The following is a 57,671-nucleotide window of genomic DNA, read 5'->3' as shown; positions in this document are numbered from 1 at the left end:
AGTACTTCAGGTCGGCGACCATGACTTCGTCCCACAGGCCGCGCGACTTCAGGTCACGCACGAGGTAGTCGTTCACCACCGTGAATTCGCCCGAGAGGTTCGACTTCACGTAGAGGTTCTGGAACGTCGGCTCGATACACGGCGACACGCCAATGATGTTCGAGATCGTCGCGGTCGGCGCGATCGCGATGCAGTTCGAATTGCGCATGCCGTGCGTCGCGATGCGCTCGCGCAGCGACGTCCAGTCCATCGATTCGCTCGTGTCGACTTCGACGTAACCGCCGCGTGCTTCCTCGAGCAGCTTGAGCGTGTCTTGCGGGAGGATGCCGCGATCCCACAGCGAGCCGCGGTAGGTCGAGTAGCGGCCGCGCTCGGCTGCCAGCTCCGTCGACGCCCAGTACGCGTAGTAGCAGACGGCTTCCATCGAGCGGTCGGCGAACTCCACGGCTTCCTGGGAAGCAAACGGCGTGCGCAGAACGTGCAGGCAGTCCTGGAAGCCCATGATGCCCATGCCCACCGGACGGTGCTTCAGGTTCGAGTTGCGCGCCTTCGACACCGCGTAGTAGTTGATGTCGATGACGTTGTCGAGCATGCGCATTGCGACGCTGATGGTGCGCTTGAGCTTCTCGTGGTCGAGCGCGAACGTGCCGTCGGCCTGTTCGATCATGTGCGCGACGAGGTTCACCGAGCCCAGGTTACAGACGGCGATTTCGCTGTCGCTGGTGTTCAGCGTGATTTCCGTGCACAGGTTCGACGAGTGGACGACGCCCACGTGCTGCTGCGGCGAACGGACGTTGCACGGATCCTTGAACGTGATCCACGGGTGGCCCGTTTCAAACAGCATGCCCAGCATCTTGCGCCACAGTTGCGCAGCCGGCAGCTTCTTGAACAGCTTGATCTCGCCGCGTGCGGCCTTCTCTTCGTAAGCGACGTAAGCCTTTTCGAATTCCGCGCCGAACAGGTCGTGCAGATCCGGGCAGGTCGACGGCGAGAACAGCGTCCAGTCACCGCCTTCCATCACGCGCTTCATGAACAGATCGGGAATCCAGTTCGCCGTGTTCATGTCGTGGGTGCGGCGGCGATCGTCGCCGGTGTTCTTGCGCAGCTCGAGGAATTCTTCGATGTCCAGGTGCCACGATTCCAGGTACGCGCAGACCGCGCCCTTGCGCTTGCCGCCCTGGTTCACCGCGACGGCCGTGTCGTTCACGACCTTCAGGAACGGGACCACGCCTTGCGACTTGCCGTTCGTGCCCTTGATGTGCGAACCGAGTGCACGCACGCGCGTCCAGTCGTTGCCCAGACCGCCCGCGAACTTCGAGAGCAGCGCGTTGTCCTTCAGCGCTTCGTAGATGCCGTCGAGGTCGTCGGCGACCGTCGTCAGGTAGCACGACGAGAGCTGCGAGCGGTGCGTGCCCGAGTTGAACAGCGTCGGCGTCGACGACATGAAGTCGAACGACGAGAGCACGTTGTAGAACTCGATCGCGCGCGCTTCACGGTCGATCTCGTTGAGCGACAGGCCCATCGCGACGCGCATGAAGAATGCCTGCGGCATTTCGATGCGCGTGCCGTGCACGTGCAGGAAGTAGCGGTCGTACAGCGTCTGCAGGCCGAGGTAGCCGAACTGCAGATCGCGGTTCGCGTTCAGCGCGTTGCCCAGACGCTTGAGGTCGAACTGCTGGAGCTTGTCGTCGAGCAGGCCGGCTTCGACGCCGCGCTTGATGAACTGCGGGAAGTAGTCGGCGTAACGCACGGCCATTTCGGCTTGCGTGACTTCTTCTTCCAGAATTTCGCGACGGATCGTGTGCAGCAGAATGCGCGACGTGACCTGGCTGTACGCCGGGTCCTTTTCGATCATCGTGCGTGCGGCCAGGATGGCGGAGTCGTAGACCTGCGTCATCGGCACGCCGTCGTACAGGTTCTTCACCGTTTCCGCGACGATCGGGTCGGCGTTCACGGCGTCGCCCAGACCTTCGCAGGACGAGACGATCAGCGCGCGCAGTGCGTGCATGTCGAGCGGACGCGTCACGCCGTTGTCGGTGACGTTGATGCCAGGCGCTGCGGGCGCTGCCGTTTCCGGCGCGTGCGCGCGTTCCTGGTTGCGCTTCTCGCGATACAGCACGTAGGCGCGCGCGACGTTGTGCTCGCCGCCGCGCATCAGCGCGAGTTCGACCTGATCCTGAATGTCTTCGATGTGGAACGTGCCGCCGTTCGGGCGGCTGCGCACCAGCGCGCGCACCACGTTCTGCGTGAGCTGTTCGACGAGTTCGCGAACACGCGCCGACGCCGCGCCCTGCCCGCCATTGACGGCCAGGAACGCCTTGGTCATCGCGATGGCGATCTTCGACGGCTCGAAGCCCACGACACTGCCGTTACGGCGAATGATCTTGTGGTCGGCGAACTGCGTCGCGCTGGCCTGGCCGTCCTGCGGCTGACCACCCAGCGTGTGCGCGGCGGGCGCGCCTTCATACCGGGTCGAGACGTTATCGGTCGTTTGCATGTGCAAAGCTCCTGGTCCTGGAAATATGCGAAGGATTTCGCGAATTAATACGGGCGCCGCGCCCCCGTGTGCGCGGACGAATGGGCGGAGACAAAAAGCCAGCCTGGCGAGGCTGCCGGATGCGGCAATGCTGATGAACCACAGAGCGTTACGGTCTTCATCGTGGATGCCGCGATCATTGGCTGTACCTTTTCTCTCGATTACAGCCGGTGCGCCGGTTCTCGCCCGACTGCACCGCACAAAGTTCTTTTCCTATGCCGCTAATGCGTGCGGCGCCGTGCTCGGAGAGCGGGGCGCCGCGGAACAACACAACATATGGTGTAAAGCCGTGCTTCGGGTACGAAGTATAGTGGAACTTGCCGGACGTGCAACGGCTAAATTTCACGGCGGGTGTATTGACAAAGGAGGCTCTGGCGCGAAGCCCAGACGGCGCGGGCATTCGGGCGAAACGCGCTTTTCTCCACGCCAGAAAGTCCGTACGCGAAGCAGCGGTTAGCGCATCGCCGGCACTTCCTGGTTAGTTGCGCTTTGGTGCGTCAAGACGACGCTGACAACGTCCTGGTCGCCGGTGACGCGTCAGGTCCGCGCGTGCAGATAGGGAAAGAACGCGTCGCCCAGTTGCGTCTCGCGCTGCAAACGCGCCCAGTCGAAATGCGGACCGGGATCGGTCTTGCGGCCCGGCGCGATGTCCGAGTGCCCGGCGAGCGCGTCGATCGGATAGCGCGCCGCGATCGCGCGCACGAGCGGCGCGAGCGTGGCGTATTGCGCGGGTTCGAACGGCTGCGTGTCGCTGCCTTCGAGTTCGATGCCGATCGAGAAGTCGTTGCAGCGCTCGCGGCCGAAGAAGCTGGAAAGTCCCGCGTGCCACGCGCGCTCGTCGCACGAGACGAATTGCTCGAGCGTGCCGTTACGATGAATCACGAAATGCGCCGAGACCCGCACGCCGCGCAGATGCGTATCGAAGTACGGATGCGCGTCGCAATCGAGGCGATTGAGGAACAGGTCGGCGATCTCGGGGCCACCGAACGTGTCGGGCGGCAGACTGATGTTATGCACGACGATGAGCGTCGGCGTCGCGCCGTCCGGACGCGCTTCGAAATTCGGCGACGGCAGGCGCTGCGCGCCATCGGCCCAACCTTGCGCATCGATCGAGAACACAGACGAAGCCGCAGACTGCGCGTGACGACTCATCGCGCCGCGCGGTCCTGGCCGGACTTGCGCGCGTCGTAGACACGCGCGTGTTCGGCGCTGCAGAACGACTGCGCGCCCACATTCACCGACTCGCTGCGCGGCGCGTGCACGCCGCACTCGGCGCAACGCACCATCGGCTCGGGCAACGCACCCTGGCCGTTCGCACGCCTGGCACCCGCGGCGCCAGCGGCACCGTTCGAACCTTGCGCGCCGTTCGTGCCTTGCGTGCCGAACGGACCCGTCTGACGCGGATCGGCGCCCGTGCGTGACTGCGGCGATTGCGTCTGCGCACGGCGCAGCGCCTTGACGAACCACTGCCCGACGACGAACAGCAGAATCAGAAGAAAAATCTGTCTCATGGAATCAGTCTGGTTTCAGTGCGCCGCTCCGTGCACGACTCGCGTGCAAATCGCGTGCATTTCGCGTGCAATAACGGACAGGCGCGGCAACGAAAACACAACGGAACACATCGAAGCGCATTGAAGCACCTCGGCCGCGATCAAACGACCGGCCGATGCAGCAGCACCTCGAACACAAAACGGCTGCCCACATACGCGAGCAACAGCGCGACGAACGACGCGATCACCCAGCGCAGCGCCGAGCGTCCGCGCCAGCCGGAAATCTTGCGCGCGGTGAGCAGCGCGCCGAACATCAGCCACGACAGGAACGCGAACACCGTCTTGTGATCGAGCGACAGCGGACGGTCGATCAACTGCTCGCTGAACACGATGCCCGAAACGAGCGTGGCCGTGAGCAGCACGAAGCCCGCGCCGATCAGACGGAACAGCAGCTTCTCCATTGTGAGCAGCGGCGGCAGCGTCTCGATCCAGTTCGACAGCCAGCCGCCGCCTTTGTTGCCGGCGTTGCGCTGGAAGCCCGCGCCCTTGAGCGCGTGCAGACGACGCTCGACGGCGAGCATCAGCACGGCGTGCAGCGCGGCGATCGCGAACAGCCCGTAAGCGACGTTGGCGATGACGAAATGCAGCTTGAACATCGGCGCCGCGGCGTAAGGCAGCACGCGCACGCCGCCGAACACGAGCGGCAGGATGGCGGCGACGGCCGCGAGCGGCAGCAGCAGGAGACGCAGGCCGTCGAGCGCGAAGAAAAAGCTCTCGATCCAGTAGATCACCGCGCCGAGCCAGAACATCGCCGACAACGCGAACGCGAAGCCGAAGATCATCTCGTGGGCGGGGAAGATCGTCATGTGCAGCAGCACGCCGTGCGCCGCGAGCGCGACGAACAGCAGCGAGCGCGACAGCGCGCCGAAGCTGCGCGGGCGCGCGCCCGGTTCGCCGGCGTCGCGCGGGCCGAGCGCGACCGGAACCGGCGGCACGCTGCCGAGGAGCGGCGGCGCGCCGGCGCGCCGCAGTGCATGCCAGTCGGCGGCACACAATCCGCCGTACAGGAGCACGGTGAGGGCATACAGTACAATATCCATGTTCGAAGTTTACTATAGGCCCCCTTTCCACGACGCAGCGTAACAAAGCGGCGACGGAACCCGGCAATTTGCCGCATTCCCGTGCCACGCGCGACGTTCGGGAGCCGCACTGCTCACCGCCTCCCCATGCTCGACAATCTTACTCAACGGATGGCGCGCGTCGTCAAGACGCTGCGCGGCGAAGCCCGGCTGACCGAAGCCAATACGCAGGACATGCTGCGCGAGGTGCGTCTCGCGCTGCTGGAAGCGGACGTGGCGCTGCCCGTCGTGCGCGAATTCATCGCCAAGGTGAAGGAAAAGGCGCTCGGCGAGGAAGTGATCAGCAGCCTGTCGCCGGGCCAGGCGCTCGTCGGCGTGGTGCAGCGCGAGCTGACCGCCGTGATCGGCGGCGACTACGAAGGCAAGGCCGCCGAGCTGAACCTGAACGTCACGCCGCCCGCCGTCATCCTCATGGCCGGCTTGCAGGGCGCGGGTAAAACCACCACGACCGGCAAGCTCGCCAAGCTGCTGCGCGAGAAGTACAAAAAGAAGGTCCTGACCGTTTCGTGCGACGTTTACCGCCCCGCTGCTATCGCGCAGCTGAAGACGGTGACGGAACAGGTCGGCGCCGACTTCTTCCCCTCGCAGCCGGATCAGAAGCCCGTCGAGATCGCTGCTGCCGCGGTCGACTGGGCCAAGCGCCATTATCACGACGTGCTGCTCGTCGACACGGCCGGCCGCCTCGGTATCGACGAGGCGATGATGAACGAGATCAGCGCGCTGCACAGCTCGCTCAAGCCCGCTGAAACGCTGTTCGTCGTCGACGCCATGCTCGGTCAGGACGCGGTCAACACCGCGAAGGCGTTCAACGACGCCCTGCCGCTCACCGGCGTCGTGCTCACCAAGCTCGACGGCGACTCGCGCGGCGGCGCGGCGCTTTCCGTGCGCCACATCACCGGCAAGCCGATCAAGTTCGTCGGCGTCGCGGAAAAGCTCGACGGTCTGGAAGTGTTCCACCCCGACCGCATGGCCAACCGTATTCTCGGCATGGGCGACATTCTCGCCCTCGTCGAGGAAGCGCAGCGCGGCGTGGACGTGCAAGCCGCGCAGAAGCTCGCCGACAAGGTCAAGAAGGGCGGCGACTTCGACCTGAACGATTTCCGTGCGCAGCTCTCGCAGATGAAGAAGATGGGCGGCCTGTCGTCGCTCATGGACAAGCTGCCCGCGCAATTCCAGCAGGCCGCGTCGGGCGCCGACATGGGCGTCGCCGAAAAGCAGATGCGCCGCATGGAAGGCATCATCAATTCGATGACCGCGCAGGAACGCGCCAAGCCGGATCTGATCAAGGCCACGCGCAAGCGCCGCATCGCTGCGGGCGCGGGCGTGCAGGTTCAGGAAGTCAATCGCCTGCTGAACCAGTACGACCAGATGCGCACCATGATGAAGAAGTTGAAGGGCGGCAATCTGCAGAAGATGATGCGCGGCATGAAGGGCATGATGCCCGGCATGCGCTGATCGAATCGACCTGATTGGCGGGCCGCGCGGCGCATTGCGCGTGCGGCCCAACACGACGCGGCGCGCGAGCTGGACATGGTAGCGCGGGTTTTTGCTGTAGCGCGCGTCGTCGTTATTTTCCACACTGAATAGCTACAGCCACTGCCCCGCCAGAGTCATGAATCGCGAAGAAGCCCTCCATATTTTCCGCCACTCCGAAGAGATCGTTTCGGAGAGCGATGTCAATGCGTCGATCGGCCGGATGGCCGAAGCCATTCGCGCCGATATCAGCGAGGACTTCCCGCTCGTGCTGTCGGTGATGGGCGGCGCGGCCGTATTCACCGGCATGCTGCTGCCGCACCTCGACTTCCCGCTCGAATTCGACTACATCCACCTCACCCGCTACCGCAACGCCATCAAGGGCAGCGCGGAAATGCAGTGGCGCGTGGCGCCGCGCGAGTCGGTGAAGGACCGCGTCGTGATCGTGCTCGACGACATCCTCGATGAAGGCGAGACCATGGCCGCGATCCGCGACCGCATCATGGACATGGGCGCGAAGCGTTTCCTCTCGGCCGTGCTGTGCGAGAAGATCATTCCGAAGGCCAAGCCGCTGCATCCGGACTACTGCGGCTTTTCGGTGCCGGACCGCTACGTGTTCGGCTGCGGCATGGACGCCAAGGGTTACTGGCGCAATCTGCCGACGATTCGCGCGCTGACCGAAGGCGCGTAAGTCAGGCACGAGCCGATAAAAAAAGCCGCTTCGAACGAAGCGGCTTTTTTGTTTGCGTCGACGCCTGCGCGCGGCGTCAGAGGTGATGCACGAACGCGGCGATGCCCGCGAGAATCATCTCCACCGAAATCGCCACGAGCACGAGGCCCATCAGGCGCTCGAAGGCCGTCACCACGCGCTCGCCGAGCAATTGCTGGATGCGCTCGGCGAGCACCAGCACGATCGCGCAGATCGCCATCGTCACGATCAGCGCGCCGATCCACTCGAACAGTTTGCCCGGCGCCTGCGACGTGAGCAGCATGACCGTGGCGAGCGCCGACGGTCCCGCGAGCGCGGGAATCGCAAGCGGCACGATGAGCGGCTCGCCGCCCTTGTCGCCCGCGCCGAACGGACCGCCCGGATGCGGAAAGATCATGCGCAGCGCGATCAGGAACAGCACGATGCCGCCGCCGATGCGCAGCGACGTGTCCGTGAGCCCCATCATGCGCAGGAAGCCGTTGCCGGCCACCATGAACACAAGCAGGATCACGAACGCGATCGCGACTTCGCGCAGGATCACGATCGCCCGGCGCTCCCGCGCCACACCGCGCAGACAGCCGATGAAGAGCGGAATGTTGCCGAGCGGATCGGTGATCAGCAGCAGCAGGACCGTCGCGGACAGGAAACTGTATTCCACGCTCGCGGCGCTCCTTTAGCCGAGACGAGAAACGACGCGCATCACACTGCCAGCGCGGCGGCGATCTTCTGCGCCACCGTCTGCGCGGCTTCTTCGGCCGGCAGCAGCGTCGCTTCGGTGTCGCGGCGGCCTTGATACTCGATCTTGCCGTCCTTCAGACCACGATCGCCGATCACGAGACGATGCGGCACGCCGATCAGCTCCCAGTCGGCGAACATCACGCCCGGACGCTCGCCGCGGTCGTCGAGAATCACGTCCACGCCAGCCGCGACCAGCTCGTTGTAGACGCGCTCGGCGTGCTCGCGCACGAGTTCGCTGCGGTCCAGGCCCATCGGGCACACGACCACCTGGAACGGAGCGATCGATTCCGGCCAGATGATGCCCTTGTCGTCGAAGTTCTGCTCGATCGCGGCGCCCAGGATACGCGTGATGCCGATGCCGTAGCAGCCCATCTGCATCGGCGCGGGCTTGCCGTTTTCGGCGAGGTACGTGGCGCTCATCGCTTCCGAGTACTTGGTGCCGAGCTGGAACACGTGGCCCACTTCGATGCCGCGGCAGATGTCGAGCACGCCCTTGCCGTCCGGCGACGGATCGCCCTTCTGCACGTTGCGGATGTCGGCGACGACCGGCTCCGGCAGATCGCGGCCCCAGTTCACGCCCGTGGTGTGGAAGTCCACTTCGTTCGAACCCACGACGAAGTCGCTCATGTTCGCGACCGTCGAGTCGGCGACCACCTTCACGGGCTTCTTCGTGTTGAGCGGACCGAGGTAGCCCGGCGGCGTGCCGAACCACTCGACGATCTCGGCTTCGGTCGCGAAGCGGAAACCCTTCAGGCCTTCGAGCTTGCCGACCTTGATCTCGTTGAGCGAGTGGTCGCCGCGCAGCATCAGCAGCCAGATGGTGGGTTCGGTGGGTTCGGCGCCTTCGTTGTCCGTGGCCAGCACGATCGACTTGATGGTGCGTTCGAGCGGGATGCCGAGCAGTTCGGCCACGGCCTCGCACTTCGCCGCGCCGGGCGTCGAGGTCTTCGTGAGCGCTTCGCTTGCCGCGCCGCGCGTGGCGATCAGCGGCAGCGCGTCGGTGGCTTCGACGTTCGCGGCGAATTCCGAGCTCGGGCAGTAGGCGATGTCGTCTTCGCCGGTTTCCGCGATCACGTGGAATTCGTGCGAGCCGCTGCCGCCGATCGAGCCGTTGTCGGCCACGACCGCGCGGAAATCGAGACCGAGGCGCGTGAAGATGCGCACGTAGGCGTCGTACATCTTCTGGTACGAGAGCTTCAGGCCGTCGACGTCCTTATCGAACGAGTACGCGTCCTTCATGATGAATTCGCGGCCGCGCATCACGCCGAAACGGGGACGGATTTCGTCGCGGAACTTCGTCTGCACCTGGTAGAAGTTCACCGGCAGCTGGCGATAGCTCTTGATCTGATTGCGCGCGATGTCGGTGACGACTTCCTCGTGCGTCGGCCCCATCACGAAATCGCTCTGCTTGCGATCCTTGAAACGCAGCAGTTCTGGCCCGTATTGTTCCCAGCGACCCGATTCCTGCCACAGTTCGGCCGGCTGCACCGCCGGCATCAGCAGTTCGATGGCGCCCGCGCGGTTCATTTCCTCGCGCACGATCTGCTCGACCTTGCGGATCGAGCGCAGACCGATCGGCAGATAGTTGTAGATGCCGCCCGCGACGCGACGGATCATGCCCGCGCGGACCATCAACTTGTGGCTGACGATTTCGGCGTCAGCCGGCGCTTCCTTCAGGGTGCCGATAAAGAAACGGGAGGCTTTCATTCAGATTTTCCAAAAGCGGCGGCCAGTGCGGACCGCCCGAAGAGAGACCAACGGTGGAGTTCAGGAAACCGCCATTATGACAACACGCCGTGCGCCGCACCGATGACGCCCGCCAGGTCCGGCGCCGATCGCGCCGCCGGGCGCTTTTGCGCATACGCGGCAAATCGGTCCGATATTCTGGCCGTCGGGTGCGTGAGGACCGTTATCTGTTTATAATCAAAGCAATTTTAAAGGATTCGAAGGTGGTTGTATGCTGGATCGTGAGGGGTTTCGCCCGAACGTCGGCATCATCCTCTTGAACGCGCGAAACGAGGTGTTTTGGGGCAAGCGGGTTCGCGAACATTCCTGGCAGTTTCCGCAAGGGGGCATCAAGTATGGTGAAACCCCCATGCAGGCAATGTTTCGGGAGTTGCACGAAGAAACCGGTTTGCATCCGGAGCACGTCAAGATCGTCGGTCGCACGCGCGACTGGTTGCGTTATGAGGTGCCGGACAAGTTCATCAAGCGCGAAGTGCGCGGCCATTATCGCGGTCAGAAACAGATCTGGTTTCTGCTGCGCATGGTCGGGCGCGACTGCGATATCTGCCTGCGGGCAACGGAGCATCCCGAGTTCGATGCGTGGCGCTGGAACGAGTACTGGGTGCCGCTCGAAGCGGTCATCGAGTTCAAGCGCGACGTCTATCAACTGGCGCTGACCGAGCTTTCGCGTTTTCTGCGGCGGCCTGCGGCGCCGCGCGTGGAACGCAGCGCCGGTTCGCACGGGCATGGGCATGAGGTGCGCTATCCGCGCATCGTAACGTCGGCGCACGCCCAGGCGGTGCAGATCGAACCCGCGTTCATCGAGGGCGAGGTGGTCGAAGTGCGCACGGTGCTGGAAAGCGACTGCGGTACGGCGGGGAGTATGATCGAGCCTGCGCCGGACGAGCACGAGTAACACGAGTCAGCCAGGTTACGTCTCGTGGCGGCGCACTGAACGCCCGGAGCGGCCTCGTCCGCGCTGCGTATGCGAATACGCGGCGCGACTTCGGCCGGTCCGCATTCGCGGCGCCGCGCATTCGTGCGCCCAGCGCCGGAGCATCGAAGGAAAACCAATTTGAAACGAATTGCTCTTGCCGCAGCGTGCGCTGCGGCCGCAAGTAGCGTCCTGCTGGCCGGTTGCGGCAGTTCCGCCCCCACCAACAAGGACGACAGCGCGTTCACGTATCTGCTCGACCGCAAAGGCACCTGGCAGGAGAACAAGGTCGAAAGCCTGCCGGCGCTGCCGCAGGCAGGCACGCAGTTGCTGCCGTTCGACGTGTCGAACAACACGCAGCTCAAATTCGCCGTCGATCCGGCCTCGCTCAGCGTGGGCAGCGACGGCGTGGTGCGCTACGCCATCGTCATCACGAGCCCGGGCGGCGCGCGCAACATCAACTACGAAGGCATTCGCTGCGACACCTACGAGTGGCGCCTCTACGCGAGCCTGAACGCCGACCACAACGGCTGGGATCAGACCGTTGCGAACGACTGGTCGCGCATCGAGAATGGCACGCTCAACGCGTATCACTCGGCGCTGTATCAGGACTACTTCTGCGCGAACAAGATGCCGATCGGCAAGGCCTCGACCATCATCGAGAACATCCGCTTCGGCCGCACGCAGTCGACGCTCGTGCGCTGATCGCGCGCCTCGTCAAACGGCGGCACAAAGAAAAAGCCGCAACGGTCGACGACCGCTGCGGCTTTTTTGCGTCCTGACGTAGCCCGGCGCTCAGACCAGCACGAGATTGTCGCGATGGATCAGTTCGGGTTCGAGCATGTAGCCCAGCACGCTTTCGATCTCGGTGCTCGCATGGCGCTGGATGAGCTTGGTCTCAGCGCTGCTGTAATTCGTGAGCCCGCGTGCGACCTCGCGGCCTTCGCCGTTCAGACACGCGATGACCTCGCCGCGCGCGAACGCACCTTGCACATCGGTCACGCCGATGGGCAGCAGGCTCTTGCCGTCGGCAGTGAGCTTCTGCGTCGCGCCGTCGTCGATCACCACATGGCCGCGCACCTGCAGGTGGTCGGCCATCCATTGCTTGCGTGCGGCCATGCGCGCAGTACGTGCGATGAGTTGCGTGCCGATCGCCTCGCCCGCGGCGAGCCGCACCAGCACCTGTTCCTCGCGACCGCTCGCGATCACCGTGTTCGCGCCGCTGTGCGCCGCGCGCTTGGCCGCCAGGATCTTGGTGAGCATGCCGCCTCGGCCGATGCTCGACCCCGCGCCGCCCGCCATCGCTTCGAGTTCGGGCTTGCCCGCGTCGGCTTCCTGCACGAGCGTGGCAGTCGGGTCCTTACGCGGATCGGCCGTATAGAGACCGCTCTGATCGGTGAGGATGACGAGGGCGTCGCCTTCGATCAGGTTCGCCACGAGCGCGCCCAGCGTGTCGTTGTCGCCGAACTTGATTTCGTCGGTGACCACGGTGTCGTTCTCGTTGATGATCGGCACCACGCCCAGACGCAGCAGCGTGAGCAGCGTGGAACGCGCGTTCAGATAGCGCTCGCGGTCGGCGAGGTCGGCGTGCGTGAGCAGGATCTGCGCCGTGCGGATGTCGTGTTCGGAGAAACGGCTTTCGTAGACCTGCGCGAGCCCCATCTGCCCGACCGCCGCCGCTGCCTGCAGTTCGTCGATCTCACGCGGTCGCTTGCTCCAGCCGAGGCGTTGCATGCCCTCGGCAATCGCGCCCGAACTGACGAGCACGACTTCCTTGCCCTGCGCGCGCAGGGCCGCGATCTGCGCGGCCCAACGGCCGATGGCCGCATGATCGAGCCCACGGCCGTCGTTGGTGACGAGGCTCGAACCGACTTTCACTACCAGACGCCGGGAATCGGCGATGACGGAACGCATGCTGCGCGGTCTCCCAATTGACTTGATGACGCGTGAAGCAGCCGGCACGGGTTGCGCGCCGGCGTGAACTGCGATGCTGCTGATACTGCAAATATTGCGAACGACCGCGAATTACTCCTGCGGCTGCCCGGCTTCGGGCGCTCCGCCCTCGCCGCCGCGGAAGCGCACGTCGGAGGCGAGATCTTCCGCTTCCTCGGCGCGACGCGCATCCGAATGCTCGGAGACGTAGTCGTAGATCGCGTAGCAAAGATTCTCGCAGCCCTGACCCGTGAGTGCCGAAATCTCGAACACCGGGCCCTTCCACTCAAAACGCTCCACGAAGTCGGCGATGCGCGCAGCGCGCTCGTCTTCCGGCACCATGTCGAGCTTGTTGAGCACGAGCCAGCGCGGCTTGTCGTACAGCGTTTCGTCGTACTTGCGCAGTTCCTCGACGATGGCCTTCGCCTCCGCAACCGGGTCGACGCCCTCGTCGAACGGCGCCATGTCGACAAGATGCAGCAGCAGGTTCGTGCGCTGCAGATGGCGCAGGAACTGGTGACCGAGGCCCGCGCCTTCTGCCGCGCCTTCGATCAGGCCCGGAATGTCGGCGATCACGAAGCTCTTGCTCGGACCCACGCGCACCACGCCGAGGTTCGGCGCGAGCGTGGTGAAGGGGTAGTCGGCGATCTTCGGCTTCGCATTCGAGACCGAGGAAATGAACGTGGACTTGCCCGCGTTCGGCATGCCGAGCAGGCCGACGTCGGCCAGCACCTTCAGCTCGAGCTTGAGCATGCGGCGCTCGCCGGGCTTGCCGTCGGTCTTCTGACGCGGCGCGCGGTTCGTGGACGACTTGAAATGCAGGTTGCCGAGGCCGCCCGCGCCGCCCTTCGCGACCATGACGTGCTGGTCGTGCTCGGTGAGGTCGGCGATCAGCTCGCCCGTGTCCATGTCGCTGATCACCGTGCCGACCGGCATGCGCAGCGTGATGTCGTCGCCGCCCTTGCCGTAGCAGTCGGCGCCGCGGCCGTTTTCGCCGTTGCGCGCGAGGTGCTTCTTCGTATAGCGGTAGTCGATCAGCGTATTGATATTGCGGTCGCCGACGGCGTAGACGCTGCCGCCTCGCCCGCCGTCGCCGCCGTCCGGCCCGCCGAACGGGACGAACTTCTCGCGCCGCATCGACGCGCTGCCATCGCCCCCATCGCCGGCGATGACTTCGATCTTCGCTTCGTCAATGAACTTCATGCGTTACTCCGTCCCGTACTCGGTGAGTGTCGTTATTTTGCCAACGTATTGTGCGCGCCGTCGCCGTACTTGCCCACCTGGCCGAATGGCCAGTGCAAACCGACAGGCGCCAGTCACGTCCGCCATGGGCGGATTGGCGATCTGGATCGGAACCCAGATAAATCAACAGATAAACAAAAGGCCCCGCAAACTTCGCGGGGCCTTCCTTGCGTCGATTGCGAGCGGACTAGAACTTAGGCCGCTGCCGGAACGACGTTGACCGTGTGCTTGTTCGCAGCGCCCTTGGTCGTGAACGCGACGTGGCCGTCGACCAGCGCGAAGAGCGTGTGGTCCTTGCCAATGCCGACGTTCAGGCCCGGGTGCATACGCGTACCGCGCTGGCGAACGATGATGCCGCCTGCGAGGATAGCCTGGCCGCCGAACACCTTAACGCCAAGTCGTTTCGACTCTGAGTCGCGGCCGTTACGTGACGACCCGCCTGCCTTTTTGTGTGCCATTTATTTGCTCCTTAACCGTCGTGCGCTTACGCGTTGATCGCGTCGATGCGCAGTTCGGTGTAGTTCTGGCGGTGGCCGCCATGCTTCTGGTAGTGCTTACGGCGACGCATCTTGAAGATGGTCACTTTTGCGTGACGACCTTGCGACACGACGGTGGCCTTGACGACAGCCCCACTGACCAGCGGCGTACCGAACTTAATCGATTCGCCTTCGCCCACTGCGAGAACCTGGTCGAGCGTGATTTCTGCGTCAATGTCAGCCGGTATCTGTTCTACTTTAAGTTTTTCGCCAACAGCAACCTTGTACTGCTTGCCGCCGGTTTTTATGACCGCGTACATTGAGAACCTCACTCTAAAATATCTTTTCAGACGCACTGCGCGCCCGAAACCCTAGATTATACATAGAGTTAGCTGCACGGTCAAAAGGTTTGACGCACGCATTGACAGGCCGCCGGAAACCCGCGTGAGCCGCTCCAGCCTTGTCTGAGCGCCGTTTGCGACAGCCGCCGGCCTCGCCCGGGCGTGCCGCCGCGCGCGGACCGAATAGAGGGAAGCATCGACGAAAGCGCGGTCAAATCCCTGGCCGGACGGCAGGGGAGCGTCCGGCATCTTGCCGATTCGCCTTATAATCCGCGGCACTACCCCTATTTGCCATCATGTCGTCCACTGCCACCCCCTCCCCCAGCGCAGCCACCCTGCTTGCCCCCATTGCCAGCGACATGGAGCAGGTAAACCGTGTCATCCGGCAGAGTCTGGCGTCCGAGGTGATGCTGATCAACCAGATCTCCGAGTACATCATCAGTGCGGGCGGCAAGCGGCTGCGTCCGGCGCTGCTGCTGCTCGTGGCCGGCGCGCTCGGCGACCGCGGTCCGCAGCGGCATACGCTCGCGGCAGTGGTCGAGTTCATCCACACGGCCACGCTGCTGCACGACGATGTAGTCGACGAATCGGACCTGCGACGCGGCCGCCAGACGGCCAATGCGCTGTTCGGCAACGCGGCGAGCGTGCTGGTTGGCGACTATCTGTATTCGCGCTCGTTCGAGATGATGGTGGGCGTGGGCAAGATGCGCGTGATGGAAATCCTCTCGCAGGCCACCACGATCATTTCCGAAGGGGAAGTACTGCAACTCCTGAACATGCATGATGCCGACGTGGACACCACGCGCTACATGCAGGTGATCCGCTACAAGACGGCGAAGCTGTTCGAAGCGGCGGCGCAACTGGGCGCGGTGCTCTCGGGCGCCGACGCGCGTACGGAAGAAGCGGCAGCGGAATATGGTCGGCGCATCGGCACGGCATTCCAGATCATGGACGACTGGCTCGACTACACGGGCACGCCCGAATCGATGGGCAAGAACGCCGGCGACGACTTGCGCGAAGGCAAACCCACCCTGCCGCTGATCTGGCTGATCGAACACGGCACCGCATCGGAAGCGGCACTCGCGCGCGAAGCCATCGAGCAAGGCGGCACCACGCGCTTCGACGAAATCTTCGCGGCCATCACGCGCTCGGGCGCGCTCGACCACACGCTGCAATGCGCGAAAGCAGAGGCTCAAGCAGCCGCAGATGCAATTTCGTCATTTCCCTCTTCCAATTACAAAGATAGCCTGCTAGAATTATGTTCTTACTCGACGACGCGCCAGTCTTGAACAAGACAAAGCAGCTCAGAGAGTTCTGGCAGTAAAAATTCGGGGTGTAGCTTAGCCTGGTAGAGCGCTACGTTCGGGACGTAGAGGCCGGAGGTTCGAATCCTCTCACCCCGACCAGAATTTCAAAAAAAACCGCACACAACGTTGTGCGGTTTTTTTTCGTCCATACATCGTGCATGGTCGCATCGCGCCTGACTGCCGCGTCCAGCGCGGGCCGTCTTATCCCGATGGCCAACGTGGCATCCAGCGCCCGCCCCGTGCGAATTTGGCGCGCGCACCCTCTGTTATAGTTTCCCTCATCCGCTCCCCTCACTGTCTCCAAGCGTGGACCACCTTCCCTTATGGGCGCAGATTTGCGCCGTTTTCGTCCTGCTCATCTGCTCCAGCTTCTTCTCCATCTCCGAAACGGCGATGATGGCGCTCAACCGCCATCGGCTCAAATACCTCGCGAACCACGGCGCACTCGGCGCGAAGACCACCCAGAAGCTGCTCGCGCGCACTGACCTGCTGCTCTCGGTCATCCTGATCGGCAACAATCTGTTCAACACGATCATTCCGGTGCTCACCACCTCGATCGCGCTGCACACGTTCGGCCACGACAATCTGGTGCTCTCGGTGGCGACCGGCATGGTCGCGTTTCTCATCATCGTGTTCGCGGAAATCACGCCGAAGATCGTCGGCGCCGCCTTTCCCGAGAAGATCGCGCTGCCCGCGAGCCTGCTGATTGCACCGCTCATGCGCGTGACCAAGCCGCTGATCTGGTTCGTGAACGGCTTCGCGAACACCATCCTGCGCGTGCTGCACATCAACACGCACAAAGCGCGCGACCAGCGTCTCTCGACCGAGGAACTGCGCACCATCGTGCTCGAGTCAGGCAGTTTCATGCCGACCAAACACCGCAGCATCCTGCTGAATCTGTTCGATCTCGAAAACATCACCGTCGACGACGTGATGATTCCGCGCCGGCGCATCGAAGCGCTCGACTACGACGCGCCGCTCGAAGACATCCTGCATCAGCTCGAAACCTGCTATCACAACAAGCTGATCGTCTATCAAGGCGACATCGATCGCGTGCTCGGCGTGCTGCACGTGCGCAAGACGCTCGCCGCGCTACATAACCAGGATTTCGAGCGCGAGACGCTGCGCGAACTGCTCACCGAACCGTACTTCGTGCCCACCGGCACCGCCGTGTTCCAGCAACTTCAGTACTTCCAGGAAAGCCGTCATCGCATCGCGCTAGTCGTAAACGAGTACGGCGAACTCGAAGGACTCGTCACGCCGGAAGACATCATCGAGGAGCTGATCGGCGAGTTCACCACGACCATGCCGCGCAGCGGCACCGGACGCGGCGGCTGGAACGACGAAGGCGAGTGCATCGTGCCGGGCAGCATGCCGCTGCGCGAACTCAACCGCTGGCTGCAGATCAAGCTGCCGACGGACGGCCCGAAGACGCTCAACGGCCTGATCCTCGAAATGCTCGAGGAGATTCCCGACGGCGACGTGTGCCTGCAGATCGGCGACATCAAACTCGAAGTGCTGCGCAGCGACGACCAGTCGGTGCGCACCGTCAAGCTCTTCAAGCCCGGCGCCAAATCCGGCAAGGGCCTCGCGAGCACGCTCGGCAAGGCGAAGAAGCTCCTGCCCGGCCACTAGACGTTAGCCGTTTGGCCGAGTGGCGCGCGCAGCCGCGCCAGCCGATCATGAAGCCGTCACGCTCACGGCGGCTTCGGGCCGGCTCTCGATGTTTTCCATTCCTCATCGTTCGCGCAGTTCTAACGGTTCGCACGCACTGGCCGCCGAGGGCCTATCCAACGGCGGCGGTGGCAGCGGCAACGCGCGCGCGTCGCTGAACACGCCGTCGCCGGCCGCCTCGCTCGACGACGCCCCAGCCGTACGTCTGCTCGCCGACACGCTGCGCGAAGCCGCGCGGCGCAACGCCTCCGACCTGCATGTCGAGCCGCTCGAACAGGGCTGGCGCATTCGCGTACGCATCGACGGCGTGCTGCACGAGATCGCCAGACCGCCCGTGCATCTGCGCGACGCGTTCGTCACGCGGGTGAAAGTGCTCGCGCGCATGGACATCGCCGAGCGGCGCATTCCCCAGGATGGCAGGCTGCGGCTCGCTCCGCTTGCGCAACACGCGTCGGCCGAAGACTATCGCGTGAATTCGCTGCCCACGCTGCACGGTGAAAAACTCGTGCTGCGGCGGCTCGAAGCGCTGCCCGCCGATCTCTCGCTCGCCGCGCTCGGCCTCGACGACACACAGCAGCACACGCTCGGCGCGGCCATCGCCGCACCGCACGGGCTCGTGCTGGTCACGGGTCCCACAGGCAGCGGGAAAACGCTGTCGCTCTACTGCTTCCTGCAACGGCTGAACGACGCTTCGCGCAATCTCTGCTCGGTGGAAGATCCCGCCGAAATTCAGCTCGCGGGCATCAATCAGGTCAACGTGCGCGAGAAAGCCGGGCTCACGTTCGCACTCGCGTTGCGCGCGTTGCTGCGTCAGGACCCGGACGTCATCATGATCGGCGAGATTCGCGACGAGGAGACCGCCGGCGTCGCCGTGAAAGCGGCACAAACCGGCCACCTCGTGCTGTCCACGCTGCACACGAACGACGCGCCCGCCGCGGTCGCACGACTGATCGACATCGGCGTGGAACCGTACAACCTCGCCGCCGCGCTGCGCCTCGTCACCGCGCAGCGACTCGTGCGGCGGTTGTGTCCGCAATGCCGCGTGCCGTCGAACGAGTCCGAGGCGGCGTTGCGCGCGGCCGGTCTCGAAGTCGATGCGCGCGCATCGAGTTTGTCATCGCCTTCATCCGTATTCGCGGCGCGCGGTTGCGAGGCGTGCCACGGCATCGGTTATCGCGGGCGAGTGGGCATACACGAAGTCATGCCGGTGAGCGCGTCCATGCGCGAGATGATTGTGGGGAAGCGCAGCGCGCACGAGATCGCCCATCAGGCGCGCGCAGAAAGCGTCGCCACCTTGCGCGACGCCGCGCTCGCACGCGTGCGCGACGGCACCACGAGTCTCGCCGAAGCGCTGGCCGCCACGGATACGCCATGAACGCCCGCCACGCCGTGTCGTCAGCAACGGATTCGCGCTTCGCCTGGCGCGGACTCGATGCAAACGGATCGCCCCGGCGCGGCGCGTTGATCGCGTTCGACGCACCCGCCGTGCGTCTCAAGCTCAAGCACGACCGCATCACCGCGACCGCCATTGTGCGGCGCGGCCCCGCGCCGCAGCCGCGCGCGAATCATGCCGACGTCACGCGCTTCACGCGTCAGCTCGCGAGTCTGCTGCGCGCGGGCTTGCCGCTCGCGGGCGCGCTCGACTTGCTCGCCCAATCACCGGGGCCGCACGGCATGCCGCGCATCGCCGCCGCGCTCGCGCGCGACATTCTCGCGGGCACGCGTTTCGCCGATTCGCTTGCGCGGCATCCGGCGCGTTTCGGCCAACTGTATTGCCAGCTCGTCGCCGTGGGCGAAGCGTCGGGAGCGCTCGCGGCCGTGCTCGCGCGCATCGCCGACGACCGCGAACGCGGCGCGGCGCAACGCGCGAAAGTGCGCGCGGCGCTCACCTATCCCGTCGCCGTGCTGCTGTTCGCCATCGCCATCACCGCCGCGCTGCTGATCTGGGTCGTGCCGACGTTCAAGCAGATCTTCGACGGTTTCGGCGCCGCGCTGCCCGCACCCACGCAGTTCGTGCTGATGCTTTCGGCCGCCGCCGCGCGCTGGAGCTTACCGGCTGCGGCGTGTGCCTGCGCAGGCGTATTCGGCGCACATGCGCTGCTGCGGCGCTCCGAAGCCGCGCGTCTCGCGTTCGGTCGCGTCGTGCTCGCGGTGCCGTTCGTCGGCGCGCTGCTCACTACGTTGTGCGCGGCGCGCTGGAGCCGCGCGCTCGGCACCCTGCTCGCCGCCGGCACGCCGCTCGCCGACGCCTTCGACTCCCTCACGCACGCAAGCGGCAATGCCTTCTTCGACCACGCGAGCGCCGGCATCAGCGCGCGGCTGCGTCACGGCGAACGGCTCGCCGCCGCGATGCGCGCGGCGGGCTGCTTTCCGCTCGACGTGATCCAGCCGGTCGCGGTCGCCGAAGAGTCGGGCGCGCTCGACGCCATGCTGCTCGACGTCGCCGCGCTCGCCGACCGTCAGGTGGACGAAAGAATCGCGCTCGTCGCGAGCCTGTGCGAACCGCTCGTGATCGTCGTGCTCGGCGCGCTGGTCGGCGGCCTCGTCGTCGCGATGTATCTTCCCATCATTCAACTGGGCAACGTGGTGTAGCATCGCTGCCAGATTACGATTCCCCGCTCATGCCCGTTTCCCTTGCTTCCGCCGATGCAGCGTCGTCCGCGCTGCCCTTCACCGCCGCCCTCGCGCTGTTGCCGCCGGGCGTGCTGACGGGCTTCGCGATCGTCATCGGCCTCGTTGTCGGCAGTTTCCTGAATGTCGTGATCCACCGTTTGCCGATCATGCTCGAGCGCGCCTGGCGCGCCGACGCGGCCGACGCACTCGGCCATGCCGAACCCTCCGGCGAACTGTTCGCCGACGACGGTCTGCCCGCGCGCTACAACCTCTGGCTGCCGCGCAGCGCGTGCCCGCATTGCGGCCACGTCCTGCGCGCATGGGAAAACATTCCGCTCGTCAGTTGGCTCGCGTTGCGTGGGCGCTGTTCGCATTGTCACGCGCGTGTGAGCGCTCGCTATCCGGCCATCGAGATCGCCAGCGCCGCGTGTGCCGCCGCGGCGCTGCTCGCCTTCGGGCCCTCGGGCAAGGCGCTTGCGGCGTTCGTGCTGTGCGCGTCGCTGATCGCCATGAGCGCCATCGACCTGGAACATCAGTTGCTGCCCGACGCGCTCACGCTGCCGCTCGTCTGGGCCGGACTGCTCGTTAATCTCGCGGAGACCTTCACCGATCTGCACGCCGCCGTGATCGGCGCGGTCGCCGGTTATCTCGCGCTCTGGTGCGTCTACTGGCTGTTCCGGCTGCTGCGCGGCGTCGAAGGCATGGGGCACGGCGACTTTAAACTGCTCGCGGCGCTCGGCGCATGGCTCGGCTGGAGCGCGCTGCCGCAGATCGTCGTGATCGCGGCGGTAGCCGGCGCGATCGTCGGCCTCGTCGCCACGGCGAGCGGGCGTATGCGTTTCGAGGAACCGCTGCCGTTCGGCCCTTATCTCGCGGCGGGCGCGCTCGTCACGTTGTTCGCGGGCACGCCGCTGTACGCCGCTTTCGCCTGGGGGATCTGATCGATGACCATAACGGGCGCAATGACTGGCACAACATCGGGCGCAACGCGCGAGCCTTTCACGCTCGGACTGACGGGCGGCATCGGCAGCGGCAAGTCCACGGTCGCCGACCTGTTTGCGGCGCGCGGCGTGCCGCTCGTCGATACCGACGTGATCGCGCATCGCATCACCGCGCCGGGCGGTCTAGCCATGGCGCCGATCGCCGCGCAATTCGGCCCCGAATTCGTCGCCGCCGATGGCTCGATGGATCGCGCACGCATGCGCGCTCTCGTATTCAGCGACGAAACCGCGCGCAAGCGCCTCGAAGCCATCACGCATCCGCTGATCCGCGCGGAAACGGAGCGCGAGACGCGCGAGGCGAACGGTCCGTATGTGATCGTGGTCGTGCCGCTCCTCGTCGAATCGGGCGCGTGGAAATCGCGCGTCGCGCGCGTACTCGTCGTGGATTGCAGCGTGGAAACGCAAATCGGGCGCGTGATGCGCCGCAACGGCTTCAGCCGCGAACAGGTGCAGGCGATCATCGCGCGCCAGGCCACGCGCGAAGCGCGCCTCGCGGCCGCCGACGATGTGATCGTCAACGACGGCGCCAAGCTCGAGGCGCTCGCGCAGGATGTCGAAATACTGCATCAGCGCTATCTCGCGCTTGCGGGTGCGCAAAACGCCGCGCGATAGCAGACACGCCGTTTAAAAGCGCGCCGCAACAAAGCGCAAGAGTGCTTCTGGCGCGCTCGAATGCGCTCGAATGCGTTTAAATGCGTTTGAACGCGCGTGAATAGCGGCTCGAATACAGTTCAAGCGCAGTTCAAACACCGCGCGACACATCCCTGGCACGCAGCCGGAATAGCGTGTGAAGCAATCGCGGGCCGCATGCGATTGCGACAGCAGTCCCACGGCATTAGAATGTCCTGCAAATCCTTCACCGACCACGCCCGAGGCGAGCGCGCTTGATTCTTTACGAGTATCCCTTCAACGAGCGAATCCGGACGCTGCTGCGCCTTGAGGACCTGTTCGAGCGCTTCACGTTTTTCCTGACGCAGGAAGACCCGAGGGAACATCACGTCGCGCTCACGACGCTGTTCGAAATCGCGGAAGTCGCAGGCCGCGCTGACCTCAAATCGGACCTGATGAAGGAACTCGAGCGACAGCGTCAAACGCTCGCTCCGTTCCGCGGCAATCCCGGCATCGAACAGAACGCGCTCGAATCCGTCCTCGGCGAAATCGAGCAGACGCTCGCGGGCCTCACGCAGATGCAGGGCAAGACCGGCCAGCATCTCGCGGACAACGAATGGCTCACGAGCATTCGCAGCCGCGCGATCATTCCGGGCGGCACCTGCAAATTCGACCTGCCGTCGTACTACGCGTGGCAACAACTGCACGCCGACCAGCGCCGCCAGGACATCGCCAAATGGGTCACGCCGCTGCTGCCGCTGCGCGACGCGGCGAGCATCGTGCTGCGTCTCGCGCGCGAATCGGGCCAGGCGTCGAAGGTCATGGCCATGCAGGGCAGCTATCAGCAGATGCTCTCGGGCCGCACGTATCAACTGATGCAGGTGCGCGTGGCACCGGATTTGCGCGTGATCCCCGAAGCGAGCGCCAACAAATATATGCTGTGGGTGCGCTTCACGGTGCAGGACGGCGATCTGCGTCCGCGCGCCGTCGATCAGGACGTGCCGTTCCAGCTCACGCTCTGCAGCCTGTAAAGCGCGGCCAGGGCCAGCCACTTGCCAACCGCGCCGCCCGACGGCGGCGCACAGCTACTGAACGTTCGACCGAATGACCACTGTCGTGAAATGTCCGACCTGCGGCAAAGATGTCCGCTGGGTGCCGGAAAACCGCTTCCGCCCTTTCTGCTCCGAACGCTGCAAGCAGATGGATCTGGGCGCGTGGGCCGCCGAAAAGTACCGGATCGGCGGCAATGAAGAAGACACGCCGCCGGACGACGAAGCGCCGCCCACGGATACGCGTCAATAAGCGCGCCCCGTCCGGTCCCGCCCGAATGAAAAAAAGCCGCAGTGCTCGTCGCACAGCGGCTTTTGTCTTTACGGCGTCGCGCTCAGCTTACTCCGCTGCGAGCCACTCCAGCACCGGAATGGTGGCGGGCAGCAGCGGCTCGACGCTGGCCGGCAGCGACTGCCAGACGAACGCCTGACCTTCGCGGCCATGCGGCTCGCCGGTCCACTCGGTGACCTTGCAGAAGTAGAGCCGCACGTAGGCATGCGGATAATCGTGTTCGAGCGTATGCCAGCGATGGCACGCCTTCACGTCGATACCCAGTTCCTCGTGCAGTTCGCGCGCCAGCGCGGCTTCGACCGACTCGCCCTTTTCCAGCTTGCCGCCCGGGAATTCCCAGTAGCCCGCATAAGGCTTGCCCTCGGGACGCTGCGCCAGCAGATAGCGCCCGTCCGGCTGCACCAGCACGCCCACGGCCACCTCGGTGACAGGGCGCGCCGGCGGATTCTGCGCGCCGTCCTTGCCTTGCTCGCTCATGCCTCTTGCGCCTTCTTGCCCGACCAGTCGCGCGCGAATTGCCACGCCACGCGGCCCGAGCGCGAACCGCGCTCCAGCGCCCAGACGAGCGCGTCGCCGCGCGCCGATTCCACTTCGGCATCGCTGCATTCGAAGTGACGCAGCCAGTGGCCGACGATCGTCAGATAGTCGTCCTGCTTGAACGGATAGAAGCTGACCCACAGCCCGAAACGCTCCGACAGCGAAATTTTCTCCTCCACCACTTCACCCGGATGAATCTCACCGTCGGGCATGTGCTTGTAGGTCTCGTTGTCGCTCATGTACTCGGGCAGCAGATGGCGGCGATTCGAGGTCGCGTAGATCAGCACGTTGTCCGACTGCGCGGCCACCGAACCGTCGAGCGCCACCTTGAGCGCCTTGTAGCCCGATTCGCCGTCTTCGAACGAGAGATCGTCGCAGAATACGATGAAGCGCTCGGGACGCGTCGAGATCAGATCGACGATATCGCCGAGGTCGTGCAGGTCGTCCTTGTCGACTTCGATCAGGCGCAGGCCGTCCTGCGCGTAGGCGTTCAGGCAGGCCTTGATCAGCGACGACTTGCCGGTGCCGCGCGCGCCCGTCAGCAGCACGTTGTTCGCGGGTTTCTTCTGCACGAACTGGCGCGTGTTGCGGTCGATGAGGTCCTTCTGGCGGTCGATGTTCTGCAGGTCGTCGAGCGCGATCGTCGAGATCGCCGGCACGGGCTGCAGGAAGCCGCGGCCCTGGCGCTTGCGCCAGCGGAACGCAACCGCCGAGTTCCAGTCGACTTCGGGCGTCGCCGGCGGCAGCACGGCTTCGAGGCGGCCGAGCAGCGCTTCGGCGCGGGTCAGAAACTGTTCGAGCTTGTCCATTGCGTGGTGCGTAAAGTGATCGGAAACGGAGATCAGGAACGGTAATCGGCGTTGATGCTCACGTAGTCGTGCGAGAGGTCGCAGGTCCAGACCGTGGCTTCGGCGTTACCGCGGCCGAGCACCACGCGGATCAGAATTTCGCTCTTCTTCATGACGCGCTGGCCGTCTTCTTCCTGGTAGTCCGGATTGCGGCCGCCCGCCTTCGCGACGAGCACGTCGTCGAGATAGAGGTCGATCTTGCCGACGTCGAGATCCGTCACGCCCGCGTAGCCGATCGCGGCCAGGATGCGGCCGAGGTTGGGGTCCGAGGCGTAGAACGCCGTCTTCACGAGCGGCGAGTGGCCGATTGCGTAGGCGATCTGGCGGCATTCGGCGACGTCCTTGCCGCCTTCCACCTGGATCGTCATGAACTTGGTCGCGCCTTCGCCGTCGCGCACGATCAGTTGCGAGAGCGTCTGCGAGACTTCCGTGACGGCGTCGCGCAGCGCGGCGTACGCGGGCGAATCCGTCGACGTGATCGCAGGCAGGCTCGATTGGCCCGAGGCGATCAGGATGAACGAGTCGTTGGTCGAGGTGTCGCCGTCGATCGTGACGCAGTTGAACGAGCGGTCGGCCACGTACTTCACGAGTTCGTCGAGCACCGGCTGCGCGACGTTCGCGTCGAACGCGAGGAAGCCGAGCATGGTCGCCATGTTCGGCTTGATCATGCCCGCGCCCTTGCTGATGCCCGTGAAGGTGATCGTGTGGCCGTCGACGTCGATCTGGCGCGACACGGCCTTCGGCAGCGTGTCGGTCGTCATGATCGCCTGGGCGGCGTCGTACCAGTTGTCGGCCTTGCGGTTCGCGAGCGCGGCGGGCAGACCGGCCACGAGGCGGTCGATCGGCAGCGGTTCGAGAATCACACCGGTCGAGAACGGCAGCACTTGCGACGGTTCGATGCCCGCCAGCTTCGCGAGCGCGTCGCAGGTTGCGCGCGTGTTCGCCATGCCCGGCTCGCCCGTGCCCGCGTTCGCGTTGCCCGTGTTGATCACGAGCGCGCGGATCCCCTTGCCGCCCGCGCGCACGTTCGCGAGATGCTCGCGGCACACCGTGACCGGCGCGGCGCAGAAGCGGTTGAGCGTGAACACGCCCGACACGCTCGCGCTTTCATCGACGGAAATCACCAGCAAGTCCTTGCGGTTGGGCTTACGGATATGCGCTTCGGCCCAGCCGAGCGTCACGCCGGCGACCGGATGAAGTTGGGCAGGATCGATCGAGGGGAAATTGACAGCCATGAGGGCGACCTGTCGAAAAGGCAATGCCGGCCGCGGCGCCTGAAGGCCGGGCCGGCATCGGGAATTCATAACGCAAGGCCCGCCTTGGCGAGCGGGCCACCGGAATCAACGCGCAAGCACGTCATGAAGCAGGCGGCGCGCCCGTCGTGCAACTCGCGCGACGGGTGCGCCACGCCGCATCACGCGATCTTGCCGTGGCACTGCTTGTACTTCTTGCCGCTGCCGCACGGGCACGGGTCGTTGCGGCCGACCTTCGGCACGCCGTCCGCGCCGAGTAGCGCTTCGTGGCTCATGGCCGCGCCGACCATCGCCGCGGCGGCGTCCGCCGCGACCGGAGCGGCTGCCGGCACGCCTTCGCCCGCTTCCGCGAATTCGGCATGACGGAACTCGACGTTCTCCAGATGGCCGCCCTGCTCTTCCATCTGCTCGGCGGCGTCTTCGAGTTGCTCCTGCGACTGGATCTGCACGTTCATCACGATGCGCGTGACTTCCGTCTTCACGGCGTCGAGCATCGCGGCGAACAGTTCGAACGCTTCGCGCTTGTATTCCTGCTTCGGGTTCTTCTGCGCATAGCCGCGCAGATGGATGCCCTGACGCAGATGGTCGAGCGCCGCGAGGTGCTCGCGCCAGCTGCGGTCGAGCGTCTGCAGCATGACCGAGCGCTCGAACCCGCTGAACGATTCACGGCCCACGAGCGCGACCTTCTGCTCGTACGCCTCGTCGGCGGCAGCGAGCACGGCTTCGAGAATCTCGTCCGCATCGATCGACGACGACTCGTTGATCATTTCCTGGATCGCGAGGTCGAGCTGCCATTCGTTGCGCAGCACTTCCTCGAGCTCGGGCACGTCCCACTGCTCTTCGATGCTGCCCGCCGGCACGAACTGACGCACGATCTCGGTGATCACGCCATGTCGCATCGCGCCGATGGTTTCGGTGATGTCGTGCGCTTCGAGCAGTTCGTTGCGCTGCTGGTAGATCACCTTGCGCTGGTCGTTCGAGACGTCGTCGTATTCGAGCAGCTGCTTGCGGATGTCGAAGTTGCGCGCTTCGACCTTGCGCTGCGCCGACTCGATCGAGCGCGTGACGATGCCTGCCTCAATCGCCTCGCCTTCCGGCATCTTCAGGCGGTCCATGATCGCGCGCACGCGGTCGCCCGCGAAAATGCGCAGCAGCGGATCTTCGAGCGAGAGATAGAAGCGCGACGAACCCGGATCGCCCTGACGGCCCGCACGGCCGCGCAGCTGGTTGTCGATACGGCGCGACTCGTGACGCTCGGTGCCGATGATGTGCAGACCGCCCGCGGCCTTCACCTGATCGTGCAGCGTCTGCCATTCGTCGTGCAGCTGCTGGATGCGGCGCGCCTTTTCGTCGGCCGGAATCGCCTCGTCGGCCTCGATGAACGCTGCCTGCTTCTCGGCATTGCCGCCCAGCACGATGTCGGTGCCGCGGCCTGCCATGTTGGTGGCGATGGTGATGCGCTTCGGACGGCCGGCTTCGGCGACGATCGCGGCTTCACGGCCGTGCTGCTTGGCGTTGAGCACGTCGTGCGGCAGACCCGCCTGCGTGAGCAGATGCGAGAGCAGTTCCGAGTTTTCGATCGAGGTCGTGCCGACCAGCACCGGCTGGCCACGCTCGTAGCATTCGCGGATGTCGCGAATCACGGCGTCGTAGCGCTCCTTGGCCGTCTTGTAGATCTGATCCTGCTTGTCGATCCGCTTCGGCACGCGGTTGGTCGGCACCACGACCGTTTCGAGACCGTAGATCTCGTTGAATTCGTACGCTTCGGTGTCCGCCGTACCCGTCATGCCCGAGAGCTTGGCGTACATGCGGAAGTAGTTCTGGAACGTGATCGACGCGAGCGTCTGGTTCTCGCTCTGGATCTTGACGTGTTCCTTCGCTTCGACGGCCTGATGCAGCCCGTCCGACCAGCGGCGGCCGGCCATCAGACGGCCCGTGAATTCGTCGACGATCACGACTTCGCCGTTCTGCACGACGTAGTGCTGATCCTTGAAGAACAGCGTGTGCGCGCGCAGCGCGGCGTACACGTGGTGCATCAGCGTGATGTTCTGCGGCGCATAGAGGCTTTCGCCCTCGCCGATCAGGCCCCACTCGGCGAGCATGCGCTCGGCCTTTTCGTGGCCCGATTCCGTGAGGAACACCTGACGCGCCTTTTCGTCGAGCGTGTAGTCGCCCGGCTTTTCGACGCCCGTGCCGTCCGCCTTCTCTTCGCCGATCTGGCGTTCGAGCAGCGGCGGCAGCGCGTTCATGCGCACGTAGAGTTCGGTGTGATCTTCGGCCTGACCCGAGATGATCAGCGGCGTACGCGCTTCGTCGATCAGGATCGAGTCCACTTCGTCGACCACGGCGAAATTCAGCGCACGCTGCACGCGCGCTTCGGTCTCGTAGACCATGTTGTCGCGCAGGTAGTCGAAGCCGAACTCGTTGTTCGTACCGTAGGTGATGTCGGCGTTATAGGCTTCCTGCTTCATGCCGTGATCCATCTGCGACAGATTGATGCCGACAGAAAGACCGAGGAAGTTATAGAGACGCGCCATCCACTCGGCGTCGCGCTGGGCGAGGTAGTCGTTCACCGTGACGACGTGCACGCCGCGGCCCGAGAGCGCATTGAGGTACACCGGCAGCGTGGCGACGAGCGTCTTGCCCTCGCCCGTGCGCATTTCGGCGATCTTGCCGTAGTGCAGTACCATGCCGCCGATCAGCTGCACGTCGAAGTGACGCATCTTCAGCACGCGCTTGCTGGCCTCACGGCAGACGGCGAACGCTTCGGGCAGGAGTTCGTCGAGCGACGTGCCCTTGGCGACGCGCTCCCGGAATTCGGTGGTCTTGGCGCGCAGTTGCTCGTCGGTGTACTGCTCGATCGTCGGTTCGAGCGCGTTGATCGCCGCGACCGTCTTCTGATATTGCTTGATCAGGCGCTGATTGCGGCTGCCAAAGATTTTCTGTAAGAAACCGGTGGTCATCGGATCGGTGTCTGCGTCGCGGCTTCGGCCGGGATTCCTGCGCGGCTCGTGTGCGCCCGGATTGCGCCAGGTTTGCATACGACTCGCGCCACGCACCCGGATCGGAAAGACCTCGGCGGCTTAAGCCCAAATTGGTGGATTCGAATCGGGCATTTTAGCACGCACCCTTGACACCGCCTGTGTCGGCTCAGTGACCGGTGCAGCCGCCCTGCCCGCGCTGACGCGCCCCCGCAGCGGCGCGCGACGCGTGGCGGCCACTCCACGAGACGCGTGGAGGGAAAGCGCGCAAGCTACAATCACGACATTGCCGCGCAACCCGCGCGCGCTCCCATTCCTGCCACATGAGCCGTTTCTCGCCGATTTCAAGGCCTGGCGCCCCGCGCGCGACCGGCGCTGCACGCAGCCCCGGCGGATCGCGCAAGTCCGGCGCGCCGCGTGCGCCGCAGCTGCTCACCGAAGTGCTGAGCCGCACCGACGCGTTCGCGCCGCTGCGTGCGGGCGTCGAGCAGATCGCGGCGATCCAGCGCGATCTGGGCGCGCTGCTGCCCGATTACCTCGCGACGAGCATCGAACCCGGCTTTATCAAGGACGGCAAGCTCGCGCTGTTCGCCGCGCATAACGCGCTCGCGGCGCGCCTGCGCCATCTGGAGCCGCGACTCGTCGCCGACCTGCAGGCGCGCGGCTGGCCGATCGACGGCGTGCGCATCCGCGTGCGTCCGCAAGCGGTGAAGGAGCCGCCGCAGCCGAAGCAGGCGCGCATGACGCCGGTCGGCGCCGCCGCGCTCGCCACGCTCAGCGAGACGCTGCCGCCCTCGCCGCTGCAGGAAGCGCTCGCGAAGATGGCGGCGCGGCATCTCCGGCGGCGCTAGACGCCAGGCGCTCCGCGACGCGTCGCCGCAGGCACGGAATATCGGCGTGAAAAACAAAAAGGGTGGCATATCGCCACCCTTTTTCATATCTGCACAATCTGCGCCGAATATCAGCGCCGAAATTCAGGCAAACGCCGTCTGCGCCTCGTAACCGAAGCCGCGCGGCGCCTTCTGCGTGTCGTCGAACGTGACGATCTCGTAGGCGTCTTCGTGTGCCAGCAGTTCGCGCAGCAGCGCGTTGTTCAGGCCGTGACCCGACTTGTACGCGTCGTACGCCGCCAGCAGCGGATGACCGACCACGTACAGATCGCCGATCGCGTCGAGCATCTTGTGCTTCACGAATTCGTCGTCGTAGCGCAGGCCGTCGTTGTTCAGGATGCGGTATTCGTCGAGCACGATCGCATTGTCCATGCTGCCGCCGCGCGCGAGGCCCAGCTCACGCATCATTTCGACTTCGTGCGCGAAGCCGAACGTGCGTGCACGCGCGATTTCACGCACGTACGAAGTGTTCGCGAAGTCGACTTCGAGCGCCTGACCGGTCTTGTCGACGGCCGGGTGGCGGAAGTCGATGGTGAACTTGAGCTTGAAGCCGAAGAACGGGTCGAGACGCGCGAACTTGTCGCCGTCGCGCACTTCCACGGTCTTCTTCACCTTGATGAACTTCTTCGGTGCGTTCTGCTCTTCGATGCCCGCCGACTGGATCAGGAACACGAACGACGAAGCGCTGCCGTCCATGATCGGAATCTCTTCAGCCGTGACGTCGACGTAGAGATTGTCGATCCCAAGACCCGCGCAGGCCGACATCAGATGCTCGACCGTCGAAACGCGCGCGCCGTCTTTCTGCAGCACGGAGGCAAGGCGCGTGTCGCCGATCGACATCGCCGAAGCGGGGATGTCGACGGGGGTCGGCAAATCCACGCGCGAAAACACGATGCCCGTGTCCGGCGCCGCCGGGCGGAGCGTCAGGTCGACCTTGCGGCCCGAATGAAGGCCGATGCCGACCGTCTTCACGATCGATTTGATGGTTCGCTGCTTCAACATAGTGTTCTACTCATTGAAAATCCCAATCGGGATTTTTTAACTCATAGCCCGAATTATACTCCAAGTATGCAGAAACCGTCGTCGTCCCGGGCGTGACAATCTGTTTCCCGTTGTTACTCTGACGGGAGCTGTCGGGATGGACGACGGGCCGATGACCGGAACGGAGGCGTTCCCGGCCATCGGCCCGCACGGCTTGAGGTAATCGCCCGTCACATTTACGGTGCCGGCCCGTTGCGCAAGGGCAACGCTGGGACGGCGAACGCGTTCATGCGGGGCTCAGCGCAGCCAGGATGCTTGCGGCATCGCTGACTTCGAATTTGCCGGGCGCTTCGACGTTCAGCGTCTTGACCACGCCGTCGTCGATCACCATGGCGTAGCGCTGGGACCGAATGCCCATGCCACGCGCCGACAAATCCTGCTCCAGACCGAGCGCACGGGTGAACGCCGCGCTGCCGTCGGCCATCATGCGTACCTTGCCCGAGGTCCGCTGATCGCGCCCCCACGCGCCCATCACGAACGCGTCGTTGACGGACACACACCAGATTTCGTCGACGCCCGCCGCGCGCAGCGCGTCGAACTGTTCGACATAACCCGGTACGTGCTTCGCCGAGCAGGTGGGCGTGAAAGCGCCGGGCAATCCGAAGATCACCACGCGCTTGCCCGCCGTCTGCTCGCGCACGCCGAAGCTGTTAGGCCCCAGCGTGCAGCCCGCGCGCTCGTCTTCGATGAACTCGAAGAGGGTCGCATCGGGCAGCGTTTCACCCTGTTTGATCATGACTCGTCCTTCACATCGATGCGCAAGGCACGTCGGCACGCTGCATCGGGCCATCATACGCCCGGTCGCGATGGACCGAAAAAGCCGCCGGCGCCCGCTTCACGCATAGGAAATGCGTGCTGGCGACGCGCCTGACAACGTCGGCCGGAATCCGGGCAACTTCGCACGGTGCGTCCAAACGCAGCGGGCAAGCGTCCCAGCCGGGCATCCACAGGGATGCGGCGTTGCGCGTTCTTTCCCGTCTTCTCGCGACTTGCAGCCTGCCTGACCGTCCGCGGGCGGGGCGCAACCCAATGCGCCACGCCGCAGCCGGATCTGAGCAGTGCGCAGTCCGCCTTAGTCCGCCTGCTTGCGCAGGAACGCCGGGATGTCGTACGTGTCGACGCCCTTTTCCTGCAGCGCCTGCACGTGCGAAGCCGCGGTGTCGCGCGACGTACGCCACACAGCCGGCGTGTCGAGCGCGCCGTAGTCGGCGGTGTTGGGCGGCGGTGCGTACGAATGCGGCGCGGCGGCAACCGGATGGTTGTCCGTGCCCGTGCGCAGCAACGTCATCGGTGCGGCTTGCTGCTTCGATGCGGCAGCGCGGCCGAGGCCCGTTGCCACCACCGTCACGCGCAGCGCGTCGCCCATCGCGTCGTCGTACACGGCACCGAAGATCACCGTGGCGTCTTCCGCCGCGTAGCTCTTGATGGTGTTCATGACTTCACGCGTTTCCGAAAGACGCAGCGAACGGCTCGACGTGATGTTGACCAGCACGCCACGCGCGCCCGACAGATCGACGCCTTCGAGCAGCGGGCTTGCGACCGCCTGTTCCGCGGCCAGACGCGCGCGATCGACGCCGGCCACCGTGGCCGTGCCCATCATCGCCTTGCCCTGCTCGCCCATCACCGTCTTCACGTCTTCAAAGTCGACGTTCACCAGACCGTCGACGTTGATGATTTCGGCGATGCCCGCAACTGCGTTGTTCAGAACGTCGTCCGCGCACTGGAAGCACTTGTCCATCTCGGCGTCATCGCCCATCACGTCGAACAGCTTGTCGTTCAGGACGACGATCAGCGAGTCGACGTGATCCTCCAGTTGCTGCGAGCCGGCTTCCGCCACACGCATGCGCTTGCCACCTTCGAATTCAAACGGCTTGCTCACGACACCGACCGTGAGAATGCCCATTTCCTTGGCGATCTGCGCGACCACGGGCGCTGCACCCGTACCCGTGCCGCCGCCCATGCCGGCGGTGATGAACACCATGTGCGCGCCGCGCAGTGCGTCGGCGATGCGTTCGCGTGCTTCTTCAGCGGCGGCGCGGCCCATTTCCGGCTTCGCACCCGCGCCCAGACCCGTGCTGCCCAGCTGGATCACGGCCGGCGCGCGCGAACGCGAGAGCGCCTGGGCGTCCGTGTTCATCACGATGAAGTCGACGCCTTGCACGCCGCGGTTGATCATGTGCTGAACGGCATTGCCGCCAGCGCCACCGACGCCCACCACCTTGATGATGGTGCCGTTGGTTTCCGTTTCCAGCATCTGGAATTCCATGTTGCCTCCGTCAAGAAAAAGATTCCGCTCCTCGGCAGTTATTCAGGGAGAGTCGGGCAACCCTCCACTGCGCGCCAGCCGCCGTCACCAGCGCTATCGGTCTCTGCTTTAACCCTTGTTGCTGCGTTAGCTGCTTCAACCTGTCGGCGCGGTATCAGAAGTTGCCGAGGAACCAGTCCTTCATACGCGTGAAGACCTGGCCCATCGATCCCGACTGCACCGCTACCTTGCGGCCGCGCATACGCTGCGCGCGGCCTTCCGCCAGCAGTCCCATCGCCGTCGAATAGCGCGGATTGCGCACGACGTCGGCGAGACCGCCCGCGTACTCCGGCACGCCAATGCGCACCGGCTTCAAAAAGATGTCTTCGCCCAGCTCGACCATGCCCGGCATCATCGCCGCGCCGCCCGTGAGGACGACGCCCGAGCTCAGCAGTTCTTCGTAACCCGACTCGCGCACGACCTGCTGCACGAGCGAGAACAGTTCTTCGACGCGCGGCTCGATCACGGCCGCCAGCGCCTGGCGCGACAGCGTGCGCGGACCGCGCTCGCCCAGACCCGGCACTTCGATCATCTCGTCCGGATCGGCGAGCGCCTGCTTCGCGATGCCGTAGCTCACCTTGATGTCTTCCGCGTCCGGCGTGGGCGTGCGCAGCGCCATCGCGATGTCGCTCGTCACCTGGTCGCCGGCGATCGGAATCACCGCCGTGTGACGGATCGCGCCTTCGCTGAAGATCGCGATGTCCGTCGTGCCGCCGCCCACGTCCACCAGCACCACGCCGAGTTCCTTCTCGTCGTCGGTGAGCACCGCCAGCGACGACGCCAGCGGTTGCAGGATCAGGTCGTTCACTTCGAGGCCGCAGCGGCGCACGCACTTCACGATGTTCTGCGCCGCGCTCACCGCGCCCGTGACGATATGCACCTTCACTTCGAGGCGGATGCCGCTCATGCCGATCGGCTCGCGCACATCTTCCTGACCGTCGATGATGAATTCCTGCGTGAGGATATGCAGCACCTGCTGATCGGTCGGAATGTTGATCGCCTTCGCGGTTTCGATCACGCGCGCCACATCGGTCTGCGTGACTTCCTTCTCCTTGATGGCGACCATGCCGCTCGAGTTGAAGCTGCGGATATGGCTGCCTGCGATGCCGGTGAACACATTAGTGATCTTGCAGTCGGCCATGAGTTCCGCTTCTTCGAGCGCACGCTGGATAGACTGCACCGTGGCCTCGATGTTCACCACCACGCCCTTCTTGAGACCTTTCGATTCGCTCTGGCCGAGGCCGATCACCTCGTAGTGGCCTTCGCCCTTCAATTCGGCGACGACGGCCACCACCTTCGACGTCCCGATGTCGAGGCTGACCAGCAGATCCTTATAGTCTTTACTCATATCGTGCTCGTTGCGTGTGATGTGCTGTTACTTCTTGCCGGGGCCCGGCGTGTCGTTGATGAACCGCATGCCGGCGGCCCGAATCGCGAAACCGTTCGGATAGCGCAAGTCCGCATACTCGATGTCTTTCCCCCAGCGTTGCGTGACCGCCGACCACGCGGCGATGAGGCGATGCGCGCGCTCGCCGAGCGTGTCGGCGTTGCGCTCGCGGCCCAGCTCCACTTCCATGCCGTTCGACAGCTTCACTGTCCACGCGTAGCGCGACGACAGCGTGACTTCGTCGGGCTCGATGCCAAGCGGCGCGAACCACTTCTGCAGATCGCGATAGCGCGCGACCACTTCGGGCGCGGTGCCGTCGGGACCGTCGAACGCGGGCAGGTCTTCGTCGAGCTCGCCCTGGTTCGCGGTGAACAGTTCGCCGTCGGTGCTCACGAGCTGATCGCTGCCCCACGTGCCGAGCGGCTTGTACTCCTCGAGCGACACCGCCAGCGCATTCGGCCAGACGCGGCGCACGCTCGCATGGCGCACCCACGGCATCTGCTCGAACGCGGCGCGCGCGGTATCGAGATCGACGGTGAAGAAGTTGCCCTTGAGCCGGCCGACCACGCTCGCGCGCACCGTCGGCGCGTTGATGTGCTCGGTGTCGCCCTCGATGCGGATCTCGCGCAGCGCGAAGTTCGGACGCTGCACGAGCCAGTAGCAGCCAGCCGCCAGAAGCGCGAGCGCGAGCAGCGCGTGCAACGCGTTGGCGGCAAGGTTGAGCTGGCGTACGTTATTCCACATGTCGAGATTGTCGATTCAATGCACGGACTGCAATTCGTCGGTCAGAGATTAATTAAGGGTTCAATCTTTCAGCGTGAGTGCCAGCACGCGCACCACGAGCTCCGGATACTCGATGCCCACCGAACGCGCGGCCTTCGGCGGCAGCGAGTGATCGGTCATGCCGGGCGCCGTGTTCACTTCGAGGAAATACGGGTTGCCTGCGCGGTCCATCATGAAGTCGGCGCGGCCCCAGTCGGTGCAGCCGAGCACGTCGAACGCGCGGCGCGCGAGCTTCTTCAGTTCCGCTTCCTTCTCCGGCGCGACGCCGCACGGGATCAGATACTGCGTCGTGTCGAGGATGTACTTCGCGTCGTAGTCGTAGAACTCGCCGGCCGGCACGATCTTGATGATCGGCAGATCGAGGTCGCCCGCGATGCACGCGGTGTACTCGCCGCCGCCTTCGATGCTCTTTTCCACCAGCACGATCTTGTCGTGCTTCGCGGCTTCCTCGAGCGCCGGCACGAGTTCGGCGGCCTGCTTCACCTTGATGACGGCCACGCTCGACCCTTCGCTCGCGGGCTTCACGAACAGCGGCAGACCGAGCTTCGCGACGATCTGCGGCGCGCGCGCCGCGAAGTCGTCGCCGCGCAGCACGGCTTCGAACGCCGGCGTGGGAATGCCCAGTTGCTGCCACACGAGCTTGCTGCGGAATTTGTCGAGACCGAGCGCCGAACCGAGCACGCCCGTGCCCGTATAACGAATGCCGTAGAAGTCGAGCGCGCCCTGGATCTGGCCGTTCTCGCCGTAGCCGCCATGCAGCGCGTTGAACGCGCGCACGAAGCCTTCTTCCTTGAGCGCCGACAGCGGACGCTCGGACGGATCGAACGCATGCGCGTCGATGCCGGCGCTTTGCAGCGCCTGCAGCACGAGCGAGCCCGACTTGAGCGACACCTCGCGCTCGGCGGACACGCCGCCGAGCAGCACGGCCACCTTGCCAAACTGCTTCGGGTCGATCTTCTCGTATTGGGTATCGATACTGCTCATGTCGCTCACGCCTTTTGTTCCTGTTGCGCGATCCGGCCCGGCACGCCGCCGATCGAACCCGCGCCCATCGTAATCACCACATCGCCGTCGCGGACCACCGCGGCCAGCGCGTCCGGCATCTCATCCACCGTTTCGATAAACACCGGCTCGACCTTGCCCGCCACGCGGATCGCGCGCGCGAGCGCCCGGCCGTCGGCCGCGACGATCGGCGCTTCGCCGGCCGCGTAGACGTCGGTGAGCACGAGCGCGTCGGTCGTCGACAGCACGCGCACGAAGTCTTCGAAGCAATCGCGCGTACGCGTGTAGCGGTGCGGCTGGAACGCCAGCACGAGACGGCGGCCCGGAAACGCGCCGCGCGCGGCCGCAATTGTCGCCGCCATTTCGACCGGATGGTGGCCGTAGTCGTCGATCAACGTGTAAGTACCGCCGCCGTTGACCGGAATTTCGCCGTAGCGCTGAAAACGACGGCCCACGCCGTTGAATTCGGCCAGCGCGCTCTGGATGTATTCATCCTTCACTTCGAGCTCGGTCGCGATCGCAATGGCCGCGAGCGCGTTTTGCACGTTGTGATCGCCCGGCAGGTTCAGCACGATGTCGAGCGACGGCGCATCTTCGCGCATCGCCGTGAAATACATCTTGCCGTCGCGCGGCACCACGTTCACCGCGCGCACCTGGGCGTCCGGCGCGAAGCCGTAACGGATGATCGGCTTCGAGACGAACGGCAGAATTTCCTTCACGTTCGGGTCGTCGACGCACAGCACCGCGATGCCGTAGAACGGCAGGCGATGCGTGAATTCGATGAACGCCTGCTTCAGGCGCGCGAAGTCGTGCCCGTAGGTGTCCATGTGATCGGCGTCGATGTTCGTGATGACTTCGATCACCGGGAAGAGATTCAGGAACGAGGCGTCCGACTCGTCGGCTTCCGCGACGATGAAGTCGCCCGTGCCCAGACGCGCATTCGCGCCCGCGCTGTTCAGACGGCCGCCGATCACGAAGGTCGGGTCGAGCCCGCCCGCCGCCAGCACGCTCGCGACCAGCGAGGTGGTCGTGGTCTTGCCGTGCGTGCCCGCGATCGCGATGCCCTGCTTGAGGCGCATGAGTTCCGCGAGCATCACGGCGCGCGGCACGATGGGAATGCGGCGATGGCGCGCGGCCAGCACTTCGGGGTTGTCGCTGCGCACGGCCGTGGAGACGACCACGGCGTTGGCGCCTTCGATGTTCTCTGCGTCGTGGCCGATCGCGATGCGCGCGCCGAGCGCGGCGAGGCGGTCGGTGACCGCGTTCTTCGCGAGGTCCGAGCCGCTCACGTGATAGCCGAGGTTGACGAGCACTTCGGCGATGCCGCTCATGCCCGCGCCGCCGATGCCGACGAAATGGATGTGTTTGACGATGTGTTTCATTGCTTTCCTCCCGCGCTTACGCCCGCCACGGCCGCGCAGATGCGCGCGACCTGATCGGCGGCGTCGGGTTTCGCGAGCGCGCGAGCGCGCTCTGCCATTTCCGCCAGCGATTCTCTGGTTTGTTGCTTGAGCCAATCCGCGAGCGCCTCTGCCGAGAGCTCGCTCTGCTGCACCACGCGCGCCGCGCCCTGCTCCGCGAGGAACGCCGCGTTGGTGGTCTGGTGGTCGTCGACCGCGTAGGGGAACGGCACGAACAGCGCCGCCACGCCCACCGCCGCGATCTCGGCCACGGTCATCGCGCCCGAACGGCAGATCACGAGATCCGCGCGCTCATAGGCGCTGGCCATGTCGTCGATGAACGGCACGAGTTGCGCCGCTTCGCCCGGCTCGATACCGGCGTCGAGATAGTTCTGGCGCAGCGCGTCGATATGCTTCGCGCCCGCCTGATGCACGACCTGCGGACGCTCGCCCGGCGCGAGCATCGACAGCGCGCGCGGCACGACTTCGTTGAGCGCCGCCGCGCCGAGACTGCCGCCCACGACGAGCACGCGCAGCGGACCGCTGCGCTGCGCGTAACGGTCCTTCGGCTGCACGACGTGTTCGAGTTCCTCGCGGATCGGATTGCCGGTCCACTCGGCGTGCGGCAGCGCGCCGGGGAACGCCACGAGCACGCGCTTCGCGAGTTTCGCGAGCACCTTGTTCGCGAGGCCCGCGATGGAGTTCTGTTCGTGCAGCACGAGCGGACGGCCCGAGAGCGCGCTCATCACGCCCGCCGGGAACGTGATGTAGCCGCCCATGCCGAGCACGACGTCGGGCTTCACGCGGCGCAGCGCCGCGAGACTTTGCGTGCAGGCGCGCAGCAGGTTCAGCGGCAGCATCAGCTTGGTCTTGATGCCCTTGCCGCGCACGCCGCCGAAACGCACGTATTCCATCGTGATGCCGTGCTTCGGCACGAGCGTCGCTTCCATACCCGCGGGGTTGCCGAGCCACACCACGCGCCAGCCCCACTGCTCCATGCGATGCGCGACGGCGAGCCCCGGGAACACGTGTCCCCCGGTGCCGCCGGCCATCACCATGAGCGTGCGCGTTGCTGCGGTCATACCTTGCCTCCGCGCATCAAAACCCGGTTCTCGTAATCGACGCGCAGCAGCAGCGCCACCGCGATGCAGTTCAGCAAAATGCCCGAGCCGCCGTAGCTCACGAGCGGCAGCGTGAGCCCCTTGGTCGGCAGCAAGCCGAGGTTCACGCCCATGTTGATGAAGGCCTGCGCGCCGAACCACACGCCGAGCCCCTTCGCGACCAGACCGGCGAAGGTGCGGTCGAGCGCGAGCGCCTGGCGGCCGATCTCGAACGAGCGCCGCACGATCCAGTAGAACAGCAGGATCACGACCAGCACGCCGACGAAACCGAGTTCCTCGCCGATCACGGCGAGAATGAAGTCGGTGTGCGCTTCGGGCAGATAGTTGAGCTTTTCGACGCTGCCGCCGAGGCCCACGCCGAACCATTCGCCGCGGCCGAACGCGATCAGCGAGTGCGTGAGCTGATACGCCTTGCCCTGCGCGTAACGGTCGTCCCACGGATCGAGGTACGCGAAGATCCGCTCGCGACGCCACGGCGACGCCCACACGAGCAGCGTGAAGGTGCCGACCGCCGTGGCCACGAGGCCGCCGAACAGCTTGCCGTTCACGCCGCCGAGGAACAGCACGCCCATCGCGATCGCCGCGATCACCATGAACGCGCCCATGTCCGGCTCGAGCAGCAGCAACGCGCCCACCACGCCCACGGCGAACGCCATCGGCAAGAAGCCCTTGGCGAAACTGTGCATGTATTCCTGCTTGCGCACCGTGTAGTTCGCGGCGTAGATCGTCACCGCGAGCTTCATGATTTCCGACGGCTGCATGTTGGTGATGCCGAGCGGAATCCAGCGGCGCGCGCCGTTCACGCCCTTGCCGATGTGCGGAATCAGCACCACGACGAGCATGCCCAGCGCGATCAGAAAGAGCTTGGGCGCGTAACGCTCCCAGACGGAAACCGGAATGCGGAACGCGATCAGCGCCGCGACCGTGGCGACCACGAGCGACACGATGTGACGCGCGAGAAACGCCCAGTCGCGGTACGACGCGTACTTCGGCGAATCAGGCATGGCGATCGAGGCCGAATAGACCATCACCACGCCGAGACCGAGCAGCGCGATCACGGCCCACAGCAGCGAGTGGTCGTAGTCGAGCATGCGCGAGCGCGCCGGACGCACGCCGTTGACGACGCTCGAAATGCCGCTCGTGCGCGCGCCGTTGGCGCCGCCTGCGCCGCGCGCGCCGTCCGTTGCACCGCCGCTCGCTTCGCGCGACAGCCGCCCGCCGAATCGTTCGGACCAGCTCATATCATCGTCCCCCGTTCTGCGGCGATGGCTTCCACGGTGTCGTGGAACACGGCCGCGCGATGGGCGTAGCCCTTGAACATGTCGAAGCTCGCGCACGCCGGCGACAGCAGCACGACGTCGCCCGGTTCGGCGAGCGTCGTGGCCGCACGCGTGGCGTCTTCGAGCGTGGCGTGGTCGCTGAGCGCGACGCCGGTGTTTTCCAGCGCGGCGCGAATCCTGGGCGCGTCGCGGCCGATCAGCATGACCGCGCGGCACCAGCGCTCCACGGGCGCGGCCAGCGGGTCGAAGTCCTGGCCCTTGCCGTCGCCGCCCGCGATCAGCACCGCGCGTTGCGCGAGGCCGTCGAGCGCCGCGACCGTCGCGCCGACGTTGGTGCCCTTGCTGTCGTCGACGAAATCGATGCCGTCGATCGAGGCGATCAGTTCGACGCGATGCGGCTCGCCGCGATATTCACGCAGACCGTGCAGCAGACGCGCGGGCGCGAGGTCGATCGCACGGGCAAGCGCGAAGGCCGCGAGCGCATTCGCCGCGTTGTGCAGACCGCGGATGCGCAGCGCGTCGGCGGGCATCAGGCGCTTCATCGCGAGATTCACGGGCGCCGCTTCCTGCTGCTTGCGGCGGCGCGGCGAAACCGGTTCGTCGCTCGCGTCGAGATCGTGTGCCTGGACGAGCCAGAGCATGCCGTTCTCGCGCTGCACGCCGAGGTCGCCCGCGCGTTGCGGTTCGTTCACGCCGAAGGTCACGACCTTCGCTTCGCCGACCTGCTCCGCGTTCGCGAGCGACATCACGCGCGCGTCCTCGCGGTTCAGCACGCGCGTGGTCTGCGCGCCGAAGATGCGGCCCTTCGCAGCCGCGTAGGCGTCGAGCCCGCCGTGCCAGTCGAGGTGGTCCTGCGTGATGTTGAGGATCGCGGCCGCGTCGGGCGCAAACGTATGCGCCGTTTCCAGCTGGAAGCTCGAAAGTTCGAGCACCCACACATCCGGCAGCGCGGTGTTGTCGATTGCCTCGGTGAGCTTGTCGAGCATCGCCGGGCTGATGTTGCCCGCCACCGCGACCGTCTTGCCCGCGCGTTCGCACAGCAGGCCGGTGAGGCTCGTGGTGGTGGTCTTGCCGTTCGTGCCGGTGATCGCCAGCACCTTTGGGTGATAGCCGCTTTCGCCGAGATGGCGCAGCGCCTGCGCGAACAGTTCGAGTTCGCCCCACACATCGATACCGCGTTCGCGCGCGGCGGCGATCAGCGGCACGAGGTCTTCCGCCAGCGGCGACAGGCCCGGGCTGATGGCGACCAGCTCCACGCCGTCGAGCAGCGCGGGCGTGAACGGTCCGCCGACGAAGTCGGTCTCGAGATTGCGCGCGGCGAGTTCGGGCGCGAGCGTGGCGAGTCCCGGCGGCGTTTCACGCGTGTCGGCAAGACGCAGGCGGCAACCATGCCGCACGCACCAGCGCGCCATCGCGAGACCCGATTCGCCAAGTCCCAGCACGAGCACCATCGGCTTTTGCCGATCCCGAAACTTCTCGCCAAACATTGCTTGCTTTCCTAAGTGACCTAAAGGACCAACCCGAGGACCAACCCGATGACCAAAGACTGTTGCTTCGCGCGGCTGCGGATCAGCGCAGCTTGAGCGTCGACAGACCGATCAGACACAGCATCAGCGTAATGACCCAGAAGCGCACGACCACTTGCGTCTCTTTCCAGCCGGACAGCTCGAAATGGTGATGCAGCGGCGCCATCTTGAAGATGCGGCGGCCTTCGCCATAACGCTTCTTCGTGTACTTGAACCAGGTGACCTGCAACATCACGGAGAGCGTTTCCGCGACGAAAATGCCGCCCATGATGAAGAGCACGATTTCCTGACGCACGATCACCGCCACCGTGCCGAGCGCGCCGCCGAGCGCGAGCGCGCCCACATCGCCCATGAACACCTGCGCGGGATACGTGTTGAACCAGAGGAACGCGAGCCCTGCCCCGCCCATCGCCGAGCAGAAGATCAGCAGTTCGCCCGCGCCCGCGATGTGCGGGAACAGCAGGTATTTCGAGTAGACCGAGCTGCCCATCACGTAGGCGAACACGCCGAGCGACGCGCCCACGAGCACGACCGGCATGATCACGAGGCCGTCGAGGCCGTCGGTCAGATTCACGGCGTTGCTCGCGCCGACGATCACGAAATACGTGAGTGCGATGAAGCCCCACACGCCGAGCGGATAGCTGATCGACTTGAGGAACGGCAGCAACAGGTCGGCGCGCGCGGGCAAGCCCATGGAGAGGCCGCTGCGCACCCACGCCATGAAGAGGTCGAACACGCGCACGTTGCTCGCTTCGGACACGCTGAACGCGAGATACACCGCCGCGAACAGGCCGATCACCGACTGCCAGAAATACTTCTCGCGCGAGGACATGCCGCGCGGATCCTTGTAGACGACCTTGCGATAGTCGTCGACCCAGCCGATCGCGCCGAAGCCGAACGTCACCAGCATCACGATCCAGATGAAGCGGTTCGTGAGATCGCCCCACAGCAGCGTGGACACCGCAATGCCGATGAGAATCAGCACGCCGCCCATCGTGGGCGTGCCCGACTTCACGAGGTGAGTCTGCGGGCCGTCCTTGCGCACCGCCTGACCGACCTTCATGGCCGTGAGCTTGCGGATCACGTACGGTCCGAAGAACAAACCAATACCCATTGCGGTGATGGTCGCCATCACCGCACGGAACGTCAGATAACTGAACACGCGCAAGAAGCTTGCGTCATTCTGCAGCCATTGCGCCAGCGCCAGTAGCATGCCTTGTATTCCTTCGTATTTCAGTGCGCGCCGGACGCTGCGTCCGGTGCAGGGGTTTGCGGATTCGTGAGTGCGGCCACCACGCGCTCCATCTGCATGAAGCGCGAGCCTTTCACGAGGATCGTGGCGCCCGGGCCGTAGCCCGCGCCAGCGAGTGCGCTCACGAGCGCGTTCGCGTCGGCGGCGTGCAGCGCGCCTGCGCCGAATGCCGCCGTGATGTCGCGCGCCGCGTCGCCGAGCGTATAAAGCGCATCGATGCCGCGCTCTTTCGCGTAAGCGCCCACCTCGCGGTGGAACGCCGGGCCGTCGTCGCCGACTTCGCCCATGTCGCCGAGCACGAGCACGCGCGGCGCGGCCTGCGCCGCCAGTACGTCGATGGCCGCGCGCACGGAATCGGGATTCGCGTTGTAGGTGTCGTCGATCACGACGGCGCCCGCGAGTTCGCCGAGCGCCGCGCGCTTGACCTGCAGACGGCCCTTCACGGGCTCGAACGCTTCGAGGCCGCGCTGAATCGCGTCGAACGACACGCCCGCCGCGAGCGCCGCCGCCGTAGCGGCGAGTGCGTTGTGCGCGTTGTGCGCGCCGAGCACCTGCAATTCCACTTCGAGATGGCCGTCGGGCGTCGCGATCGCGAGCCGCGACGCATTCACCAGCTTGCCTGTGACCGCGGCATCGACCGCGCGTTCATCGGTATGCAGCGCGAAATCGAGAATTTTCGAGCCGGTGGCCGCCACGCGCCAGATGCCTGCGTAAGCGTCGTCGGCGGGAAACACGGCCGTGCCTTCGGGCTTGAGCGCGTGAATCACGCTCGCGTGCTCGAGCGCGACGGCTTCCACCGTCGCCATGAACTCCTGATGCTCGCGCTGCGCGTTGTTCACCACGGCGACGGTCGGCTCCGCGAATTTCGCGAGCAGCTCGGTTTCGCCCGGATGATTCATGCCCAGCTCGACTACCGCCAGCTTGTGCGAGGCATTCAGACGCAGCAGCGTGAGCGGCACGCCGATGTCGTTGTTCAGATTGCCCGCGGTCGCGAGACGCGCTTCGGCGCCGACGGCCGCCGCGAAGATCGACGCGATCATTTCCTTGACCGTGGTCTTGCCGTTGCTGCCCGTGACCGCGACGAGCGGCAGCGTGAAGCGACGCCGCCAGCCGAGTGCGAGCGCGCCCAGCGCCGTGCGCGTATCGTCCACGCGCAGCGCCGGAATGCGCCAGTCGCCGGGGCTGCGCGACACGAGCGCCGCGCTCACGTGACGGCCAGCCACTTCGGGCAGGAAGTCGTGCGCGTCGAAGCGGTCGCCCTTGAGTGCGACGAAAAGATCGCCGGGACCGGTCGTGCGGCTGTCGGTCGAGATGCGCGCAAACGTGGCGTTCTCGTCGCCGAGAACACTCGCACCGGGAATCAGCGCTGCCGCTTCGCGCAGGGAAAGCATTGTCATTCACCGCCTCCGCGCCCATGCCGATCGGAAGTCGGTCGGGCTGCGAGCGCAAGGCGCGCGTGGTCCTGGTCGGAGAACGCGCGCTTCTTGCCCATGATTTCCTGAGTTGCCTCGTGCCCCTTGCCGGCCAGCACGATGACGTCTTCCTTCGCCGCGCCGCGCACCGCCTGCAGGATCGCGCTCGCGCGGTCCTCGATGCGGCGCGCCTTCGCGGCCTCGCGCATGCCACCGACGATCTGGTCGATGATCGCCGTGGGCGATTCGCTGCGCGGGTTGTCGCTCGTCACCACGACCTGATCGGCGAGACGCTCGGCGATCGCGCCCATCAGCGGACGCTTGGTGGCGTCGCGGTCGCCGCCGCAGCCGAACATGCAGATCAGCTGGCCGCCGCGCGCCGCGGCGATCGGGCGCAGCGCGTCGAGCGTCTTTTCGAGCGCGTCGGGCGTGTGCGCGTAGTCGATCACCACGAGCGGCTCGTCGTGATCGGTGCGGCCGCCGAGACGCTCCATGCGGCCGTTCACCGGCTGCAGCTTCGCGATTTCGTTGAGCGCCGCGAGAAGCGGCACGTTCGCCGCCAGCAGCGCGCCGAGCACGCCGAGCAGATTGCTGACGTTGAAGAGACCGAGCGTCTGCACTTCGACGTTCGCTTCGCCCCAGTCCGACGTTTCCAGATGGAACGCGGTGCCCGTGGCGGTCGCGCGCACGTTCGTGGCGCGCAGCCAGGCGTCGGCGGCCGGCGCATCGGCAGCGGGCGTTTCCACGCCGTACGCGATCGTGCGCGCCGTGCCGCGCGTGGCGGCGATCAGGCGGCGGCCCGCTGCGTCGTCGGCGTTGATGACCGCCGCGCGCAGACCAGGCCACGCGAACAGACGCGCCTTCGCGGCTTCATACGCCTCGAAGGTGCGGTGATAGTCGAGATGATCCTGCGTCAGATTCGTGAACACGGCGATGTCGAAAGACGTGCCGTTCACGCGCCCCTGATGCAGCGCGTGCGACGACACTTCCATCGCAACCGCCTTCGCACCCAATTGCTGCAATTGCGCGAGCGAGCGCTGCAGTTGCGGCGCGTCGGGCGTCGTGAAACCGGTGTGCACGAGCTGGCCGACAAAGCCGCTGCCGAGCGTGCCGACGATCGCGCACTTCTGGCCGATGGCCGTGAGCGCCGAAGCGATCCACTGGCTGCACGAAGTCTTGCCGTTCGTGCCGGTCACGCCGACCACGAGCATCGCGTCACTCGGATCGCCATACCAGCCGCTCGCGATCTCGCCCGCGACCACGTCGAGCTGCGGCACGGCGAGCGCGTTTTGCGCCTGCGAGAAGTCGAACGTGCCTGCATAGCCTTCCGGCTGATAGACGACCGCCGCCGCGCCGCGCGCAAGCGCGCTTTCGATGTGCGGACGGTTGTCCGCGCCTTCGACGGCGTAAGCGAGGAACACGTCGCCCGGCTGGAGCGAACGCGTGTCGGCGTGCAGATTGGCGGCGGGCGCGATGCGCGCGCGCAGCCAGGCGAGCGCGTCCGCGATCTGCCGGTGCGCGGGATGCTGATTGCGCGTGGCGCTCATCGGACGACTCCGGGACGGTTTTTCGCGTTGTCGGCGACGGTCATGTGATGCGCGCCGACAGGGGTTTTCAGGACAGGCGCCGCACTCGCGACGCGCTTCGTGGGACCGGCGGGCGCGTTCGCGGCGGCCGGCGCGGAGGCGCTATCATCCGAGACCACGAGCTGCTTGACCGGCATATCCGGCGGGACGTTGAGCGAGCGCAAGGTGTCGCCGACGATGCCCGAGAACACCGGCCCCGACACCGCGCCGCCGAAGTGGCTACCCGCCGTCGGCTCGTCGACCGTCACCGCCACCACGATGCGCGGGTTCGGCATCGGCGCCATGCCGACGAACGACGCGCGGTACTTCGAATGGTCGTAGCCGTGCGGGCCGTGCTTGTACGCCGTGCCGGACTTGCCGCCCACGCGATAGCCAGGCACCGCCGCGTCGGGCGAGGTGCCGTCCTTCGACACCACGCTCTCGAGCATCGTGCGCACTTCGCGCGCGGTGGTGGGCGCAAACACCTGCGTGCCGACCACGGGCTGGTCGTCGCCGGGATGACGGAAGATCGACACCGGCAGAATCTGGCCGTCGTGCGCGATGGCCGTGTACGCGCGCGCAAGCTGGAACAGCGACACCGAAAGGCCATAACCGTACGACATGGTGGCCTGCTCGATGCGGCGCCAGCTTTTCCACGGACGCAGCCGGCCCGGCGCCGCGCCGGGGAACCCGACCTTCGGCGCTTGCCCGAGACCGATGCTGGTGTACATGTTCCACATTTCTTCGGGCCGGAGCGTCATCGCGATCTTGGTCGCGCCGATGTTCGACGACTTCTGGATCACGCCGCCCACCGTCAGCACGCCGAACCCGGCGTCGTCGGTGATGGTCGCGCCGTCGAGCGTGAAGTGGCCCGCACCCGTATCCACCAGTGTAGTCGGCGAGACGCGGTGCAGATCGAGGGCCAGCGACACCGTGAACGGCTTCATGATCGAGCCCGGCTCGAACACGTCGGTGAGAATGCGGTTGCGCAACTGCTCGCCCGTGAGGTGCGAGCGGTCGTTCGGGTTGTACGTGGGGTAATTCACGAGCGCGAGCACTTCGCCCGTGCGCACGTCCACCACCATCGCCGCGCCGGCCTTGGCCTTGAACTTCTCCACCGCCGCCTTCAGGTTCGAATAGGCGATGTATTGAATCTTGCTGTCGATCGACAGTTCGACGTCCGTACCATCGTGGGGCACGACCGTTTCGTCGACGTCTTCGACGATGTGGCCCATCCGGTCCTTGATGACGTGACGAATGCCGGGCATGCCGGCAAGAATTTTCTGATCGGACAGCTCGACGCCTTCCTGCCCTTCGTCTTCCACATTGGTGAAGCCGATCAGGTGGGCCGTGACGTCGCCTTCCGGATAAAAACGTTTGTATTCGTTGCGCTGATAAATGCCGGGGATGTCGAGCGCCGTAATCTGCTGCGCGATGTCGAGCGGCACCTGGCGCTTCACATAGACGAAGGTCTTGTCTTCGGAAAGCTTCTTGCGCAGTTCCTGCTGCGTCATGCCGAGCAGTTTGCCGAGCTGCGCGAGCTTGTCGGCGCCGAGGTCGTCGGGCACGGCTTCGGGAATCGCCCAGATCGCGCGCACGGGCAGACTCGTGGCGAGCACGAGGCCGTTGCGGTCGAGAATCTTGCCGCGCGTGGCGGGCAGTTCGATGGTGCGCTGATAGCGGCTTTCGCCCTGCTTCTGATAGAAGGCGTTGCCCGGTCCCTGGATCCAGAACGCGCGCGCGGCGAGCGCGACGAACGCCATGAACAGCATGAAGACGACGAGCTTCGAGCGCCACATGGGCAGGCGCACGGAGAGAATGGGATTCGCGGTGAAGGCGACGCTCTTGCGGCTGTTGCCCTTTTTCATCGCGCGCCTCCGCGACGGTTGGCCGCCGCCGCGCCCTGCGCCGGCGCGGACGTGGGCACGGGCGCGTCCACAGCGGTGGCCGCGCCCGGTGCGAGCGTCAGGTATTGCGTGCGTCCGGTCGTCACGGGCTGCATCTTGAGCGAATCGGTAGCGATCTGTTCGACGCGCGACGTTCTGGACAGCGCGCTCTGCTGATACTGAAGTTGCGCGTAGTCCTGCTGGAGCTGACGCTCCTGCGACTGCGCGCGTTGCAACTGAATGAAGATCTGACGCTGCTGATTGGTGGCGTTGACGACCGACAACGCGCAACCCATGACGACGATCAGCAGGAAGATGTTCAGGCGGTTCATGGCGTGACGCGCTCCGCGATGCGCATCACGGCCGAGCGGGCGCGCGGATTCGCGGCGACTTCCTCGTCGCTCGCGAACACGCGGCCGAGCAGCTTCAACGGCGGGCTGGGCAGGTCGACGGCGCGGATCGGCAAGCGGCGATCGATCGCGGGCGCGGTGGCGTGCGCCTGCATGAACCGCTTCACGATTCGGTCTTCCAGCGAATGGAAGCTGATGACCACGAGCCGCCCTCCCTGCTCCAGCAACGCCAGCGCTGCTTCTAGAACGACCTGCAGCTCCGCAAGCTCTTGATTGACGTGAATCCGTATAGCTTGAAAGGTGCGGGTTGCCGGGTCCTTACCCTTCTCACGGGTTTTGACGGCGTTAGCCACGATTTGGGCAAGCTCGCCCGTGCTGTCGAGAGGCCCGAGACGGTCGGACTCTGCCCGGCGAGCAACAAGCGCCTTTGCAATCTGAAAAGCAAACCGTTCTTCCCCATAATCTCGAATCACCTCCGTCAGTTCCTGCAACGTGGCCCGCGCGAGCCAGTCAGCGGCGGACTCGCCGCGCGTCGGGTCCATCCGCATGTCGAGCGGACCATTGGCGCGGAAACTGAAACCGCGCTCCGGGTCGTCGATTTGCGGCGACGACACGCCCAGGTCCAGCAAAATCCCCGACACACGCCCTACCCCGCGCTCCGCCATCGCGTCGCGCAGTGAAGCAAAACTCTCGTGCACGATCGAGAACCGCGCGTCGCCGACCTGTTCGGCCGTGGCGATCGCCAGCGGGTCCTTGTCGAACGCGATCAGGCGCCCGGCTTCGGAAAGCCGGCCGAGAACCGCGCGACTGTGCCCGCCGCGACCGAACGTGCCGTCCACATAGACGCCGTCCGCGCGCGTCACGAGCGCATCGACCGCTTCATCGAGCAGCACCGTGCGATGCTGCAATCCTTGTCCCATCGCAGATGCCATAGCGTTTTAAACCGCGATCAGAACGTGAAATTCTTCAAGGCGTCGGGCATGCCTTGGGCCATCGCCGCCTGTTCCTTCGCGGCGTAGGTTTGCGCATCCCACAACTCAAAATGACTACCCATGCCGAGCAGCATGACTTCCTTTTCCATACCAGCTGCGAGACGTAATTCGGGAGAGACGAGCACGCGACCCGCGCTGTCGAGGTCGACGTCGGACGCATTACCGAGAAAAATGCGGCGCCACCAGTGGGCGTCCATCGGCAATGCGGCGACTTTCGCGCGGAAGACTTCCCATTCAGGGCGCGGAAATAGCAACAGGCAGCCGTCCGGGTGCTTGGTGATCGTCACCCGGCCTTCTGCCTGTTGTTGCAGCGCGTCCCGATAGCGAGACGGAATCGACATCCGTCCTTTCGCATCGAGTGTCAGCGCCGACGCCCCCTGGAACAATTTGCTCCCCCTCACGCGGCGCCGATCGCCGCCCGTCTAAATCTCAGGAAATTTACCCGAATACGTATCTGGAATCACACAAAAATACACTTTCTCACACTGTCTCCCACTTTAGAGGAAGGCCCAACGAGGGTCAAGGTGGCTGGCGCGTTTTTTGACGAAATTTATCCGCTAGAACAAGGACTTAGCGGCACTTGTTCAAGTCAGGCGCAAAGCCAAAAACCGTTATGAATGAATGAGCTAACGCAGGTTGTGAAGGTGATACGTGAAATAGGCGGTGAAAATCGCGGTGGTGCGGGGCGTTGGCGGGGATTAAAGCGAAAGGCTAAATGCGCTAAAGGGGCGGTAATCGCGCGGGCGGGCGTCTCCCACCTGCCCGCGCAAAATCACTAGATGTAGTAGGCCGTGCGCGTCATGACTTTCGACGCGGCGCGCATGAGCGAGCGCATCGGCAGCGGCAATTCGATGCCGCCGAGGTCGGTGGCCGAGCGCGCGTGGGCGATCTCGTCGGTGCGCATCTGTTCGACGATGGCGCGCGATTCGAGGTCGGCGGGCGGCAAGGCGTCGAGGTGGCTGTCCAGGTGATGTTCGACCTGGCGTTCGGTTTCGGCCATGAAGCCGAGACTGACCCGGTCGCCCAGACGGCCCGCCGCGAAGCCGATCGCGAGCGCGCCCGCGTACCAGAGCGGATTGAGCAGGCTCGGACGCGAATCGAGCGCTTCCAGACGGCGCGCGGTCCAGGCGAGGTGATCTTCCTCTTCCTGCGCGGCGTGCTCGAAGGCAGCCTTCAGCGACGGCGAGCGCGTGGCGATCTTCTGCGCCTGATAAAGCGCCTGCGCGCAAACTTCGCCCACGTGATTCACGCGCATGAGGCCCGCCGCGTGCGAACGCTCGGCGGCCGTGAGCTCGCCGGGCGCGGTGCCGACCGCCGCCACGCCAGCGACTTCGGATTCGTCGCCGGCCGCGAGTGCGACGTCTTGCGCGCGCGTGCGTGCCGCGGCCGATTCGGGGGAAGGCTGAGGGATGGGCCGCGACATGCGCGACACACCAGTGATCGAGCGCAGGCCCCGATCGAATTCGGTAATCAACTCGTCAAGCGTCATCCAACCTCCCTCCTCGCGCACTGCAAACAGCACGGCAAAAGCACAGCCAAAACACGACCCCGAGCGCCGACGACCTGGCGCGAAATGCGTCTGATAAGCATCTCGCATTCGCCGACCGACCGGCCGTTAAAAAAGCACTACAGGAACTCTCGCCGCGCCGTCAATCAGGGGCAGCGCCGATACCCGGCGCATATTCTAGACCATGTTGTGTAAACGAAACAGGTACTTAGGAGCGTCCTGCCTTTTCCTTTGTCACCCCTAACCCTTTTGTTACATTACGTGCAACTTCTCGCGAAGTTAGACACGCAAGGCCACAGCACGACACATCGCACTACATAAGAATCGGCCTTGTAAAAAGACGCATAAAAGATTCGCAAAATACTGGAGATCATTCAATGAAGAAGTCGCTTCTCGCGCTTGCTGCGCTGGGCGCGTTCGCGGGCGTTGCTCACGCACAGAGCAGTGTCACGCTGTACGGCATCATCGACGAAGGTTTCAACATCAACACGAACTCGGGCGGCAAGCACCTGTACAACCTCTCGAGCGGCGTGCTGCAGGGCAGCCGTTTCGGCCTGCGCGGCGCTGAGGATCTGGGCGGCGGTCTGAAGGCGGTCTTCGTGCTCGAAAACGGTTTCGACGTGAACAACGGCAAGCTCGGTCAAGGCGGCCTGATGTTCGGTCGTCAAGCCTACGTCGGCCTGAGCAACACGCAGATCGGCACGGTCACGCTGGGTCGTCAGTACGACTCCGTCGTCGACTACGTCGGTCCGCTCGAAGCGGGCGACCAGTGGGGCGGCTACATCGCGGCTCACCCGGGCGACATCGACAACTTCAACAACGCGTACCGCACCAACAACACGATCAAGTTCACCAGCGCGAACTACGCTGGCCTGACGTTTGGCGGCACGTACAGCTTCGGCGGCACGGCGGGCGACTTCACCCACAACCAGATCTGGTCGCTGGGCGCAGGCTACAACAACGGCCCGCTGGCCCTCGGCCTCGCCTATTTGAACGCGCGCACGCCGGCAGCCTCGGGCGGCCTGTTCAACAACGGCGGCACGATCGCTGCGAACACGGGCGTCGCGGCTTCGGGCTACGCCGTGAGCTCGCCGGTCTACGCGGGCTTCGCTTCGGCCAACACGTACCAGGTGATCGGTGCGGGCGGCGCGTACACGTTCGGCGCAGCAACGTTCGGCCTGACGTATTCGAACATCCGCTTCGCGAACCTCGGCTCGTCGTACTCGAACGCAGCGATCGCCGGTTACCGCGGCCAGTCGGCGACGTTCAACAACGCCGAAGTGAACTTCAAGTACCAGCTCACGCCGGCTCTGCTGGTTGGCGCGGCGTACGACTACACGCGCGGCGCGTCGATCAACGGCGCTTCGCGTGCCCAGTACCACCAGGGCGCAGTCGGCGTCGACTACTTCCTGTCGAAGCGCACCGACGTCTACGTGATCGGCGTGTACCAGCATGCGCTGGGCGAAACGCTGAACTACGCAGGTCAGGTGGTCGACGCGACGGCTGGCATCAACGGCCTGTCGGGTTCGTCGAACCAGAACCAGTTCACGGCCCGCGTCGGCATCCGTCACAAGTTCTAAGAAGAACAGCCGTAGTAGTCTCGAAGGCGCCCGCGGGCGCCTTTTTTCTTTGATGCGGCGCATAAAAAAAGCCCGCCCTTTCGGGCAGGCTTTTTTCACGAACGCTGCGAGCGCCGCGCTGTTACGACACGCGCGTGTCCCGCAATTCGCGACGCAGGATCTTGCCGACGTTGCTCTTCGGCAGATCGTTGCGGAACTCGATGAGCTTCGGACGCTTGTAGCCCGTGAGCTGCGTCTTGCAGTAGTCGAACACGTCCTTGTCGGTGAGCGCCGGATCCTTCTTGACGATATAGAGCTTCACCGCTTCGCCCGAATGCTGATCGGGCACGCCCACGGCCGCCACTTCGAACACGCCCGGCAGCTTCGCGACCACGTCCTCGACTTCGTTCGGATAAACGTTGAAGCCCGACACCAGAATCATGTCCTTCTTGCGGTCGACGAGCTTGATATAGCCACGCGTATTCATCACGCCGACGTCGCCCGACTTGAAGTAGCCGTCGGCGGTCATGACCTTCGCCGTTTCTTCCGGACGCTGCCAGTAACCCGCCATCACCTGCGGTCCGCGAATGCAGATCTCGCCCGCTTCGCCGATCGGCAGTTCGTTGCCGTCGTCGTCGCGAATCGAGATTTCGGTGGACGGCAGCGGCAGCCCGATCGTGCCCGTGTACTCGGTGGCCGTGGTCGGGTTGCAGGTCACGCTCGGCGATGTTTCGGACAACCCATAACCTTCGACAATCGGCGTTTGCGTGCGCTCGTACCAGCGCTTCGCAACCGCTTCCTGCACCGCCATGCCGCCGCCGTTCGCGACCAGCAGATGCGAGAAGTCGAGCTTGTCGAAATCGGGATGATTGAGAATCGCGTTATAGAGCGTGTTGACCGCCGGGAACGTCGTAATCGAATAGCCGTGCAGTTCCTTGATCATGCCCGCGATGTCGCGCGGATTCGGAATCAGGATCGCGAGGCCGCCCGTGCGCATCGTCAGCAAGCCGCAGACGGTGAGCGCGAACACGTGATAGAGCGGCAGCGCCGCGACCGTGACCGGCTGCACGCCGGCCGGCAGACGCGCGAGCGCGGGCTCGGTCCACGCCGCCGACTGCAGGACGTTGGCGATCAGATTGCGGTGCAGCAGCGTCGCGCCCTTCGATACGCCGGTCGTGCCGCCCGTGTATTGAAGGAAGGCGACGTCGTCGGGCTTCTGCTCGACGGGCTTGAAGCTCTGGCGCGCGCCGGCCGCGAGCGCGGCCTTGAACGGCACGTGACCGGGCAGACTCCACGCGGGCACCATCTTCTTCACGCGGCGCACGACGAAATTGACGATGAAGCCCTTCGCCGCGCCGAGCAGATCGCCCATCGACGCGACCACGACGTGCTTCACGCGCGTTTGCGCGATCACGGCCTGGAGCGTGTTGGCGAAGTTCTCGAGGATGATGATCGCTTCGGCGCCGCTGTCCTTGAGCTGATGCTCGAGCTCGCGCGGCGTGTAAAGCGGATTGACGTTCACGACCACGTAGCCCGCGCGCAGGATCGCGGCGAGCGCGACCGGATATTGCAGCACGTTGGGCATCATGATGGCGATGCGCGCGCCGGGCGCGATGCCGCGCGACTGGAACCAGGCGGCGAGCCGCTTCGACAGCTCGTCGAGCTGTCCGTAGGTGATGGCCTTGCCCATGCAGGCGAACGCGGGCTTCGCGCGATTCGCGTTGAAACTCTCCGTGAGCAGCGCCGTGATGGACGCGTATTGGCTCGCGTCGATCTCGGCGGGCACGCCCGGCGGGTACGATTTCAGCCAGACCTTTTCCATGCGGCGTCTCCTCCTCTATATTTTCGAATGGTCGTGCTAAAAAATGGATCGTAGCACGGCGACCGTGTTTTTCTTACGGGAATCAGCGAGTTAGAAAGCGCCCTCCAACCCTTTCGGCCAGGGTTTACGCGCGTTCGACTTCGACGAGGCAGTCGTAGAACGTCGCCGAATTGCCGAGGTCGGTAAGCGCCTGGCTCGTCACCTCGTTGGCGTTGCGACCGTCGGGCGCGAGCTTCTTCCACCAGATCGACAAGCCGACCACGAGACCTTCGCGCGCGCGTTCGGACACGCGTGCGCGCGCACGCATCGAGCCGCGATCGTTGAAGACGCGAACCTGATCGCCGTCGACGATATTGCGCAGGGCGGCGTCGGCGGGATTGAGATCGATGTGCGGTTCGCCTTCGGTGGCGCGCAGGCTCTCGACGTTCACGAAGGTGCTGTTGAGGAAATTGCGCGCGGGCGGCGAGATCATCGCCAGCGGATAACGCGCCGCGAGTTCGGGCGCACCGTCGGCCGATTCGTGCGGCGGCAGATAGTCGGGCAGCGGGTCGAGGCCCGCTTGCGCGAGCGCTTCGCTGTAGAACTCGCACTTGCCCGTCGGCGTGCGGAAGCCGCCGTGCGCGAACGGCGCATCGGCAATATTCAGCTTGATCCACGCGTTCTGCTTGAGCGTGTCCCAGTTCGCGCCGTCGAAGGCCGGATCGCGCCAGTCGAATGCACGCGACGCCACCTCTTCGTCACTCTCGAACAGCGCGGGCTCGGTCAGGCCCATCGCGCGCGCAATCGAGCGGAAAATTTCCGTGTTCGGACGCGCCTCGCCCACCGGCGCGATTGCAGGCAGATTCGCCATCACGTGCGTGTGGCCGTAGGACTTATGCACGTCGAGGTGTTCGAGCTGCGTGGTCGCGGGCAGCAACAGATCGGCGTAATCGGCGGTATCGGTCTGGAACTGTTCGAGCACGATCGTGAACAGGTCGTCGCGCGCGAAGCCGGTCGCCACCTTCGCGGAGTCCGGCGCGACGGCAACGGGATTCGAGTTGTAGACCACGACCGCTTCGATCTTCGGACCGAACGCGGTGTCGCCCGCATGCGTGAGCGCGTCGCCGATCTGGTTCATGTTGACGATGCGCGGCTGATGCTTCGGCCAACCCGGGATCAGGTCGGGACGCTGCAGCGCGTGAGCATCGACCGGTGCCCAACCCGACGACGACAGCAGCACGCCGCCGGAACGCTCGCGCCACGCACCGGTGAGCGCGGGCAGACAGGCGATCGCACGCACCGCGTTGCCGCCGCCGCGTACGCGTTGCAGACCGTAGTTCATGCGGATCGCGACCTTGCGCGTCGACGCATAAAGGCGCGCGAGATCGACGATGGTCTGTTCCTCGATGCCGCAAATCTGCGCGACGCGGGCCGGCGTGTAAGTCAGCGCGCGCGCTTTCAGGGGCTCGTAGCCGTGCGTGTGCGCGGCGATGTAGTCGTGATCGAGCCGGTCTTCGGTGATCAACACGTGCATCATGCCGAGCGCGAGTGCGCCGTCGGTGCCGGGCTTCAGCGCGATGTGCTGATGACACTTCTCGGCGGTCAGCGAGCGATACGGGTCGATCGCGATCAGCTTCGCGCCGTTGCGCTTCGCTTCCTGCGCGCGGGTCCAGAAGTGCAGATTCGACGCGATCGGATTCGCGCCCCAGATCAGGATGACTTCGCTTTCCGCGAAGTGCTCGGTGAGCATGCCGAGGCTCGAGCCATACGTGTAGCGCAGGCCCGCCGCGCCGGCCGCCGCGCAGATCGCGCGATCGAGCCGCGACGCACCGAGCTTGTGGAAGAAGCGTTGCGCGATGCTGTCGCCTTGCACGAGCCCCATCGTGCCCGCATAGCTGTACGGCAGGATCGCCTCAGGCGCGCGCTGCGCGATCTCGCCGAGCCGCTCGGCCGCGATGGCGCAGGCCTCGTCCCAGGTAATCGGCTCGAAACGCCCTTCTCCCTTGGCGCCGACGCGCTTCATCGGCTGCGTCAGACGCTTCGGATGGTGCACGCGTTCGGCGTAGCGCGTGACCTTCGTGCAGAGCACGCCTTGCGTCGGCGCGTGATCGGGGTCGCCGCTCACCTTGATCGCCTTGCCGTTCTCGACGGTCACGCGCATCGCGCAGGTGTCGGGGCAGTCGTGGGGACAGACGGCGCGGGCAAAGTCGGCTCGGGCGTTCATGAGAGATTCCGTGGGTGCGGCAAGGTGTCAGTACTGCGATTTTATTATGCGCAGCGCACCCAACCGCCATGCGCCGGGGGCTGGAGCGCGAAAAAAAAGCTTCGGCGTAGAATGGTTCGTCTAGACCCGGCCTGATCGCCGGGCGCCCACTTTTCGAGCACTGCCCGCCATGAAACTGATCCCGGAAATCCAGGCCGCCCAAGGCGAAATCCAGGGCTTACGACGAACGATCCATGCCCATCCGGAACTGCGCTACGAAGAAAGCCAGACCGCCGATCTCGTGGCGTCGAAACTGGCCGAATGGGGTATCGAGGTGCATCGCGGTCTGGGCAAGACGGGCGTGGTCGGCGTGCTCAAACGCGGCAACGGCGCACGCTCGATCGGCCTGCGCGCCGATATGGACGCGCTGCCGATTCAGGAACTGAACACCTTCGATCATCGCTCGCGCAACGACGGCAAGATGCACGCGTGCGGCCACGACGGACATACGGCCATGCTGCTGGGCGCCGCGCAATATCTCGCCCGGCATGGCACATTCGACGGCACCATTGTCTTCATCTTTCAGCCCGCCGAGGAAGGCGGCGCGGGCGCGAAGGCGATGATCGACGATGGTCTTTTCACGCGCTTTCCCGTCGATGCCGTATTCGGCATTCATAACTGGCCTGGCATGCCCGCTGGTGTCTTCGGCGTGACCGAAGGGCCGATCATGGCGTCGAGCAACGAATTCCGAATCGAAATCAAAGGCGTGGGCTCGCATGCCGCCCTGCCGCACAACGGGCGCGATCCGGTGTTCACCGCAGTGCAGATCGCCAACGGGCTGCAAAGCATCATCACGCGCAACAAGAAGCCGCTGGATACCGCTGTGCTGTCGATCACGCAGATTCATGCGGGCGATGCCGTGAACGTGGTGCCGAATACGGCGTGGATTGCGGGCACGGTGCGCACCTTCACGACGGAAACGCTTGATCTGATCGAGTCGAGACTGCGCAAGATCGCCGAGAGCACGGCCGATGCGTACGACTGCTCGGTCGAGATCACATTCCATCGCAATTATCCGCCCACCGTGAACAGCAGCGCGGAAACGCAATTTGCCGCCGAGGTGATGCGCGAAGTGGTGGGCGCGGCTCGCGTCGACGCGAGCGTGGAACCGACGATGGGCGCCGAAGACTTCTCGTTCATGCTGCTGGAAAAGCCGGGCTGCTACGCGTTTCTCGGTAACGGCGACGGCGGACATCGCGAGTCTGGACACGGCGCAGGTCCGTGCATGCTGCACAACGCGAGCTACGATTTCAACGACCAGTTGTTGCCGGTCGGCTCGTCGTATTGGGTGCAATTGGCGACGAAATTTCTCGCGCAGAAGTAGTTCTTCTGCGTAGTTTGCTGTGTCGTGTGGAAACAAAAAAGCCGCCCTTGAGGCGGCTTTTTTCTGCCCAGGGCACGCGTATTTCCCACGCCCAAACGCCAGAACCCCGGCTCTCTTTCTGGAGAA

The 57,671-nt window shown here is 65.1% G+C and carries 48 protein-coding genes, 1 tRNA gene and 2 pseudogenes (1 of these 51 running past the window's edge); 16 read left to right on the top strand and 35 right to left on the bottom strand.

The features are described 5' to 3' along the window. The 4 genes from BMY06_RS34130 to BMY06_RS34115 all read right to left on the bottom strand — a co-directional run. Positions 1–2,497 carry the 5' portion of a ribonucleoside-diphosphate reductase subunit alpha gene (locus BMY06_RS34130; protein WP_074987377.1) on the bottom strand. Its footprint begins 500 nt before the window's first position, so the window shows 2,497 of its 2,997 coding nt (coding positions 1–2,497); it begins with the start codon at positions 2,495–2,497; its stop codon lies off the left edge, out of view. 576 nt (positions 2,498–3,073) lie between these two features. After that, positions 3,074–3,688 (bottom strand): 1,6-anhydro-N-acetylmuramyl-L-alanine amidase AmpD, encoded by a 615-nt coding sequence (ampD, locus tag BMY06_RS34125; protein ID WP_074987376.1) that lies wholly within the window; start codon positions 3,686–3,688, stop codon positions 3,074–3,076. Beyond that, complete coding sequence (locus tag BMY06_RS34120; protein WP_074987375.1) at positions 3,685–4,047, bottom strand: PP0621 family protein; 363 nt, start codon at positions 4,045–4,047, stop codon at positions 3,685–3,687. Before BMY06_RS34120 ends, ampD begins: the two co-directional genes overlap by 4 nt. Positions 4,048–4,187: 140 nt before the next feature. Continuing rightward, positions 4,188–5,126, bottom strand: coding sequence for a cytochrome C assembly family protein (locus BMY06_RS34115; protein WP_065060401.1), 939 nt, complete (start codon positions 5,124–5,126; stop codon positions 4,188–4,190). 126 nt (positions 5,127–5,252) lie between these two features. Here BMY06_RS34115 and ffh point away from each other — a divergent pair, with 126 nt between their 5' ends. Both ffh and BMY06_RS34105 read left to right on the top strand, forming a co-directional pair. Then, positions 5,253–6,620: a signal recognition particle protein gene (ffh, locus tag BMY06_RS34110; RefSeq protein ID WP_065060402.1), complete on the top strand. Its 1,368-nt coding sequence runs from the start codon at positions 5,253–5,255 to the stop codon at positions 6,618–6,620. A gap of 157 nt (positions 6,621–6,777) precedes the next feature. Continuing rightward, positions 6,778–7,329: a hypoxanthine-guanine phosphoribosyltransferase gene (locus tag BMY06_RS34105; protein ID WP_065060403.1), complete on the top strand. Its 552-nt coding sequence runs from the start codon at positions 6,778–6,780 to the stop codon at positions 7,327–7,329. 76 nt (positions 7,330–7,405) lie between these two features. Here the strand turns inward: BMY06_RS34105 and BMY06_RS34100 are convergent, their stop codons facing one another. Further along, positions 7,406–8,005: a MarC family protein gene (locus tag BMY06_RS34100; protein ID WP_065060404.1), complete on the bottom strand. Its 600-nt coding sequence runs from the start codon at positions 8,003–8,005 to the stop codon at positions 7,406–7,408. Positions 8,006–8,046: 41 nt separating this feature from the next. Next, positions 8,047–9,792, bottom strand: a complete 1,746-nt coding sequence (locus BMY06_RS34095; protein ID WP_065060405.1) for a proline--tRNA ligase — start codon at positions 9,790–9,792, stop codon at positions 8,047–8,049. A 250-nt stretch (positions 9,793–10,042) separates the two neighbouring features. Here BMY06_RS34095 and BMY06_RS34085 point away from each other — a divergent pair, with 250 nt between their 5' ends. Together BMY06_RS34085 and BMY06_RS34080 are read left to right on the top strand one after the other, a co-directional pair. Beyond that, positions 10,043–10,726: an RNA pyrophosphohydrolase gene (locus BMY06_RS34085; RefSeq protein WP_065060406.1), complete on the top strand. Its 684-nt coding sequence runs from the start codon at positions 10,043–10,045 to the stop codon at positions 10,724–10,726. A gap of 159 nt (positions 10,727–10,885) precedes the next feature. After that, entirely contained in the window at positions 10,886–11,449 is a 564-nt protein-coding gene (locus tag BMY06_RS34080; RefSeq protein WP_065060407.1) for a CNP1-like family protein, read from the top strand. 90 nt (positions 11,450–11,539) lie between these two features. On the opposite strand, the gene proB is transcribed toward BMY06_RS34080, so the two are convergent. The 4 genes from proB to rplU all read right to left on the bottom strand — a co-directional run bounded on the left by proB (position 11,540) and on the right by rplU (position 14,714). Continuing rightward, positions 11,540–12,658, bottom strand: a complete 1,119-nt coding sequence (gene proB, locus BMY06_RS34075) for a glutamate 5-kinase (protein WP_065060408.1) — start codon at positions 12,656–12,658, stop codon at positions 11,540–11,542. Between the two features lie 111 nt (positions 12,659–12,769). Continuing rightward, positions 12,770–13,879, bottom strand: coding sequence for an Obg family GTPase CgtA (gene cgtA / locus BMY06_RS34070; RefSeq protein ID WP_074987373.1), 1,110 nt, complete (start codon positions 13,877–13,879; stop codon positions 12,770–12,772). Positions 13,880–14,112: 233 nt separating this feature from the next. Then, a complete protein-coding gene (gene rpmA / locus BMY06_RS34065) occupies positions 14,113–14,376 on the bottom strand; it encodes a 50S ribosomal protein L27 (RefSeq protein ID WP_065060410.1) in 264 nt (87 codons plus the stop codon). 26 nt (positions 14,377–14,402) lie between these two features. Next, the gene (gene rplU, locus BMY06_RS34060; protein ID WP_065060411.1) at positions 14,403–14,714 is read right to left on the bottom strand and encodes a 50S ribosomal protein L21; all 312 of its coding nucleotides are present in this window, start codon (positions 14,712–14,714) and stop codon (positions 14,403–14,405) included. A 317-nt stretch (positions 14,715–15,031) separates the two neighbouring features. Between rplU and BMY06_RS34055 the strand changes: the two genes are divergently transcribed. From BMY06_RS34055 to BMY06_RS34015, 9 genes are all read left to right on the top strand, one after another. Next, entirely contained in the window at positions 15,032–16,024 is a 993-nt protein-coding gene (locus BMY06_RS34055; protein WP_074987372.1) for a polyprenyl synthetase family protein, read from the top strand. 40 nt (positions 16,025–16,064) lie between these two features. Then, positions 16,065–16,141 (top strand) — tRNA-Pro (locus tag BMY06_RS34050). A gap of 207 nt (positions 16,142–16,348) precedes the next feature. Then, entirely contained in the window at positions 16,349–17,677 is a 1,329-nt protein-coding gene (locus BMY06_RS34045) for an HlyC/CorC family transporter (RefSeq protein WP_074987371.1), read from the top strand. An 88-nt stretch (positions 17,678–17,765) separates the two neighbouring features. Beyond that, the gene (locus BMY06_RS34040; protein ID WP_080180239.1) at positions 17,766–19,091 is read left to right on the top strand and encodes a GspE/PulE family protein; all 1,326 of its coding nucleotides are present in this window, start codon (positions 17,766–17,768) and stop codon (positions 19,089–19,091) included. Beyond that, on the top strand, positions 19,088–20,308 hold the full coding sequence (locus BMY06_RS34035; RefSeq protein ID WP_074987370.1) for a type II secretion system F family protein: 1,221 nt from the start codon (positions 19,088–19,090) through the stop codon (positions 20,306–20,308). The genes BMY06_RS34040 and BMY06_RS34035 overlap by 4 nt, the downstream gene beginning before the upstream one ends. A gap of 29 nt (positions 20,309–20,337) precedes the next feature. Further along, complete coding sequence (locus BMY06_RS34030; RefSeq protein WP_074987369.1) at positions 20,338–21,270, top strand: prepilin peptidase; 933 nt, start codon at positions 20,338–20,340, stop codon at positions 21,268–21,270. Between the two features lie 21 nt (positions 21,271–21,291). Beyond that, the gene (coaE, locus tag BMY06_RS34025; RefSeq protein WP_074987368.1) at positions 21,292–21,942 is read left to right on the top strand and encodes a dephospho-CoA kinase; all 651 of its coding nucleotides are present in this window, start codon (positions 21,292–21,294) and stop codon (positions 21,940–21,942) included. 272 nt (positions 21,943–22,214) lie between these two features. After that, entirely contained in the window at positions 22,215–22,970 is a 756-nt protein-coding gene (gene zapD / locus BMY06_RS34020; RefSeq protein ID WP_027817983.1) for a cell division protein ZapD, read from the top strand. A gap of 73 nt (positions 22,971–23,043) precedes the next feature. Continuing rightward, positions 23,044–23,241: a DNA gyrase inhibitor YacG gene (locus BMY06_RS34015; RefSeq protein ID WP_027817984.1), complete on the top strand. Its 198-nt coding sequence runs from the start codon at positions 23,044–23,046 to the stop codon at positions 23,239–23,241. An 87-nt stretch (positions 23,242–23,328) separates the two neighbouring features. Here BMY06_RS34015 and BMY06_RS34010 read toward each other — a convergent pair whose 3' ends face one another. The 4 genes from BMY06_RS34010 to secA all read right to left on the bottom strand — a co-directional run bounded on the left by BMY06_RS34010 (position 23,329) and on the right by secA (position 28,881). Continuing rightward, on the bottom strand, positions 23,329–23,757 hold the full coding sequence (locus BMY06_RS34010; protein WP_065060417.1) for an NUDIX domain-containing protein: 429 nt from the start codon (positions 23,755–23,757) through the stop codon (positions 23,329–23,331). Beyond that, positions 23,754–24,626: an ATP-binding protein gene (locus BMY06_RS34005; RefSeq protein WP_074987367.1), complete on the bottom strand. Its 873-nt coding sequence runs from the start codon at positions 24,624–24,626 to the stop codon at positions 23,754–23,756. Before BMY06_RS34005 ends, BMY06_RS34010 begins: the two co-directional genes overlap by 4 nt. A 32-nt stretch (positions 24,627–24,658) precedes the next feature. Continuing rightward, complete coding sequence (gene argJ, locus BMY06_RS34000) at positions 24,659–25,900, bottom strand: bifunctional glutamate N-acetyltransferase/amino-acid acetyltransferase ArgJ (protein WP_074987366.1); 1,242 nt, start codon at positions 25,898–25,900, stop codon at positions 24,659–24,661. Between the two features lie 179 nt (positions 25,901–26,079). After that, on the bottom strand, positions 26,080–28,881 hold the full coding sequence (gene secA, locus BMY06_RS33995; RefSeq protein ID WP_065060443.1) for a preprotein translocase subunit SecA: 2,802 nt from the start codon (positions 28,879–28,881) through the stop codon (positions 26,080–26,082). Between the two features lie 341 nt (positions 28,882–29,222). Between secA and BMY06_RS33990 the strand changes: the two genes are divergently transcribed. Then, on the top strand, positions 29,223–29,750 hold the full coding sequence (locus tag BMY06_RS33990; protein ID WP_065060420.1) for a DciA family protein: 528 nt from the start codon (positions 29,223–29,225) through the stop codon (positions 29,748–29,750). Positions 29,751–29,873: 123 nt separating this feature from the next. On the opposite strand, the gene lpxC is transcribed toward BMY06_RS33990, so the two are convergent. The 19 genes and pseudogenes from lpxC to BMY06_RS40715 form a co-directional block, all read right to left on the bottom strand. After that, positions 29,874–30,791 carry a UDP-3-O-acyl-N-acetylglucosamine deacetylase gene (gene lpxC, locus BMY06_RS33985; RefSeq protein ID WP_065060421.1) on the bottom strand — a complete coding sequence of 306 codons (918 nt, stop codon included), beginning with the start codon at positions 30,789–30,791 and terminating at the stop codon, positions 29,874–29,876. 265 nt (positions 30,792–31,056) lie between these two features. Continuing rightward, entirely contained in the window at positions 31,057–31,566 is a 510-nt protein-coding gene (locus BMY06_RS33980; RefSeq protein WP_065060422.1) for a peroxiredoxin, read from the bottom strand. Between the two features lie 336 nt (positions 31,567–31,902). Further along, entirely contained in the window at positions 31,903–33,096 is a 1,194-nt protein-coding gene (ftsZ, locus tag BMY06_RS33975; protein WP_065060423.1) for a cell division protein FtsZ, read from the bottom strand. Between the two features lie 154 nt (positions 33,097–33,250). Next, positions 33,251–34,483 carry a cell division protein FtsA gene (gene ftsA, locus BMY06_RS33970; RefSeq protein ID WP_065060424.1) on the bottom strand — a complete coding sequence of 411 codons (1,233 nt, stop codon included), beginning with the start codon at positions 34,481–34,483 and terminating at the stop codon, positions 33,251–33,253. A gap of 27 nt (positions 34,484–34,510) precedes the next feature. Further along, complete coding sequence (locus BMY06_RS33965; RefSeq protein ID WP_065060425.1) at positions 34,511–35,266, bottom strand: cell division protein FtsQ/DivIB; 756 nt, start codon at positions 35,264–35,266, stop codon at positions 34,511–34,513. Positions 35,267–35,326: 60 nt separating this feature from the next. Further along, on the bottom strand, positions 35,327–36,289 hold the full coding sequence (locus BMY06_RS33960) for a D-alanine--D-alanine ligase (protein ID WP_065060444.1): 963 nt from the start codon (positions 36,287–36,289) through the stop codon (positions 35,327–35,329). Between the two features lie 5 nt (positions 36,290–36,294). Beyond that, on the bottom strand, positions 36,295–37,689 hold the full coding sequence (gene murC / locus BMY06_RS33955; protein WP_074987365.1) for a UDP-N-acetylmuramate--L-alanine ligase: 1,395 nt from the start codon (positions 37,687–37,689) through the stop codon (positions 36,295–36,297). After that, positions 37,686–38,789, bottom strand: a complete 1,104-nt coding sequence (gene murG, locus BMY06_RS33950; RefSeq protein ID WP_074987364.1) for an undecaprenyldiphospho-muramoylpentapeptide beta-N-acetylglucosaminyltransferase — start codon at positions 38,787–38,789, stop codon at positions 37,686–37,688. The genes murC and murG overlap by 4 nt, the downstream gene beginning before the upstream one ends. Beyond that, positions 38,786–40,069, bottom strand: a complete 1,284-nt coding sequence (ftsW, locus tag BMY06_RS33945; RefSeq protein WP_074987363.1) for a putative lipid II flippase FtsW — start codon at positions 40,067–40,069, stop codon at positions 38,786–38,788. The genes murG and ftsW overlap by 4 nt, the downstream gene beginning before the upstream one ends. After that, positions 40,066–41,595: a UDP-N-acetylmuramoyl-L-alanine--D-glutamate ligase gene (gene murD / locus BMY06_RS33940; protein WP_074987362.1), complete on the bottom strand. Its 1,530-nt coding sequence runs from the start codon at positions 41,593–41,595 to the stop codon at positions 40,066–40,068. Before murD ends, ftsW begins: the two co-directional genes overlap by 4 nt. 82 nt (positions 41,596–41,677) lie before the next feature. Beyond that, the gene (gene mraY / locus BMY06_RS33935; protein ID WP_065060430.1) at positions 41,678–42,847 is read right to left on the bottom strand and encodes a phospho-N-acetylmuramoyl-pentapeptide-transferase; all 1,170 of its coding nucleotides are present in this window, start codon (positions 42,845–42,847) and stop codon (positions 41,678–41,680) included. Between the two features lie 20 nt (positions 42,848–42,867). Then, positions 42,868–44,283: a UDP-N-acetylmuramoyl-tripeptide--D-alanyl-D-alanine ligase gene (locus tag BMY06_RS33930; protein ID WP_074987361.1), complete on the bottom strand. Its 1,416-nt coding sequence runs from the start codon at positions 44,281–44,283 to the stop codon at positions 42,868–42,870. Beyond that, positions 44,280–45,845: a UDP-N-acetylmuramoyl-L-alanyl-D-glutamate--2,6-diaminopimelate ligase gene (locus BMY06_RS33925; protein ID WP_065060432.1), complete on the bottom strand. Its 1,566-nt coding sequence runs from the start codon at positions 45,843–45,845 to the stop codon at positions 44,280–44,282. Before BMY06_RS33925 ends, BMY06_RS33930 begins: the two co-directional genes overlap by 4 nt. Then, the gene (locus BMY06_RS33920; protein WP_065060433.1) at positions 45,842–47,731 is read right to left on the bottom strand and encodes a peptidoglycan D,D-transpeptidase FtsI family protein; all 1,890 of its coding nucleotides are present in this window, start codon (positions 47,729–47,731) and stop codon (positions 45,842–45,844) included. The genes BMY06_RS33925 and BMY06_RS33920 overlap by 4 nt, the downstream gene beginning before the upstream one ends. Next, a complete protein-coding gene (ftsL, locus tag BMY06_RS33915) occupies positions 47,728–48,081 on the bottom strand; it encodes a cell division protein FtsL (RefSeq protein ID WP_065060434.1) in 354 nt (117 codons plus the stop codon). Before ftsL ends, BMY06_RS33920 begins: the two co-directional genes overlap by 4 nt. Then, a complete protein-coding gene (gene rsmH / locus BMY06_RS33910) occupies positions 48,078–49,031 on the bottom strand; it encodes a 16S rRNA (cytosine(1402)-N(4))-methyltransferase RsmH (protein WP_065060435.1) in 954 nt (317 codons plus the stop codon). The genes ftsL and rsmH overlap by 4 nt, the downstream gene beginning before the upstream one ends. Before the next feature lie 17 nt (positions 49,032–49,048). Further along, positions 49,049–49,477, bottom strand: coding sequence for a division/cell wall cluster transcriptional repressor MraZ (gene mraZ, locus BMY06_RS33905; RefSeq protein WP_027818006.1), 429 nt, complete (start codon positions 49,475–49,477; stop codon positions 49,049–49,051). 389 nt (positions 49,478–49,866) lie between these two features. Beyond that, positions 49,867–50,394 (bottom strand): annotated as a pseudogene (gene coq7, locus BMY06_RS33900) (2-polyprenyl-3-methyl-6-methoxy-1,4-benzoquinone monooxygenase); the annotation flags it as partial. Positions 50,395–50,496: 102 nt separating this feature from the next. Beyond that, positions 50,497–50,580, bottom strand: a pseudogene (locus tag BMY06_RS40715) (2-polyprenyl-3-methyl-6-methoxy-1,4-benzoquinone monooxygenase); the annotation flags it as partial. A 395-nt stretch (positions 50,581–50,975) separates the two neighbouring features. Between BMY06_RS40715 and BMY06_RS33895 the strand changes: the two are divergent. Continuing rightward, on the top strand, positions 50,976–52,178 hold the full coding sequence (locus BMY06_RS33895; RefSeq protein WP_065060437.1) for a porin: 1,203 nt from the start codon (positions 50,976–50,978) through the stop codon (positions 52,176–52,178). Positions 52,179–52,299: 121 nt separating this feature from the next. Here BMY06_RS33895 and BMY06_RS33890 read toward each other — a convergent pair whose 3' ends face one another. Further along, a complete protein-coding gene (locus BMY06_RS33890; RefSeq protein ID WP_074987359.1) occupies positions 52,300–53,979 on the bottom strand; it encodes a long-chain fatty acid--CoA ligase in 1,680 nt (559 codons plus the stop codon). 124 nt (positions 53,980–54,103) lie between these two features. Continuing rightward, positions 54,104–56,182: a molybdopterin-containing oxidoreductase family protein gene (locus BMY06_RS33885; RefSeq protein WP_065060439.1), complete on the bottom strand. Its 2,079-nt coding sequence runs from the start codon at positions 56,180–56,182 to the stop codon at positions 54,104–54,106. A 169-nt stretch (positions 56,183–56,351) separates the two neighbouring features. Here BMY06_RS33885 and BMY06_RS33880 point away from each other — a divergent pair, with 169 nt between their 5' ends. Then, complete coding sequence (locus BMY06_RS33880; protein ID WP_065060440.1) at positions 56,352–57,545, top strand: M20 aminoacylase family protein; 1,194 nt, start codon at positions 56,352–56,354, stop codon at positions 57,543–57,545. Positions 57,546–57,671: the final 126 nt, after the last annotated feature.

Source organism: Paraburkholderia tropica (assembly GCF_900109265.1).
Taxonomy (GTDB): domain Bacteria; phylum Pseudomonadota; class Gammaproteobacteria; order Burkholderiales; family Burkholderiaceae; genus Paraburkholderia; species Paraburkholderia tropica.
This window is presented reverse-complemented; position numbering and strand designations above follow the sequence as displayed.

What these genes read in the sequence shown, in the direction of transcription:
- ampD (WP_074987376.1), bottom strand. Translation starts at nt 3,688, where the DNA reads ATGAGTCGTCACGCGCAGTCTGCGGCTTCGTCTGTGTTCTCGATCGAT.
- BMY06_RS34120 (WP_074987375.1), bottom strand. Translation starts at nt 4,047, where the DNA reads ATGAGACAGATTTTTCTTCTGATTCTGCTGTTCGTCGTCGGGCAGTGG.
- BMY06_RS34115 (WP_065060401.1), bottom strand. Translation starts at nt 5,126, where the DNA reads ATGGATATTGTACTGTATGCCCTCACCGTGCTCCTGTACGGCGGATTG.
- ffh (WP_065060402.1), top strand. Translation starts at nt 5,253, where the DNA reads ATGCTCGACAATCTTACTCAACGGATGGCGCGCGTCGTCAAGACGCTG.
- BMY06_RS34105 (WP_065060403.1), top strand. Translation starts at nt 6,778, where the DNA reads ATGAATCGCGAAGAAGCCCTCCATATTTTCCGCCACTCCGAAGAGATC.
- BMY06_RS34095 (WP_065060405.1), bottom strand. Translation starts at nt 9,792, where the DNA reads ATGAAAGCCTCCCGTTTCTTTATCGGCACCCTGAAGGAAGCGCCGGCT.
- BMY06_RS34085 (WP_065060406.1), top strand. Translation starts at nt 10,043, where the DNA reads ATGCTGGATCGTGAGGGGTTTCGCCCGAACGTCGGCATCATCCTCTTG.
- proB (WP_065060408.1), bottom strand. Translation starts at nt 12,658, where the DNA reads ATGCGTTCCGTCATCGCCGATTCCCGGCGTCTGGTAGTGAAAGTCGGT.
- cgtA (WP_074987373.1), bottom strand. Translation starts at nt 13,879, where the DNA reads ATGAAGTTCATTGACGAAGCGAAGATCGAAGTCATCGCCGGCGATGGG.
- rpmA (WP_065060410.1), bottom strand. Translation starts at nt 14,376, where the DNA reads ATGGCACACAAAAAGGCAGGCGGGTCGTCACGTAACGGCCGCGACTCA.
- rplU (WP_065060411.1), bottom strand. Translation starts at nt 14,714, where the DNA reads ATGTACGCGGTCATAAAAACCGGCGGCAAGCAGTACAAGGTTGCTGTT.
- BMY06_RS34055 (WP_074987372.1), top strand. Translation starts at nt 15,032, where the DNA reads ATGTCGTCCACTGCCACCCCCTCCCCCAGCGCAGCCACCCTGCTTGCC.
- BMY06_RS34040 (WP_080180239.1), top strand. Translation starts at nt 17,766, where the DNA reads ATGTTTTCCATTCCTCATCGTTCGCGCAGTTCTAACGGTTCGCACGCA.
- BMY06_RS34035 (WP_074987370.1), top strand. Translation starts at nt 19,088, where the DNA reads ATGAACGCCCGCCACGCCGTGTCGTCAGCAACGGATTCGCGCTTCGCC.
- BMY06_RS34030 (WP_074987369.1), top strand. Translation starts at nt 20,338, where the DNA reads ATGCCCGTTTCCCTTGCTTCCGCCGATGCAGCGTCGTCCGCGCTGCCC.
- coaE (WP_074987368.1), top strand. Translation starts at nt 21,292, where the DNA reads ATGACTGGCACAACATCGGGCGCAACGCGCGAGCCTTTCACGCTCGGA.
- BMY06_RS34015 (WP_027817984.1), top strand. Translation starts at nt 23,044, where the DNA reads ATGACCACTGTCGTGAAATGTCCGACCTGCGGCAAAGATGTCCGCTGG.
- BMY06_RS34010 (WP_065060417.1), bottom strand. Translation starts at nt 23,757, where the DNA reads ATGAGCGAGCAAGGCAAGGACGGCGCGCAGAATCCGCCGGCGCGCCCT.
- BMY06_RS34005 (WP_074987367.1), bottom strand. Translation starts at nt 24,626, where the DNA reads ATGGACAAGCTCGAACAGTTTCTGACCCGCGCCGAAGCGCTGCTCGGC.
- argJ (WP_074987366.1), bottom strand. Translation starts at nt 25,900, where the DNA reads ATGGCTGTCAATTTCCCCTCGATCGATCCTGCCCAACTTCATCCGGTC.
- secA (WP_065060443.1), bottom strand. Translation starts at nt 28,881, where the DNA reads ATGACCACCGGTTTCTTACAGAAAATCTTTGGCAGCCGCAATCAGCGC.
- BMY06_RS33990 (WP_065060420.1), top strand. Translation starts at nt 29,223, where the DNA reads ATGAGCCGTTTCTCGCCGATTTCAAGGCCTGGCGCCCCGCGCGCGACC.
- lpxC (WP_065060421.1), bottom strand. Translation starts at nt 30,791, where the DNA reads ATGTTGAAGCAGCGAACCATCAAATCGATCGTGAAGACGGTCGGCATC.
- BMY06_RS33980 (WP_065060422.1), bottom strand. Translation starts at nt 31,566, where the DNA reads ATGATCAAACAGGGTGAAACGCTGCCCGATGCGACCCTCTTCGAGTTC.
- ftsZ (WP_065060423.1), bottom strand. Translation starts at nt 33,096, where the DNA reads ATGGAATTCCAGATGCTGGAAACGGAAACCAACGGCACCATCATCAAG.
- ftsA (WP_065060424.1), bottom strand. Translation starts at nt 34,483, where the DNA reads ATGAGTAAAGACTATAAGGATCTGCTGGTCAGCCTCGACATCGGGACG.
- BMY06_RS33965 (WP_065060425.1), bottom strand. Translation starts at nt 35,266, where the DNA reads ATGTGGAATAACGTACGCCAGCTCAACCTTGCCGCCAACGCGTTGCAC.
- BMY06_RS33960 (WP_065060444.1), bottom strand. Translation starts at nt 36,289, where the DNA reads ATGAGCAGTATCGATACCCAATACGAGAAGATCGACCCGAAGCAGTTT.
- murC (WP_074987365.1), bottom strand. Translation starts at nt 37,689, where the DNA reads ATGAAACACATCGTCAAACACATCCATTTCGTCGGCATCGGCGGCGCG.
- murG (WP_074987364.1), bottom strand. Translation starts at nt 38,789, where the DNA reads ATGACCGCAGCAACGCGCACGCTCATGGTGATGGCCGGCGGCACCGGG.
- ftsW (WP_074987363.1), bottom strand. Translation starts at nt 40,069, where the DNA reads ATGAGCTGGTCCGAACGATTCGGCGGGCGGCTGTCGCGCGAAGCGAGC.
- murD (WP_074987362.1), bottom strand. Translation starts at nt 41,595, where the DNA reads ATGTTTGGCGAGAAGTTTCGGGATCGGCAAAAGCCGATGGTGCTCGTG.
- mraY (WP_065060430.1), bottom strand. Translation starts at nt 42,847, where the DNA reads ATGCTACTGGCGCTGGCGCAATGGCTGCAGAATGACGCAAGCTTCTTG.
- BMY06_RS33930 (WP_074987361.1), bottom strand. Translation starts at nt 44,283, where the DNA reads ATGACAATGCTTTCCCTGCGCGAAGCGGCAGCGCTGATTCCCGGTGCG.
- BMY06_RS33925 (WP_065060432.1), bottom strand. Translation starts at nt 45,845, where the DNA reads ATGAGCGCCACGCGCAATCAGCATCCCGCGCACCGGCAGATCGCGGAC.
- BMY06_RS33920 (WP_065060433.1), bottom strand. Translation starts at nt 47,731, where the DNA reads ATGAAAAAGGGCAACAGCCGCAAGAGCGTCGCCTTCACCGCGAATCCC.
- ftsL (WP_065060434.1), bottom strand. Translation starts at nt 48,081, where the DNA reads ATGAACCGCCTGAACATCTTCCTGCTGATCGTCGTCATGGGTTGCGCG.
- rsmH (WP_065060435.1), bottom strand. Translation starts at nt 49,031, where the DNA reads ATGGCATCTGCGATGGGACAAGGATTGCAGCATCGCACGGTGCTGCTC.
- BMY06_RS33895 (WP_065060437.1), top strand. Translation starts at nt 50,976, where the DNA reads ATGAAGAAGTCGCTTCTCGCGCTTGCTGCGCTGGGCGCGTTCGCGGGC.
- BMY06_RS33890 (WP_074987359.1), bottom strand. Translation starts at nt 53,979, where the DNA reads ATGGAAAAGGTCTGGCTGAAATCGTACCCGCCGGGCGTGCCCGCCGAG.
- BMY06_RS33885 (WP_065060439.1), bottom strand. Translation starts at nt 56,182, where the DNA reads ATGAACGCCCGAGCCGACTTTGCCCGCGCCGTCTGTCCCCACGACTGC.
- BMY06_RS33880 (WP_065060440.1), top strand. Translation starts at nt 56,352, where the DNA reads ATGAAACTGATCCCGGAAATCCAGGCCGCCCAAGGCGAAATCCAGGGC.